Source organism: Arthrobacter sp. 179, from assembly GCF_052379645.1.
GTDB lineage: Bacteria > Actinomycetota > Actinomycetes > Actinomycetales > Micrococcaceae > Arthrobacter_H.
In genome coordinates this window covers 1-56,419 of record NZ_JBQSYU010000023.1, presented here as the reverse complement: position 1 = coordinate 56,419, position 56,419 = coordinate 1, and the positions used below count along the sequence as shown (strand labels likewise).

General features: G+C 66.3%; 49 protein-coding genes and 1 tRNA gene. 33 read left to right on the top strand and 17 right to left on the bottom strand.

Annotated features, from left to right (window positions below; translation table 11 throughout):
- Nucleotides 1-157 precede the first annotated feature (157 nt).
- On the bottom strand, nt 158-760 hold the full coding sequence (locus ACT3UE_RS12995) for an ANTAR domain-containing response regulator (RefSeq protein ID WP_444553967.1): 603 nt from the start codon (nt 758-760) through the stop codon (nt 158-160).
- A gap of 154 nt (nt 761-914) precedes the next feature.
- On the opposite strand from ACT3UE_RS12995, the gene ACT3UE_RS12990 reads away from it, so the two are divergent.
- Nucleotides 915-995: transfer RNA gene (locus tag ACT3UE_RS12990), tRNA-Leu, on the top strand.
- 530 nt (nt 996-1,525) lie between these two features.
- Here ACT3UE_RS12990 and ACT3UE_RS12985 read toward each other — a convergent pair.
- Entirely contained in the window at nt 1,526-2,461 is a 936-nt protein-coding gene (locus ACT3UE_RS12985) for a CoA transferase (protein WP_444553966.1), read from the bottom strand.
- A 94-nt stretch (nt 2,462-2,555) separates the two neighbouring features.
- Here ACT3UE_RS12985 and ACT3UE_RS12980 point away from each other — a divergent pair, with 94 nt between their 5' ends.
- Entirely contained in the window at nt 2,556-3,170 is a 615-nt protein-coding gene (locus ACT3UE_RS12980) for a TetR/AcrR family transcriptional regulator (RefSeq protein WP_444553965.1), read from the top strand.
- An 84-nt stretch (nt 3,171-3,254) separates the two neighbouring features.
- The gene (locus tag ACT3UE_RS12975) at nt 3,255-4,433 is read left to right on the top strand and encodes an acyl-CoA dehydrogenase family protein (protein ID WP_444553964.1); all 1,179 of its coding nucleotides are present in this window, start codon (nt 3,255-3,257) and stop codon (nt 4,431-4,433) included.
- A gap of 43 nt (nt 4,434-4,476) precedes the next feature.
- Here ACT3UE_RS12975 and ACT3UE_RS12970 read toward each other — a convergent pair whose 3' ends face one another.
- On the bottom strand, nt 4,477-5,097 hold the full coding sequence (locus ACT3UE_RS12970) for an L-threonylcarbamoyladenylate synthase (protein WP_444553963.1): 621 nt from the start codon (nt 5,095-5,097) through the stop codon (nt 4,477-4,479).
- Nucleotides 5,098-5,295: 198 nt separating this feature from the next.
- Here ACT3UE_RS12970 and ACT3UE_RS12965 point away from each other — a divergent pair, with 198 nt between their 5' ends.
- The 4 genes from ACT3UE_RS12965 (at nt 5,296) to ACT3UE_RS12950 (ending at nt 8,012) form a co-directional block, all read left to right on the top strand.
- Complete coding sequence (locus ACT3UE_RS12965) at nt 5,296-6,657, top strand: anion permease (protein ID WP_444566838.1); 1,362 nt, start codon at nt 5,296-5,298, stop codon at nt 6,655-6,657.
- The gene (locus ACT3UE_RS12960; RefSeq protein WP_444553961.1) at nt 6,654-6,890 is read left to right on the top strand and encodes a hypothetical protein; all 237 of its coding nucleotides are present in this window, start codon (nt 6,654-6,656) and stop codon (nt 6,888-6,890) included. The genes ACT3UE_RS12965 and ACT3UE_RS12960 overlap by 4 nt, the downstream gene beginning before the upstream one ends.
- Before the next feature lie 45 nt (nt 6,891-6,935).
- Nucleotides 6,936-7,514, top strand: coding sequence for a dihydrofolate reductase family protein (locus ACT3UE_RS12955; RefSeq protein ID WP_444561773.1), 579 nt, complete (start codon nt 6,936-6,938; stop codon nt 7,512-7,514).
- 75 nt (nt 7,515-7,589) lie between these two features.
- Complete coding sequence (locus tag ACT3UE_RS12950) at nt 7,590-8,012, top strand: hypothetical protein (RefSeq protein WP_444553959.1); 423 nt, start codon at nt 7,590-7,592, stop codon at nt 8,010-8,012.
- 12 nt (nt 8,013-8,024) lie between these two features.
- Here ACT3UE_RS12950 and ACT3UE_RS12945 read toward each other — a convergent pair whose 3' ends face one another.
- Together ACT3UE_RS12945 and ACT3UE_RS12940 are read right to left on the bottom strand one after the other, a co-directional pair.
- The gene (locus tag ACT3UE_RS12945; protein ID WP_444553958.1) at nt 8,025-8,276 is read right to left on the bottom strand and encodes a hypothetical protein; all 252 of its coding nucleotides are present in this window, start codon (nt 8,274-8,276) and stop codon (nt 8,025-8,027) included.
- Between the two features lie 76 nt (nt 8,277-8,352).
- Nucleotides 8,353-8,850 carry a hotdog fold thioesterase gene (locus tag ACT3UE_RS12940; protein ID WP_444553957.1) on the bottom strand — a complete coding sequence of 166 codons (498 nt, stop codon included), beginning with the start codon at nt 8,848-8,850 and terminating at the stop codon, nt 8,353-8,355.
- A gap of 85 nt (nt 8,851-8,935) precedes the next feature.
- On the opposite strand from ACT3UE_RS12940, the gene polA reads away from it, so the two are divergent.
- From polA to rpsA, 3 genes are all read left to right on the top strand, one after another.
- Nucleotides 8,936-11,569 (top strand): DNA polymerase I, encoded by a 2,634-nt coding sequence (gene polA, locus ACT3UE_RS12935; protein ID WP_444566839.1) that lies wholly within the window; start codon nt 8,936-8,938, stop codon nt 11,567-11,569.
- On the top strand, nt 11,569-12,897 hold the full coding sequence (locus ACT3UE_RS12930) for a GNAT family N-acetyltransferase (protein WP_444553956.1): 1,329 nt from the start codon (nt 11,569-11,571) through the stop codon (nt 12,895-12,897). The genes polA and ACT3UE_RS12930 overlap by 1 nt, the downstream gene beginning before the upstream one ends.
- A gap of 224 nt (nt 12,898-13,121) precedes the next feature.
- Complete coding sequence (rpsA, locus tag ACT3UE_RS12925) at nt 13,122-14,600, top strand: 30S ribosomal protein S1 (protein ID WP_444553955.1); 1,479 nt, start codon at nt 13,122-13,124, stop codon at nt 14,598-14,600.
- Nucleotides 14,601-14,683: 83 nt separating this feature from the next.
- Here the strand turns inward: rpsA and ACT3UE_RS12920 are convergent, their stop codons facing one another.
- Entirely contained in the window at nt 14,684-15,838 is a 1,155-nt protein-coding gene (locus ACT3UE_RS12920; RefSeq protein ID WP_444553954.1) for a class I SAM-dependent methyltransferase, read from the bottom strand.
- Entirely contained in the window at nt 15,835-16,527 is a 693-nt protein-coding gene (locus ACT3UE_RS12915; RefSeq protein ID WP_444561771.1) for an IMPACT family protein, read from the bottom strand. The genes ACT3UE_RS12920 and ACT3UE_RS12915 overlap by 4 nt, the downstream gene beginning before the upstream one ends.
- A gap of 193 nt (nt 16,528-16,720) precedes the next feature.
- Between ACT3UE_RS12915 and ACT3UE_RS12910 the strand changes: the two genes are divergently transcribed.
- The 6 genes from ACT3UE_RS12910 to ACT3UE_RS12885 all read left to right on the top strand — a co-directional run bounded on the left by ACT3UE_RS12910 (nt 16,721) and on the right by ACT3UE_RS12885 (nt 24,201).
- The gene (locus tag ACT3UE_RS12910) at nt 16,721-18,352 is read left to right on the top strand and encodes an FAD-dependent oxidoreductase (RefSeq protein WP_444561770.1); all 1,632 of its coding nucleotides are present in this window, start codon (nt 16,721-16,723) and stop codon (nt 18,350-18,352) included.
- A 46-nt stretch (nt 18,353-18,398) separates the two neighbouring features.
- Nucleotides 18,399-19,046, top strand: a complete 648-nt coding sequence (gene coaE, locus ACT3UE_RS12905) for a dephospho-CoA kinase (protein WP_444553951.1) — start codon at nt 18,399-18,401, stop codon at nt 19,044-19,046.
- Entirely contained in the window at nt 19,043-19,375 is a 333-nt protein-coding gene (locus tag ACT3UE_RS12900; RefSeq protein WP_444553950.1) for a hypothetical protein, read from the top strand. The genes coaE and ACT3UE_RS12900 overlap by 4 nt, the downstream gene beginning before the upstream one ends.
- Before the next feature lie 102 nt (nt 19,376-19,477).
- On the top strand, nt 19,478-21,580 hold the full coding sequence (gene uvrB, locus ACT3UE_RS12895) for an excinuclease ABC subunit UvrB (RefSeq protein ID WP_444553949.1): 2,103 nt from the start codon (nt 19,478-19,480) through the stop codon (nt 21,578-21,580).
- A gap of 196 nt (nt 21,581-21,776) precedes the next feature.
- The gene (locus ACT3UE_RS12890; RefSeq protein ID WP_444553948.1) at nt 21,777-22,808 is read left to right on the top strand and encodes a TerC family protein; all 1,032 of its coding nucleotides are present in this window, start codon (nt 21,777-21,779) and stop codon (nt 22,806-22,808) included.
- A 49-nt stretch (nt 22,809-22,857) separates the two neighbouring features.
- Complete coding sequence (locus ACT3UE_RS12885; RefSeq protein WP_444553947.1) at nt 22,858-24,201, top strand: MFS transporter; 1,344 nt, start codon at nt 22,858-22,860, stop codon at nt 24,199-24,201.
- 14 nt (nt 24,202-24,215) lie between these two features.
- Here ACT3UE_RS12885 and ACT3UE_RS12880 read toward each other — a convergent pair whose 3' ends face one another.
- The gene (locus ACT3UE_RS12880) at nt 24,216-25,556 is read right to left on the bottom strand and encodes an alpha/beta fold hydrolase (RefSeq protein WP_444553946.1); all 1,341 of its coding nucleotides are present in this window, start codon (nt 25,554-25,556) and stop codon (nt 24,216-24,218) included.
- A 140-nt stretch (nt 25,557-25,696) separates the two neighbouring features.
- Between ACT3UE_RS12880 and ACT3UE_RS12875 the strand changes: the two genes are divergently transcribed.
- Nucleotides 25,697-26,551, top strand: a complete 855-nt coding sequence (locus ACT3UE_RS12875) for a metal-dependent hydrolase (RefSeq protein WP_444553945.1) — start codon at nt 25,697-25,699, stop codon at nt 26,549-26,551.
- A gap of 37 nt (nt 26,552-26,588) precedes the next feature.
- Here the strand turns inward: ACT3UE_RS12875 and ACT3UE_RS12870 are convergent, their stop codons facing one another.
- Nucleotides 26,589-29,123, bottom strand: coding sequence for a DEAD/DEAH box helicase (locus ACT3UE_RS12870; protein ID WP_444553944.1), 2,535 nt, complete (start codon nt 29,121-29,123; stop codon nt 26,589-26,591).
- Nucleotides 29,124-29,204: 81 nt separating this feature from the next.
- Between ACT3UE_RS12870 and ACT3UE_RS12865 the strand changes: the two genes are divergently transcribed.
- A complete protein-coding gene (locus ACT3UE_RS12865) occupies nt 29,205-30,002 on the top strand; it encodes a trans-aconitate 2-methyltransferase (protein ID WP_444553943.1) in 798 nt (265 codons plus the stop codon).
- A gap of 48 nt (nt 30,003-30,050) precedes the next feature.
- Here ACT3UE_RS12865 and ACT3UE_RS12860 read toward each other — a convergent pair whose 3' ends face one another.
- Nucleotides 30,051-31,340, bottom strand: a complete 1,290-nt coding sequence (locus tag ACT3UE_RS12860) for a S1C family serine protease (RefSeq protein WP_444566837.1) — start codon at nt 31,338-31,340, stop codon at nt 30,051-30,053.
- A 473-nt stretch (nt 31,341-31,813) separates the two neighbouring features.
- On the opposite strand from ACT3UE_RS12860, the gene ACT3UE_RS12855 reads away from it, so the two are divergent.
- Nucleotides 31,814-32,017: a hypothetical protein gene (locus ACT3UE_RS12855; protein WP_444553942.1), complete on the top strand. Its 204-nt coding sequence runs from the start codon at nt 31,814-31,816 to the stop codon at nt 32,015-32,017.
- Nucleotides 32,018-32,035: 18 nt separating this feature from the next.
- Here the strand turns inward: ACT3UE_RS12855 and ACT3UE_RS12850 are convergent, their stop codons facing one another.
- The gene (locus ACT3UE_RS12850; protein ID WP_444553941.1) at nt 32,036-32,707 is read right to left on the bottom strand and encodes an MBL fold metallo-hydrolase; all 672 of its coding nucleotides are present in this window, start codon (nt 32,705-32,707) and stop codon (nt 32,036-32,038) included.
- 110 nt (nt 32,708-32,817) lie between these two features.
- Here ACT3UE_RS12850 and ACT3UE_RS12845 point away from each other — a divergent pair, with 110 nt between their 5' ends.
- The 13 genes from ACT3UE_RS12845 (at nt 32,818) to secG (ending at nt 47,005) form a co-directional block, all read left to right on the top strand.
- The gene (locus ACT3UE_RS12845) at nt 32,818-33,195 is read left to right on the top strand and encodes a GntR family transcriptional regulator (RefSeq protein ID WP_444553940.1); all 378 of its coding nucleotides are present in this window, start codon (nt 32,818-32,820) and stop codon (nt 33,193-33,195) included.
- 131 nt (nt 33,196-33,326) lie between these two features.
- The gene (gene uvrA / locus ACT3UE_RS12840) at nt 33,327-36,194 is read left to right on the top strand and encodes an excinuclease ABC subunit UvrA (RefSeq protein WP_444554048.1); all 2,868 of its coding nucleotides are present in this window, start codon (nt 33,327-33,329) and stop codon (nt 36,192-36,194) included.
- 103 nt (nt 36,195-36,297) lie between these two features.
- Complete coding sequence (locus ACT3UE_RS12835) at nt 36,298-37,002, top strand: HAD hydrolase-like protein (RefSeq protein WP_444554047.1); 705 nt, start codon at nt 36,298-36,300, stop codon at nt 37,000-37,002.
- Nucleotides 37,003-37,671, top strand: coding sequence for a lysophospholipid acyltransferase family protein (locus tag ACT3UE_RS12830; RefSeq protein ID WP_444553939.1), 669 nt, complete (start codon nt 37,003-37,005; stop codon nt 37,669-37,671). It begins immediately after the preceding gene.
- A gap of 10 nt (nt 37,672-37,681) precedes the next feature.
- The gene (uvrC, locus tag ACT3UE_RS12825; RefSeq protein WP_444553938.1) at nt 37,682-39,673 is read left to right on the top strand and encodes an excinuclease ABC subunit UvrC; all 1,992 of its coding nucleotides are present in this window, start codon (nt 37,682-37,684) and stop codon (nt 39,671-39,673) included.
- A 35-nt stretch (nt 39,674-39,708) separates the two neighbouring features.
- On the top strand, nt 39,709-40,602 hold the full coding sequence (gene rapZ / locus ACT3UE_RS12820) for an RNase adapter RapZ (RefSeq protein ID WP_444553937.1): 894 nt from the start codon (nt 39,709-39,711) through the stop codon (nt 40,600-40,602).
- A gap of 4 nt (nt 40,603-40,606) precedes the next feature.
- Entirely contained in the window at nt 40,607-41,662 is a 1,056-nt protein-coding gene (locus ACT3UE_RS12815; protein WP_444553936.1) for a gluconeogenesis factor YvcK family protein, read from the top strand.
- Nucleotides 41,663-41,664: 2 nt separating this feature from the next.
- Nucleotides 41,665-42,645: a DNA-binding protein WhiA gene (gene whiA / locus ACT3UE_RS12810; RefSeq protein WP_444553935.1), complete on the top strand. Its 981-nt coding sequence runs from the start codon at nt 41,665-41,667 to the stop codon at nt 42,643-42,645.
- Nucleotides 42,646-42,740: 95 nt separating this feature from the next.
- Nucleotides 42,741-43,370, top strand: coding sequence for a superoxide dismutase (locus ACT3UE_RS12805; protein WP_444553934.1), 630 nt, complete (start codon nt 42,741-42,743; stop codon nt 43,368-43,370).
- Between the two features lie 261 nt (nt 43,371-43,631).
- Nucleotides 43,632-44,642: a type I glyceraldehyde-3-phosphate dehydrogenase gene (gap, locus tag ACT3UE_RS12800; RefSeq protein ID WP_444553933.1), complete on the top strand. Its 1,011-nt coding sequence runs from the start codon at nt 43,632-43,634 to the stop codon at nt 44,640-44,642.
- Nucleotides 44,643-44,668: 26 nt separating this feature from the next.
- On the top strand, nt 44,669-45,898 hold the full coding sequence (locus ACT3UE_RS12795; RefSeq protein ID WP_444553932.1) for a phosphoglycerate kinase: 1,230 nt from the start codon (nt 44,669-44,671) through the stop codon (nt 45,896-45,898).
- A gap of 6 nt (nt 45,899-45,904) precedes the next feature.
- Nucleotides 45,905-46,720 carry a triose-phosphate isomerase gene (tpiA, locus tag ACT3UE_RS12790; protein WP_444553931.1) on the top strand — a complete coding sequence of 272 codons (816 nt, stop codon included), beginning with the start codon at nt 45,905-45,907 and terminating at the stop codon, nt 46,718-46,720.
- Nucleotides 46,721-46,753: 33 nt separating this feature from the next.
- Nucleotides 46,754-47,005, top strand: a complete 252-nt coding sequence (gene secG, locus ACT3UE_RS12785; RefSeq protein ID WP_444553930.1) for a preprotein translocase subunit SecG — start codon at nt 46,754-46,756, stop codon at nt 47,003-47,005.
- Between the two features lie 126 nt (nt 47,006-47,131).
- Here the strand turns inward: secG and ACT3UE_RS12780 are convergent, their stop codons facing one another.
- The 5 genes from ACT3UE_RS12780 to tkt all read right to left on the bottom strand — a co-directional run bounded on the left by ACT3UE_RS12780 (nt 47,132) and on the right by tkt (nt 54,676).
- Nucleotides 47,132-48,073, bottom strand: a complete 942-nt coding sequence (locus ACT3UE_RS12780) for a glucose-6-phosphate dehydrogenase assembly protein OpcA (RefSeq protein ID WP_444561769.1) — start codon at nt 48,071-48,073, stop codon at nt 47,132-47,134.
- A complete protein-coding gene (gene zwf, locus ACT3UE_RS12775) occupies nt 48,070-49,641 on the bottom strand; it encodes a glucose-6-phosphate dehydrogenase (RefSeq protein WP_444553928.1) in 1,572 nt (523 codons plus the stop codon). The genes ACT3UE_RS12780 and zwf overlap by 4 nt, the downstream gene beginning before the upstream one ends.
- Before the next feature lie 65 nt (nt 49,642-49,706).
- Nucleotides 49,707-51,335, bottom strand: coding sequence for a glucose-6-phosphate isomerase (locus ACT3UE_RS12770; protein WP_444553927.1), 1,629 nt, complete (start codon nt 51,333-51,335; stop codon nt 49,707-49,709).
- Complete coding sequence (gene tal, locus ACT3UE_RS12765) at nt 51,332-52,456, bottom strand: transaldolase (RefSeq protein WP_444553926.1); 1,125 nt, start codon at nt 52,454-52,456, stop codon at nt 51,332-51,334. The genes ACT3UE_RS12770 and tal overlap by 4 nt, the downstream gene beginning before the upstream one ends.
- A 108-nt stretch (nt 52,457-52,564) precedes the next feature.
- On the bottom strand, nt 52,565-54,676 hold the full coding sequence (gene tkt / locus ACT3UE_RS12760; protein ID WP_444566836.1) for a transketolase: 2,112 nt from the start codon (nt 54,674-54,676) through the stop codon (nt 52,565-52,567).
- Between the two features lie 270 nt (nt 54,677-54,946).
- On the opposite strand from tkt, the gene ACT3UE_RS12755 reads away from it, so the two are divergent.
- On the top strand, nt 54,947-55,930 hold the full coding sequence (locus ACT3UE_RS12755) for a heme o synthase (RefSeq protein ID WP_444553924.1): 984 nt from the start codon (nt 54,947-54,949) through the stop codon (nt 55,928-55,930).
- A 106-nt stretch (nt 55,931-56,036) separates the two neighbouring features.
- Here the strand turns inward: ACT3UE_RS12755 and ACT3UE_RS12750 are convergent.
- A partial coding sequence (locus ACT3UE_RS12750) for a recombinase family protein (protein ID WP_444566835.1) occupies nt 56,037-56,419 on the bottom strand: 383 nt, incomplete at its 5' end.

The window sequence follows — 56,419 nt, the reverse complement described above, 5'->3', positions numbered from 1 at the left end:
GCCCCCCCCCCCCCCCCCCCCCCCCCCCCCCAACCCCCCCCCCCCCCACACCCCCCCCACCCCCCCCGCGCGGCGCCCCACCGGGGGGCGCCCACCACCGTCGCACTTCGTTGGTGCCAGGCAACTTGCACCTTTTCAGGAAGAAGCTGCCGGTCGGCTACTTCACCTGGGCGATGATGGTCTCGGCGACCTCGCGCATGCTCAGTCGCCGGTCCATCGACGTCTTCTGGATCCACCGGAAGGCCTCGGGTTCGGTCAACCCCATTTTGGTAGTCAAGACGGATTTGGCGCGCTCGACCAGCTTGCGGGTGGCGAACTGCTCCTGCAGGTCATCGACCTCGCGTTCGAGGGCGATGACCTCCTCGTGGCGGGACAGGGCGATTTCAATGGCCGGGATCAAGTCGTTCGGGCTGAACGGCTTCACGACGTAGGCCATGGCACCGGCTTCGCGGGCCCGCTCGACGAGTTCCTTCTGGCTGAAGGCGGTGAGCAGGACGACGGGGGCGATCCGCTCCTTGACGATGATCTCCGCGGCAGAGATCCCGTCCATCACGGGCATCTTCACGTCCATCAGGACAAGATCGGGGCGGTGCTCACGGACCAGGTCCACCGCCTTCTCACCGTTATCTGCTTCGGCGACGACCTCGAACCCCTCACCCGTGAGGATCTCGACGATATCCAGCCGGATGAGGGTCTCGTCCTCGGCGACAACTACCCGGCGGGCCGGCGAGGGAGTTGCCTCGGCTGTGTCTTCTGTCATGGTGATTCTCCTGGCTGCCCCGGGAAATCGGGGCGGTGGGTTCTCGGATTCAGTAACAAGCCTATCGGCATGTAGAGTTGTTTAGCGCACCGCGTGACTGTGATGTTCTGCCCGTTTGATTCGGGCGGTTTGACAAGTCCGCGGGGCGAGTTGGGCCCGAGTGGCGGAATGGCAGACGCGTCGCACTCAAAATGCGATATCGAGAGATGTGTGGGTTCGAGTCCCACCTCGGGCACCGATCGGCCCCGACCCCCGGATGACCGGGGATCGGGGTCTTTTTCGTGGGCGGAGCCCCTGGCCTTTCCGGGTCTCCGGGGCGCTGGAAGTGGCGATCTTCAGACACCGCTGCGTGACCTTGTCTGCCGGTCGGTGCAGCAGCACAGGGCCGGCGACGCACGCGGCATGCACGAACCCAGCGAGGTGCTGGAAGGCCGGCAGGTTCTGGGCGGATGCCTCGCGGTCATGGGAGTGGGCAGCGGTCCCGCGTCTCACTGACCGCATACGGCCGGCGCGGTATCGGTGATGGACAAGTGCCCCGGGGGGAGCTGCTGCATGAGTTGGACCAAGACTTTGCCGCCCTTCTGCTCGTGTGGGCGCGCCACCATGATCACCCGATCGCCATGGCTGGTGGTGGTGTTTGAACATCGCGGAACCGTCGAGACGTCTTTCTCCGCCCCCGGCGTTTGGGCTGGGTGCTGACGCCCTGCAGTTCTGAACCGGACGGCGGGTACCTCGGCGAGCCAGGGGAGCGTCAGTCGTCCAGGATCATGGTCTTGTTCCTGGAGTCCTGTGGCGGGGCATGCTGGCCGACGCTGGTCGGAGGGGGCCTGGAGGCTCCCGGGGGGCGGCAGCGGCGGAAACCGGCTCCGTAGTCGGGAGCGCCCCGGGGGATGCGACGGCGACGAGGGGGAGGTCCTGCTCTTGGCCCCACGCCGTCCAATAGGCTGTGGGGCGGGTGGCAAAGGAACGAGTCAGTTCTTCGCGGGTGCCACCGACGAGGCGGGTGAGTCGTTCGGCGAAGTGTGGTTCGATCGCCGCGACGGCAACGAATCCGTCGGCTGTTGCGTACACTCCATACGCAGGTATCGCACCGCCGAGGACGGCACCGGGAGAGGTGAGTCCGTGCCGGGTGCCGGCGGCTGCGGCGTGCGCCGCCTCTTCGAGGACCACCTTCTCGTGGACGCCCTGAAGGCCCTGGTCGCGCTGACGCAACGCCGAAAGGGTGGCGACCACTGCGCGTTCGGAACCCAGGATGTCGGCGACCGGTACCAGCGGCAGGGCCGGGGGAAGCAGTGTTCCATGCTCGGCCTGGTAGGTGAGGTCGTGACCTGGCTGCTCGGCCCGGGCGCCGTCGTGCCCGACGATTTCCACCAGGGCGATGCCGCGGGTCTTCAGTATCTCGCCGAGATCAAGCCGGGCGAGGGCCGAGGGGCGCATCGACGTCAGCAGGACGTCGGCATCGGTGAGAAGTTCTTCGAACTCCGACCTGCTGGCCGGGTCCTTCAAGTCCAGGGGGACGACGTCCTGCCCCGTGACGAGTTCCTCATACCAGTGGGGGGCGACGCTCCGGAGCGGGTCGCCCTGCGGTGGTTCGACCTTGATGACGGTTGCTCCGAGCTCGGTCAGCCGGGATGCGGCCAACGGCCCCGGGAGGTTGATGGCAACCGAGACCACGACAATGCCTGACAGCGGGTGGGACATGAACTCTCCTAATGACTGTGACCTGAATTACTCTTTGTACAGTTGTGCAGCATGCAGTTCGATCGTTCAATGGTTTGTGGTCTAGCATAGCCCTGTGGATAGAACGAAGGCATCAAACCCGGCAGGCCTGTCGACGGCATGGTCCTCCAACGACCTGACCTCCAAGGCCCGGATCCGCAATGCGGCGCTCACCCTGTTTGCGCAGCAGGGGGAGGACGGCACTTCCATGCGGGCGATCGCCACGGCAGCCGGGGTGACCGTTGGGCTGGTCACCCATCACTATGGGACCAAGGACGGGTTGCGGGAGGCCGTGGACACCCTCGTCGTCGAGCTCTTCGCCGATACCCTCGCAGCCTTGCCGAACGAGGGGGGCCCTCGCCGGGTCCTCGGCTTGCGGGACGAGGCCGTGGCCGGGATGCTGCACGCCAATCCGACGATCGTCGACTATCTGCGGCGGTCCCTCCTGCACGGACCGGGACGCCCCGGCGACATCCTGAGCCGGCTGGCCGCGTTGACGGCCGAGCAGACCCGCGTCCTGCGGGACGCCGGAGTGGTGTCGACTGATCGCAGTGTCACCGAGCAGACGGTCACCACGATCGTCCGCCAGCTCGGGCGGCAGCTGCTGCAACCACTGGCCAATCGCATCGTCGACGAGTTCGGCGAACCCGGCGAAAACGCCCCGGAACTCTATGTGGGCGTCAAATCCTGATCGGCAGGCACCGTCCCCCCGGTGGGACCCCGGACTCCGTGCCCGGCACCGTATGATCGCCCTGTAAACGTTCAAAGGAGAATGATGTCAGCACGGATTACGCCCGCCACCGCTTCCGATGTCCTGGACCTCGATGGTCTGTTGAGCGCCCCCGAGCTCGAACTGCGCTCCACGGTCCGCGCCTTCGTGGACTCACGGATCCGACCGAACATCGCCACCTGGTACGAGGAGGCCCGTTTCCCCGTGGAACTGGCCCGTGAACTCGGCAGCCTGGGCTTGCTGGGCATGCACTTGGAGGGGTATGGCTGTCCGGGCCGCAGTGCCGTCGAATACGGGATCGCGGCGATGGAACTGGAGGCCGGTGATTCGGGTCTGCGGACCTTCGTCTCGGTCCAGGGGTCCTTGGCCATGTCGGCGATCCACCGGTTCGGTACCGAGGAGCAGAAGAACAAGTATCTGCCGTCGATGGCCGCCGGAGAGGTCATCGGCTGTTTCGGACTCACCGAGCCCACCGCCGGATCGGACCCGTCGGCGATGGCCACCACCGCGGTGCACGACGGCGATGGATGGGTCCTCAACGGCGCCAAACGGTGGATCGGGTTGGCTACCATCGCCCAGATCGCCGTGATCTGGGCCATGACCGACGAGGGGGTCCGCGGTTTCCTGGTGCCCACCGACGTCGCAGGCTTCACGGCCACCGTGATCGAACCGAAGCTGTCGATGCGCGCCTCCATCCAATGCGATCTGACCTTCGAGGACGTGCGGTTGCCGGATTCGGCGTTGCTCCCCGGTGCGAAGGGGCTGCGCGGCCCGTTCTCCTGCCTGAACGAGGCCCGCTACGGGATCATCTGGGGCGCGATGGGAGCTGCCAGGGATTCCTACGAATCCGCCCTGGAGTATTCCAAGGAGCGGATGCAGTTCGATCAGCCGCTGGCCGGGTACCAGATCACCCAGGTCAAGCTGGTGGATATGCTTCTGGAGATCCAGAAGGGCACGCTGCTGGCCATCCATACCGGACGGCTCAAGGATGCAGGAACCCTGGAGCCGGTGCAGATCTCGGTCGGAAAGCTGAACAACTGCCGGGAGGCGATCTGGATCTGTCGGGAGGCGCGGACGGTCCTGGGCGGTAACGGGATCACCTTGGACCATGCGCCGATGCGCCATGCGAACAACCTCGAATCGGTGCGCACCTACGAGGGGACCGACGAGGTCCACACCTTGATCCTGGGCAACCACATCACCGGCATCCCGGCCTTCAGATGAGGACCGGCGGTGGGGCCCCGCGACTGGTTCGGGGCCCGACCAGCTATTCGAAGGGCGAGGGGTCTCCCATGCCGACCCGGACGATCTCGGGCACCCCGCTGGAGAAATCCACCACGGTCGTCGGTTCTGTGCCGCATTCACCGGAGTCGATGACGGCGTCGACCTGGTGGTCCAGGCGTTCCTTGATCTCCCAGCCCTGGGTGAGGGGTTTCTCCTCGTCGGGCAACAGCAACGTGGTGGACAGCAGGGGCTCGCCCAGCTCCGCCAGCAGGGCCTGAACCACCCGGTGGTCCGGTATGCGGACCCCGACGGTTTTCTTCTTCGGGTGCAGCAGGCGCTTGGGGACCTCGGAGGTGGCCTTGAGGATGAAGGTGTAGCTCCCCGGCGTGGCCGCCTTCAGACTTCGGAAGACCGCGTTGCCCATCTCCACGAAACGTCCCATCTGGGCGAAGTTGCTACACATCAGGGTGAAGTGGTGTTTGTCATCAAGCTGTCGGATGGTGCGGATCCGATCCAAGGCCTTCCGGTTGCCCAATTGGGCGCCGAACGCGTAGCAGGAATCGGTGGGGTAGGCGATCAGCGCACCGTCCTGCAGCAGGTCAACGACCTGTCCGAGGGCACGGGGTTGCGGATCCTGAGGGTGGACGTCGAAGAATCTAGCCATGACAGGAGACTACGACCCGCAGGCGGAACTTGCACGCGACGCCCCGCCGTACGGACCGCGGAGTTGACTGGCGCCCCGCCGGCCCTAAGATGAATGTGCGCCGCGGGTGACGAATGTGTGACCATGGTATGACTTCCGGGTCGAACTACTCCCTGCGGTACGACCGCGCTCTTTTGCCATCTCAAGATTGGTTCCTAGATGGATCTCACACTCATCGTTGTCCTGGTGATTGCCCTGGCTCTGTTCTTTGATTTCACGAACGGGTTCCACGACACGGCCAACGCCATGGCAACCCCGATCGCCACCGGCGCCATCAAGCCCAAGACGGCAGTAGCCCTCGCCGCGGTCCTGAACCTGGTGGGTGCCTTCCTCTCCACCGAGGTCGCCACCACGATTTCAGGCGGACTGATCAACGAAGGGGACAACGGGTTCTCCATCGGACCCGAAATCATCTTTGCCGGCCTCATGGGCGCCGTCGTCTGGAACATGCTGACCTGGTTGCTCGGTCTGCCCTCCAGCTCATCCCACGCCCTCTTCGGCGGACTCATCGGTGCCGCGATCGCCGGTGCCGGTTTCTCCGTCGTCAACTACGGAACCGTGATCTCCAAGGTGCTGCTTCCGGCCTTGCTGGCTCCGTTGATCGCCGGCCTGGCTGCCTACCTATGTACCAAATTGGCCTATTGGGTGACCAAGCGCCCTTCGGGCCTCTCCTCGCCCAAGCGCGGAGGTTTCCGTGTCGGTCAGGTCTTCTCCTCCTCGTTGGTGGCCCTGGCCCACGGCACCAACGATGCACAGAAGACGATGGGCGTCATCACCCTGGCCCTGGTCGCCTCGGGGCTGCAGGAATCGGGAAGCCACGTCCACTTCTGGGTCATCGCCGCCTGCGCCTTGGCCATCGCTCTGGGCACCTACGTGGGCGGCTGGCGCATTATCGCCACCATGGGCACCGGCCTCACCGAGGTCAAGCCGGCCCAGGGCTTCTCCGCCGAGGCCTCGACCGCCGCGGCCATCCTGGCCTCCTCGCACCTGGGCTTCGCCCTGTCGACCACCCAGGTGGCCTCCGGTTCCGTGATCGGTTCGGGTCTGGGACGCAAGGGGGCCTCCGTCCAGTGGCGTACCGCCGGGAAGATCGCCACCGGGTGGCTCTTCACGCTGCCGGCAGCTGCCGTCGTCGGCGCCTTGGCCGCTACCCTGACCTACTTTGGGAACGTCGGTTTGGTTCTGGTGGCCGTCATCGGTTTCGGCGTCGTCCTGTTGATCTGGTGGCTCTCCCGCAAGGACATCATCGGCCCGCATAACGGGGTTTCCGATGTCGATGAAGCAGGTGGTGCCATCAGCATCCCCACGAAGAAGCAGCGTCGCAAGATGCGTAAACGCCAACGTGAAGCCGAGCGGGCCGAGGCCGAGCGCATGGCCCGCGAACTCAAGAAGGCTCAGAAGAACAAGAAGAAGGAAGCCAACGGCAAGACGAAGGTCCCCACGGCGTCGGGATCGAAGTCCCGGGCACAGGAAGCTTCGGCGCCGAAGCGCGAAGCACGCGGAACAAAGGAAAAGCGATGAACATCGAATGGCTCTCCTTCCTGACCGTCACGCTCGTGACCCTGATCGGCTCCCTCTCGCTCGTGGCGCTCTACTCCTTTGCCGTCCGGCTCAAGGCGATCGCCGAAGACGAAGTCCGGGGTGCCGGTCTGGCGAAGTCCGGGGCCGTCGTCTGCTTCGTGCTGTGCGGCTGCCTGGTGCTGCTGGGCATCTACCTGATCGTGCCGCAGCTCGGGGGCTCGGGCGGTCACTGACGCACGCCCGGCGGGGCGACGGAACCGGTATGGCACCATGGGGCCATGACCCGCTTCCGCTATTTCGTAGCCGCCAGCGTCGACGGATACATCGCCGACGAGCACGACTCGCTGGAATGGCTGACCACCTACGACGACTACCATGTGGGGTTCCGCGATCCGGCAGCTGCCTTCCTCGAAGAGATCGGCGCCGTGGTCATGGGGGCCGACACCTACCGTTGGCTGAGCACCCATATGGACGACACCGGAGCCCCGTGGCCGTATGAGAACACCCCGTGCTGGGTCTTCACCCACCGGGAACTGGCGGCCGTGCCCGGCGCCGATCTGACCTTCATCCGCGGTGACGTCGGGGAATGGGCCGGCGATATCGCCGCGGACGCCGGAGACCAGGACGTCTGGGTACTCGGGGGCGGCGGGCTGGCCGGACAACTGGTGGACTCCGGTCATCTCGACGAGCTGATCCTGTTCACCATTCCCCTCCTGCTGGGCGGCGGACGGCCTTTGGCGAGCCTGCGCGCCCCGATGGGACTGAGTCCCACCGGCAGTCGTGAATTCGGCAGGGGAGTGCGTGAAACCCGGTACGACGTCGGCAAGCCTCCCTCCGTGCCCCACACCGGCTCCTAACCACCGATTGGCGCGACGGCGCCAGCGGTCCTAGGCTCGATCACTACCTCCGTATGCAGCGAAAGGACACGACCCATGAAACTCAGCCACCTGCCATTGCGTCTGACCACCGGCGCCTTCATTCTCAACTCAGGGGTGGGCAAGTTGCAGTTGGAGCCCGAAGCGGCGGCCGGACTGCAGAAGATGGGTGCCTCCGCCTTTCCCCAGCTGGCCGACCTCGACCCGGAGCAATTCGGCAAGGTGCTCAGCACGACGGAGATCGTCCTGGGGTCCTCCCTGCTGCTGCCGTTCGTACCGAGCCGCCTGGCCGGCCTCGGACTGACTGCCTTCTCGGCCTCCATGGCGACGATGTACTTCAAGACCCCGGGGATGACCCGCGATGACGGGCTGCGCCCCACCCAGGAGGGCACGGTCATCGCCAAGGACTTCTGGATGCTCGGCATCGGGCTGGCCCTCATCCTCGATTCGGCGCGGAAGAAGAAGCGCAAGACCACCTAGGACCCACCAGCCTCAGTTGGCCGCATCCCCCGGAGGACCCGTGGGGATGCGGCCGTTTTCTGCCACCAGTCGCAGCCAGCGGCGGGTGCGGCGTCGACTCCCGAAACGCACTGTCTTCATCGGGCCGTCGGCGGCGAGGAACGCCTTGACGTGCGCGCGCTTGGGCGCGAAGGAACGCCCGTGCCACAGCAGGATCGAGTCGTTCGAGAACAACTGCTTCCAGGTCTCCGTGTTGCCGTTGCAGACCGGTTCTTCGGTAACCACCCGACGGATGCTGCGGGGATGAGGACCCGGCTCGGGGCGTCGGATGTGGTGGCGGCCGGTGCGTCCCGGCCATCGGTCACGAGGGGCCCAGGATCATGTTCGTGATCCGGGCGGTGCAGACCCGTCGGCCTTCCTCATCGGAAATGATGATTTCGTGGGTCGTGGTGCTGCGCCCCAGATGGATGGGGGTGCACACCCCGGTGACCAACCCCGAGATCCCGGCGCGGTGGTGGGTGGCATTGATGTCCACCCCCACCGGGCGGCCCGTGGGGCCAGCATGGACGGCGGCGGCGAAGGAACCCAGCGTTTCGGCGAGCGCGACGCTCGCCCCGCCGTGCAGGATCCCGGCCACCTGCTGGTTCCCCTCCACCGGCATCGTGGCCACCACCCGTTCGGCGGTGATGCCCTCGAACATGATGCCCAGCTTCTCCACCAGGGGCCCGACCCCGTGCCCGCTGAGCATCGGCCACATCCGTTCCGGCACCTGATGCCGTGCGAGCTGCTCCTCGAAGGGGTTCGATCCGGCGTCATGCCCTGCGTTGGCGGCCGGGCCGCGTGTGTCTTTGTCCGTCATGGGAACTAGGCTGGCACCTGTGAGTCAATCAACCAAAACCGCTGCCAATGACCTTTCCCGTCTGCTCGTCATCGACGGCCACTCGATGGCCTTTCGTGCCTTCTACGCGCTGCCCGCGGAAAACTTCGCCACCGACACCGGACAGCACACCAACGCGGTCTACGGTTTTGTCTCGATGCTCATCAAAATGATCGAACAGCGCAAACCCACCCACGTGGCGGTGGCCTTCGATCTTGACACCCCCACCTTCCGTTCCGAGGAGTACAGCGAGTACAAGGCAGGCCGGAGCAAGACCCCGGAGGAGTTCCACGGCCAGATCGATCTGATCCAGAAGGTCATGGAGGCGATGAACATCCCCTCGATCACCATGGACGGCTTCGAGGCCGACGACATCATCGCCACCCTCGCCCGGGTCGGCGAAGATGAAGGCTGGGACGTGCTGGTGGTCTCGGGGGACCGGGACGCCTTCCAGCTCATCACCGAAAAGACCACTGTCCTGTACCCGAAGAAGGGCATCTCCGACATCCCGCCGATGGACGCCGCGGCCGTGGAAGCGAAGTACTTCGTCCAGCCGGGGCAATACCCGGACCTGGCGGCACTGGTCGGGGAATCCGCGGACAACCTGCCCGGGGTACCCGGGGTCGGACCCAAGACCGCCGCGAAGTGGATCAACCTATACGGCGGACTCGAAGCCATCTTGGACCAGGTCGATTCCATCAAGGGCAAGGTCGGCGAATCCCTCCGGGCGCATCTGGACGACGTCCGCCGCAACCGGCGGTTGAACCGGTTGCTCACCGACCTGGATCTGCCGGTCGAGCTCGGGGCCCTGGAACTGGAACACCCGAACCAGGACGCCATCGAGGAACTCTTCGACGCACTGCAGTTCAACACGCTGCGCAAGCGCCTGTTCGACCTCTTCGGAGCCGACGAGTCCGAACCGGAGCCGGAGATGCAGGTCCCGGCCCCGACCGAGCTGGACGACGCCGAGGCATTGACCGGGTGGTTCCGCGCCCACGGGGGACACCTGATCGCCCTGCAGCTGGATACGGTGCGCTCCGCCGGCGGCGGGGACGATGCGGTGGGTATCGCGCTGGCCGCCGACGCGGCGACCGCCTACATCGGGTTGGAGGAACTCGACGAGGCAGCCGACGGGGCCCTGGGCACCATCCTGGCCAGCGGTCACTACCCACTGGCCCTGCATGACTTCAAGACCGGCTACAAACTGCTGGCCGATCGCGGGATCGAACTGCGCGGGGTCGTGGACGACACGATGATCTCCGCCTATCTCATCCAGCCGGATCGGCGCAGCCACGAACTGGCAGATATCGCCCAGCACCATCTGCGACTGACCCTCAAGGCCGAGGAACAGGCGCAGGAAGGACAGCTGGCACTGGAACTCGAGGGGTCGGGCCAGGCCGCTGCGGCCGTGCGGGCCGCCTACATAGTGCGGGAACTGAGCCTGTACCTGGCCGGGCAGGTCCTCGAACGTGGAGCGACCGGATTGCTGGCGGAGATGGAATTGCCGTTGTCGGTGGTGCTGGCCGAGATGGAACGCACCGGAATCGCCATCGACGCCCGACAGCTCGATGACCTGCTGGCCGATTTCACCACCACCATCGATGCGGCAACGGCCGAGGCCTATGCGGCGATCGGTCATGAAGTGAACCTCTCGTCGCCCAAACAGCTGCAGGTCGTGCTGTTCGAGGAACTCGAACTGCCCAAGACCAAGAAGATCAAAACCGGATACACCACCGACGCCGATTCACTGGCCGACCTGCTGGCCAAGACCCGGCACCCGTTCCTGGCCTCGCTGATGGCCTACCGCGATGCCACCAAACTGCGGCAGACGGTCGAGGGGCTGAAGAAGTCCCTCGCCGAGGACGGACGGATCCACACGACGTACGCCCAAACCGTTGCGGCCACCGGGCGGCTGTCTTCGCTGAACCCGAACCTGCAGAACATCCCGGTACGCAGCGAGGCCGGACGGCGCATCCGTGAGGTCTTCGTGGTCGGCGACGGGTACGAGACCCTGCTGACCGCCGACTATTCACAGATCGAAATGCGCATCATGGCCCACCTCTCCGGAGACGAGGCACTGATCCAGGCGTTCAAGGACGGGGAGGACCTGCACCGGTTCGTCGGTTCACATGTCTTCGGTGTCGAACCGGCGGAGGTCAGCGGGGAAATGCGCGCCAAGGTCAAGGCCATGTCCTATGGTCTGGCCTACGGGCTCAGCTCCTTCGGCCTGTCCAAACAGCTCAACGTCCCCGTGGACGAGGCCCGTGGGCTGATGAAGGACTACTTCACCCGCTTCGGATCCGTCCGCGACTACCTGCGCTCGGTCGTCGACCAGGCCCGCCGGGACGGCTACACCTCCACCATCGAGGGACGCCGCCGCTACCTGCCGGATCTGGCCAGCGACAACCGCCAGCTGCGGGACATGGCCGAACGCGCTGCGTTGAACGCGCCCATCCAGGGGTCGGCGGCGGATATCATCAAACGCGCCATGCTCGGGGTCGACGACGGGCTGCGCGAACAGAAGCTGGGTTCACGCATGCTCCTGCAGGTCCATGACGAACTCGTCCTGGAAATCGCCCCCGGCGAACTCGAGGCAGTCACCGCCCTGGTCCAGGACCACATGGGCTCCGCGGCCGAGCTCTCGGTCCCACTCGATGTCCAGATCGGCACCGGGCACAGCTGGCAGGAGGCAGCACACTGATGAATGATTCGACCCCCCATACCAACGGCTTGCGCCATGAGATCTTCGACGCGGGGATCCTCCCCGCCGCCGGCGAAGTCGAGCCGGCCCCTGACACGCGTACCGCCAACTGGTTCCGCGCGGTCCGTACCGGCTTCCACGCCCAGCCCTACACCACCGCCGAGGCGGCACGCATCGCCGCCACCTACCGGGTCGATGGGCGTCGGCTGTTGGGGGTGTACGACGACGATGCCCCGGCGCCGTCGCTGGACCCGGCCATCCCGGTGGCCACCTTCGCCGAATTCACCAAGACGCTGAACACCGGCGCGGGGCGGATGATCGACAGCCACCTCATCACCGTGGTCACCGTCCGGCCCAGCCATCGCCGCAGGGGCATCCTGCGGACGATGATGACCGATTCGCTGGACCGCGCCCGTGCTGCGGGTCTGCCCATGGCGGCACTGACCGCGACGGAGGGCACCATTTACGGCCGGTTCGGTTTCGGGCCGGCCACCACCCTGGACACGGTCAAGGTCGACGTGAAGGGCGGGTTGAACGTGGTGGCTCCGCCCGAAGGCACGGTCCTCACCGTGGATCCTTCCTCCCTGCTCGAGCTGGCCCCCTCCCTGTTCGAGGAGTTCCACGCCACACACCGCGGGTCGATCGGACGCCAGGAGGCCTACACCCTGCGCGCCACCGCCCGGCTGGCCCCCGAGGAGGCCAAGGATGATCCTGCCCTGCGGGCGGCGGTGTATCTGGATGCCGAGGGGGTCGCCCGGGGTTTCCTGACGTATGCCTTCGCCGGTTGGGAGACCACGCCGCTGACCATGGAGGTCCGCGATCTGGTGGCGACGACCGCGGCCGCCCGGCGTGAACTCTGGCGCTACCTTGGGGCCCATGACCTCATCGAGCGGGTCGTCTATGACTCTGCAGCCCCGGATGACCCGTTGCCGTGGTCCCTGGACGATCCGCGCAAGGTCGCCGTCACGGAGACCGAGGACCTGTTGTGGCTGCGCATCCTGGATGTCCCCGCGGCACTGGCCGCCCGGGAATACGCGGCGGACGGGGCCCTGCGGCTGCGGATCACCGACCCGCAGGGATATACGACGGGAAGCTACCAGCTGGTCGTGGAGGGGGGAATCGGATCCGTCCGGGTCGAAACCGACCCCGATGAGCCGTCGGATCTGGAACTGGATATCGGCTTGCTGGGCTCGCTGTACCTGGGCGGAACCGGCGTCCGGACATTGGCAGCTGCCGGGCGGGTGCTGGCCAGGAACGAGGACGCGGTGGATCGCGCAGCCCGGTTGCTGGACCTGGGGCGGGCCCCCTACGCGATCAACGGTTTCTAGACCCGGTTTCCGGGCCTGGATCCGGCCGCGAAGCCACGGTGCGATCGGCGCCATGGCGACGCGCCCGACGTTTTGACCGCTCGTGGGCCGGGGACTAAACTAATAAGGCGACTGCCGGGGTGTTTCATGCCCTGTCTCGCAACAATTTCAGTTCCATCTTCGGAATATGCCGGGACTTCCGGCCTTCCGACTGACGTTTCTATCCACATCGGAGCCCCTACTACATGACCATCACCTCCAACGAGAAGACCGGTACCCCGCAGGTCGCGATCAACGACATCGGTACCGCTGAAGACTTCCTCGCAGCTGTCGACGCCACCATCAAGTACTTCAACGATGGCGACCTCGTCGAAGGCACCGTCGTCAAGGTCGACCGCGACGAAGTCCTGCTCGACATCGGTTACAAGACCGAGGGTGTCATTCCGTCCCGCGAGCTTTCCATCAAGCACGATGTTGATCCGGGCGACGTCGTCGCCGTCGGCGACAACGTCGAGGCCCTCGTCCTCACCAAGGAGGACAAGGAAGGCCGCCTGATCCTCTCCAAGAAGCGCGCACAGTACGAGCGTGCTTGGGGCGACATCGAAAAGATCAAGGAAGAGGACGGCGTCGTCACCGGCACCGTCATCGAGGTGGTCAAGGGTGGGCTCATCCTGGACATCGGCCTGCGCGGCTTCCTGCCGGCATCGCTGGTCGAAATGCGCCGTGTGCGCGATCTGGCTCCGTACATCGGCCAGGAGATCGAAGCCAAGATCATCGAGCTGGACAAGAACCGCAACAACGTGGTCCTGTCCCGCCGTGCCTGGCTCGAACAGACCCAGTCCGAGGTCCGCTCCACGTTCCTCAACAAGCTCGAAAAGGGCCAGGTCCGTCCGGGCGTCGTGTCCTCCATCGTCAACTTCGGTGCCTTCGTGGACCTGGGTGGCGTCGACGGCCTGGTGCACGTCTCCGAGCTGTCCTGGAAGCACATCGACCACCCGAACGAGGTTGTCGAGGTGGGCCAGGAAGTCACCGTCGAGGTCCTCGAGGTCGATCTGGACCGCGAGCGCGTCTCCCTGTCGCTGAAGGCGACCCAGGAAGATCCGTGGCAGACCTTCGCCCGCACCCACGCCTTGGGCCAGGTCGTCCCCGGCAAGGTCACCAAGCTGGTTCCCTTCGGTGCATTCGTTCGCGTCGAAGACGGCATCGAGGGCCTCGTGCACATCTCGGAGCTGGCCGTGCGCCACGTCGAGCTGGCCGAGCAGGTCGTCTCCGTGGGTGACGAGCTCTTCGTCAAGGTCATCGACATCGACCTGGAACGCCGCCGTATCTCGCTGTCGCTGAAGCAGGCCAACGAAGGGGTCGACCCCGAAGGCACCGAGTTCGACCCGGCGCTGTACGGCATGGCCGCCGAGTACGACGAAGAGGGCAACTACAAGTACCCGGAGGGCTTCGACTCGGAGACCAACGAGTGGCTCGAAGGCTACGAGACGCAGCGCGCCGTCTGGGAGCAGCAGTACGCCGACGCCCAGGCCCGTTGGGAAGCCCACAAGGAGCAGGTGGCCGCACACCTGGTCCAGGACACCACGGCACCCGAGGCCGGCGGCGGTGGAGCGGGCGAGTCCGCTTCCACCAGCTACTCCTCGGAGGCCCCGGCGGAGGACGCCGGCACGCTGGCTTCCGACGAGGCCCTCGCCGCACTGCGCGAGAAGCTCACCGGAGCCTAGGCTTCAGCCACCGGGCTGAACCAGCCAGGGCGGGGCCCGCACACCATGGTGTGCGGGCCCCGCCTTTTTTAATAGGCGGCAGCCTAGCTCCGGTTGGAGACGGTGACCGTGAACTTCGGGTTGCGGGCCACCTGACGGGTGGGGCCCACCAGCCTGGCCAGGTGCTGACGATAGCCCAACGGGGTGTTCCAGACGCACCATAATTCCCCGCCGGGGGCCAGGACGCGGCCGGCAGCGGCGATCAGCTTCAGGGCGATGCCCGCATGGATGGCGTTGCCGACATGGAAGGGCGGATTCAGTACGACCAGCTCCCGCGAGCCATCGGCCAGACCCGACAGGGCATCATCTCTGACCGCCAGGATCTGATGGGCCACATCGTTGGCTTCGGCGGTGGCGTGGGTGGAGGCGACTGCGGCGGCCGACTGGTCGCAGGCGAGCACTCTTTGTCCCGGGCGGGTGAGGGCCAGGTAGGCGGCAATGGTGCCGTTGCCGCAGCCCAGATCGACCGCTTCCTCCGCGTCCCGGGCTTCGGCCAGATGCGGCAGCAGGAAACGCGTGCCCGGATCAAGTTTTGCGCCCCCGAAGGTGGCGCCGAAGGCCCGCAGTTCAAGCGGCTGGGCAAGCCCGACGTCGTGGGCGGAAGCCAGCGGGAAACGTGGCACGGGTCGATCACCGTCCTGGCGGGGCGCCCTGGCGGTCAGCACGCGTGATTTCCGGGCCCCCAGGCCGGCGCTGACGTGGCTGAAATGGCGTTCGAGGACGTCGTTCATCGCCCGGGACATGTGTTTGGTCCGCCCCCCGGCCAAGAGAGCCACGTCGGGGTCCGCGTGCGCTGCCGCCCAGGCCGCGATCTCCTCCAGCGCCGCCAAGGACCGGGGCAGTTGCAGGATGACCAGCCGGGCCCCGGCGAAGAGTCCGGCGCCCAACGGCATCAGAGTGAGGCTGGATTCCCCCTGGCCGGGGGAGCCGACCCCGGTCCTCTCGGCATTGGCTTCGATGGCTTGTTCACCCGATAGCGCGTCCTGGTGGACCCGCACCCCGCGGGCCCCGGCGGCCACGGAGCCCAGGGCCAGGGCCCCATAGTGGTCGTTGACCACCGTCGTCGTCCCCTCCGAGGTGCCGAGCCCGTACCCGGCCGCGGTATCGAGCAGGAGGAGATCGGCGCCGTCGTACGCCTGCAGTTCGGGGGACTCCACATCGGGCCAGCGCCGGAGACCTTCGGGAATCGGGGTGTTCATCGTTGTCCCGTCACGGCAATATCCGTCCATTCGGTACCCTGCGCTACGGCTGTTCCGGCTCCCGCCGTCAGGGTGGCCAGCCGTTCCGCGAAGTCCGTCGCCGCAGTGGGTCCGTCGGGGACAGCCACCCGCAACGTGGCCGACGAGGGTCCGTAGTCGGTACCTAGAATCGTGGTGCCGTCCTGACGCAATTCGTTGTCCCACCGTCCGGACTCGGCATGGGGCGCGTCGATGGCAAATACTGCCAGGCGTTTTCTCACGAGAAGATCGGCGCTGTCCATGGCTCCGGAGACGGACTGGGAGTAGGCGCGCACCAGACCCCCCGCGCCCAGGAGCACACCGCCGAAATACCGGACGACGACGGCGGTGATGTCACTGACATCGCATTGTCCGGAAGGCATTTCGCGTTTGGCCAGGGCCTCGAGCATCGGCAGACCAGCGGTCCCCGAGGGCTCGCCGTCGTCACTACTGCGTTGTACCATCCGGTCGGGGCCCAGCAGGAACGCCGAGCAGTGGTGGCGCGCATCGAAATGCCTGCGGCGCAGTTCGGCGATGAAATCCCGGGCTTCGGCTTCGGTGGTGGTGCGTCGCAGGTAGGTGATGAACCGGGACCGTTTCACCTCGAGCTCATGCTGGTGATCGCCGGCCACCGTGGTGTATTGAACCACCGCACTCCCCGTTTCGCCCATCGGTCCAGTCTAATGCGAGTTCACGGGACCAGGGCTGCGGAGCACGGCCCGTCGGACTACCGGATGGTCACATCGCCCGTAGACTCTCCACCACCGGGTGGTCCGTCCGGCCCGCGCATCATGGGGCGTGGGCCTGGAGGGATGGCGACTGTGTCGTCCTGACTCCGGACAGCTCGGAGGAAACGGGGAAGTCGTGGACGTAGTGGTCATTGGCGCGGGCCTGGCGGGCCTGCACGCCGCCGGACTGGCAGCCGCCCAAGGACATGAGGTCACGGTGCTGGAGGCCACCAGTCGGGTCGGTGGACGGGTCGATACCGAGGTCATTGATGGTTTCCGGTGCGACCGCGGATTCCAACTCCTGAACCCGCGCTACCCCGAGGCGCGTCGCGCGTTGGATCTGCAGGCTCTTGGTCTGCAGGCCTGGGGACGCGGAGTCGCAGTGCGCGGCGACGAGGGGCTCCGCGTCCTCGCTGATCCGCTCCGCCATCCCTCCCGGCTCCGAGGGCTGGTCAGCGGTTTGCTGGCGCCCAGGGATCTGCCGGCTGCCCTGCGGTGGGTACGAAAGGCCGGCGATGACTCGCTATCGCTCCACGAATCCCTGGACGGAGCGGCATTCTCGACACCGTTGCGAGGGATCATGGGCCTGTTCTTCGCAGGAGTCCTCGGGGATCCTGATCTTGAGGTTTCCGCCCGCTTCGCCCGTCGGCTCGCCGGATACTTCGCGGTGGGAACCCCCGCCTTGCCGGGGCAGGGAATGGCGGCGATCGCGCATCAGCTGGCCACGCCACTGGCGGGGCGTATCCGGTATGGGCACGTGGCGGAGAGCCTGACCCGCCAGACAGGTCGCTGGACCGTCAGCTGTGGTGCGGGAGAACGCTTCACCGCCGACCGGGTCGTGGTCGCTGCCGGTCCGACGGCGAGCGCTCGTCTGCTGGGCGAGACGGCCCCGCCGATGCACTCCCTGACGACGTGGTGGTTTTCGACCGAACACCAGCCCAGCCGACTGCCGTTCCTGCATCTTGATCCGCGCGCCGGTGTCCGGCTCGCCCACACGTCGGTCGTCTCCAATGTCTGTCCTTCCTACGCTCCGGTGGGTCGGCACCTGGTTCAGGCGACCGCTGTGGGAGCACATGGTCTGGACGACGAATCGGCGCTGAATCAGGCCGCAGCCATCCTCGGTGTCCAGACCCCCGACTGGCAGCTGCTCGTTCGCCATGACATCAGGGACGCCCTGCCCGTCATTTCCCCGGGGCATGCCCCACCGACCAGTGCGTTGGACGGCGTCGTGCTAGCCGGTGATCAGAGCGAGGCTTCCATCCAGGGTGCGCTGGCCAGCGGGGCGGCGGCTGCCGCAACACTCGGCAGTGGAGGGCCAGGCAGCCCTGCTGCGTCGAAGACCCCCGGTACCTTTGAAGTGCGGCTGCGGCGTCCCGGTGATGCTGCCACCCTGTGGGCAAGACTCACGGATCTGGACACCCACAGTGCTGCCATCCCGTTCACTAACGTGACCCCGCGGGGTGCCCGGATGAGTGAGGGCCTGGCATTCGTCGGGCTGACCCGGCTGGGCCCTTTCGCCCTGTCGGACCGGATGCTGGTGCGCCGCGCCGAGGCACCCACGGGGAATCGTCGCGGCAGGTTGGCCGTGTCGAAATTCGGACCCGTGGCCGGTGAGGTCGAGGCCACTGTCGAACAGCAGGGCTCCGACGTGGAGGTCGTGTGGCGCCAAAGCCTGCGACCTTCCTGGCTTCCCCGCCCGCTCAGACCGGCTGCCGCGCTGGTCGCGAAGACCGCCTATGCGGTGGGCCTGCGCAAACTGCTCGCGTGACCTGTTTCCGGACCCGCCTGTGGACGCGGTGCCATAAGCTGGAGCCATGCTTGATGTTGGACTGACGGGCGGGATCGCCTCGGGAAAATCCGCGGTGGCCACGCGCCTGGCCGAACGCGGTGCGGTGCTGATCGATGCCGATGCCATTGCCCGCCGGGTGCTCGAACCCGGCACCGAGGGGCTGGCCGCGGTCGTGGAGGCTTTCGGCCCGGACCTGGTCGACGCCGATGGTGAACTGGACCGTGCCCGGCTGGGCGGCATCGTGTTCGCCGATCCGCAGGCCCGCGAGACACTGAACGGGATCGTCCATCCACGGGTCCGCGCCGAAGCAGCCCGGATCCGTGGTGAAGCCGCCGACCGGGAAACGGCGGACCGGCCCGTGGTCGTGGTCCAGGACATCCCACTGCTGGTCGAGACCGGGCAGGCCGCCTCCTTCGACGTCGTCGTCACCGTCCAAGCACCCCGTGCCGAACGGGTCCGCCGGATGGTCCAGGACCGGGGGATGGGCGAGGACGACGCCGTGGCCCGGATGGCTGCCCAGGCCACCGATGAACAGCGGGCCGCCGTCAGTGATGTGGTGTTGGAGAATTCCGGGACCCTGCAGGAGCTGCAGTCGGCGGTGGATGACCTCTGGACCGGGACTTTGCAGCGGCTGGCCGGACGCCCGGGCCCACGCGACGGGGATCCGGGATGAGGCGCAAGGGTCCGGCCGCGACCTACCGGTTCGGGTACGGGATGAAATGGGTGACGTGGCTGTTCATGGCCACCGGGGTGCTCTGGGTGGCGGCGATCGTGCTGTGGCTCGTGGCCGGTGGCCGCGTTGAATTCACGACCGGGTCGGCGCCGTGGAGCTGGCAGGTGCTGGTGCCGGCCTGGATGACGTTGGCGGGGATCGTGCTGGCCCTGGGGGGATGCGTGGTCTTCGCGCAGCAGATGTTCGTTGCCATCCTCGGCAGGTTCGAACACGACGGCTTATTGGACCCTCCTGGACGGTCGGGCAAACGCCAGCGCCCACCGGCCTGAAGCCCGGTGCGACTGCGGGTCCATCCCGGTCCGTGCCCTGCGGGTTTAAGCCCTGAGCCGTAGCCGTGCACAGCCCTCGACGCAGAGCGTAGCCTTGGACCCATGAGTCTTGCCCAGGAGATCAACCGCGTCGTCGCCCCGTTCGAGGTCATCAGCGATTTCGAACCGGCAGGAGACCAGCCGCAGGCCATCGCCGAGCTTGCCGAACGGATCAACGGCGGGGAGAAGGACGTCGTCCTGCTGGGGGCCACGGGTACCGGCAAGAGCGCCACGACTGCCTGGCTGGTGGAGCAGGTCCAGCGTCCGACCCTGATCCTGGTCCAGAACAAGACCCTGGCGGCCCAGCTGGTCAACGAGTTCCGGGAACTGCTGCCGAACAACGCCGTCGAATACTTCGTCTCCTACTACGACTACTACCAGCCCGAGGCCTACGTCCCGCAGACCGATACGTTCATCGAAAAGGACTCCTCCATCAACGAGGAGGTCGAACGGCTGCGCCACTCGGCCACCAACACGCTGCTGACCCGCCGGGACGTGGTCGTGGTCGCCACCGTCTCCTGCATCTACGGTCTGGGGACGCCGGAGGAATACGTCGCCGGCATGGTCACCCTGCGCAAGGGCATGGAAATGAACCGGGACGAACTGCTGCGCAAATTCGTGTCGATGCAGTACGCCCGCAATGACATGGATTTCCACCGCGGGACCTTCAGGGTGCGCGGGGACACCGTGGAGATCATCCCGATGTACGAGGAGCAGGCGCTGCGCATCGAGTTCTTCGGTGACGAGATCGAGCAGATCCACACCTTGCACCCCCTCACCGGTGACGTGATCCGCGAGGAGGAGGAGATGTACATCTTCCCCGCCAGCCACTATGTCGCCGGGCCGGAACGGATGAACCGGGCCATCAAGGACATCGAGGACGAGCTGCAGGTGCGGCTGGAGGAACTCGAGGGGCAGAACAAGCTGGTGGAGGCCCAACGCCTGCGCATGCGCACCACCTACGATCTGGAAATGATGCAGCAGATGGGGTTCTGCAACGGCATCGAGAACTATTCGCGGCATATCGACGGTCGTGGCCCCGGCACCGCCCCGCACTGCCTGCTGGACTACTTCCCCGACGACTTCCTTCTGGTCGTCGACGAATCACACGTGACGATCCCGCAGATCGGCGCCATGTACGAGGGCGACATGTCGCGGAAGCGCACCCTGGTGGAGCACGGTTTCCGGCTGCCCTCGGCCATGGACAACCGTCCGCTGAAATGGGATGAATTCCTGGAGCGGATCGGACAGACCCTCTATCTCTCGGCGACCCCGGGCAAATACGAACTCGGCAAATCCGACGGATTCGTCCAGCAGATCATCCGACCCACCGGACTGCTGGACCCGGAGATCATCGTCAAACCCACCAAGGGCCAGATCGATGACCTCCTCGAGGAGATCCGGACCCGGACCGCGAACAACGAGCGAATCCTGGTGACCACGCTGACCAAGCGGATGGCCGAGGACCTCACCGGCTACCTCAGCGAACACGGCGTCAAGGTGGAGTACCTGCACTCCGACGTCGATACCCTGCGCCGGGTCGAATTGCTGCGTGAACTGCGGATGGGGGTCTTCGACGTGCTGGTCGGCATCAACCTGTTGCGTGAGGGGCTGGACCTGCCGGAGGTCTCCCTCGTGGCGATCCTCGACGCGGATAAGGAAGGTTTCCTGCGTTCGGGGACCTCGCTGATCCAGACCATCGGCCGTGCCGCACGCAACGTCTCCGGCCAGGTGCACATGTATGCCGACCGGATCACCGACTCCATGTCCCACGCGATCTCCGAAACCAACCGGCGCCGCGAGATCCAGGACGCCTACAACCAGGAGCGCGGTGTCGACCCGATGCCGTTGCGCAAGAAGATCGCGGACATCACCGACCAATTGGCCCGCGAGGATGCCGATACCCAGGAGCTGCTGAATAATCAGCGGTTGGCCAAGGGGGCCCGCCGCTCCAAATCCACCACCGACAAGGCCGAATCCCAGGTCCGACAGGACGGGTTGGCGGCGGCGCCGGCCGAGGACCTGGTGGGGCTGATCACCGATCTGACCGAGCAGATGCACGGGGCCGCCGCGGAACTGAAGTTCGAATTGGCGGCGCGACTCCGCGACGAGGTCGGGGACCTGAAGAAGGAACTGCGTCAGATGCAGCAGGCCGGCCACGCCTGATCCGCGACAGGCCCCAAGCGCAGTGGGGTAGGCTTGTGCCCGGCGTAGGGGAGTATCCCGAACACTGTGGACGTCAACACGCCCGGCAATGCCGCCGGGCCGGGCACAGTGGCCGATCCCGATCCCGGGCGGCGGAGAGACTTGCGGCAATGCCCCCTGTCCCCTGCCGGCGCTTCCTGCGCCCCGAGAGGTTACCGTGTCGGACCATCTGACCACCCAATTCGAAGTCATTTCCCTGGCCGCCCTGGGCCTGATCCTGCTGTTCGACCTGCTCTATGTGGTCAAGCGTCCCCATGAGCCTTCGATGAAGGAAGCCGGCCTGTGGGTCGGTTTCTACGTCACCCTCGCGCTCGTCTTCGCCGGGGTGCTCTTCTGGCAGGCGGGCCCCGACTACGGCCAGGAGTTCGTCGCCGGCTGGATCACCGAATACAGCCTGAGCGTGGACAACCTCTTCGTCTTCATCATCATCATGGCCCGCTTCGCCGTCCCGCGGAACTACCAGCAGGAAGTGCTGATGTTCGGCATCATCATCGCGCTGATCCTGCGCGGCGGGTTCATCCTGGTCGGGGCGACATTGATCGAGCACCTGACCTGGATCTTCTACATCTTCGGCGCCTTCCTGCTCTGGACCGCCTGGAAGCAGGCCACCGACAGCGACGACGACGAAGGTGAAGGCGAAAGCAGCCTGGTCGCCAAGGTGACCGCCAAGCTCCCCGTCGCCAAGAAGTATGACGGAAACAAACTGCGCACCACCGTGGGTGGAAAACGCATGTTCACCCCGATGGTGCTGGTCTTCGTCACGATCGGCATGACCGACCTGCTCTTCGCCGTCGACTCGATCCCCGCCATCTTCGGCCTGACCCAGAGCCCCTTCATCGTCTTCACGGCCAATATCTTCGCCCTGATGGGATTGCGCCAGCTCTACTTCCTGCTCGGCGGGTTGATGGAACGACTGATCTTCCTCAAACACGCCCTGTCGATCATTCTGGCGTTCATCGGGGTCAAGCTCATCTTCCATGCCATGCACGAGAACGAGCTGCCGTTCATCAACGGGGGCCAGGGCATCGACTGGATCCCGGACATCAGCACCGGTCTGTCTCTGATCGTCATCGTCGCCACCCTCGTGATCGCCACCGTCGCCAGCCTGCTCAGTCCGGCAGGCAAGCGCGCGGCTGCCGAGGCGCAGGCCAGGAGCAATGCCGACAAACACGACGAGGACGACATCTAGCCCCCGTCCCGGGGCCGCCGCGGCACCCCGGCGTTGGTAGGCTACAGCGGTGAGCGAGAACCAGGGCGCCGTTCCGGTGCAGTCAATCCCCGGAAACCACCAACGCCGGGTGGTCCTCTCGCTGTCCCTCGGCCAGCTCTTCAGCGGCCTCGGAAACGGTTCGGGGTTGGCCCTGGGATCGCTCATGGCAGTGGATCTGACCGGGAGCAATGCCTACGCCGGCGCCACCACGATGGCGATCTCCGTCGCCGGCGCCCTGACCGCCCTTCCGCTGGCCGGATTGGCCATCCGGCGCGGACGACGGGTGGCGCTCTCCGCCGGCATGCTCGTCGCCGCGCTGGGTGCCCTGGGAATGCTCCTGACCCCGATCCTTGAGAGTTTCCCGCTGCTCCTGGTTTCGGCCGCGCTGTTGGGGGTCGGAAATGCCGCCAACCTGCAGGCCCGCTTCGCCGCGACCGACCTCGCCGAACCGGCCACGCGGGGTCGGGACCTCGGGCTGGTGGTCTGGGCCATCACCATCGGCGCCGTCACCGGACCGAACCTGATCGGCCCCGGCGCCGCCATGGGCCGGTCCCTGGGCCTGCCCGATGAAAGCGGACCCTTCATCTTCTCCATGGCAGGAATGCTGATCGCCGTCCTGATCCTCAATATCGGGCTGCGGCCCGATCCGCTGGGCAGCTCCCGGGAACCGGGCACCCCGGCACCGGTACGGCTCTCGCTGGGCGGCGGCCTGTCGGTGCTGCGGCATAATCCGGCGGCCCGGCTCGGGGTCATCACCATCGTGATCTCCCATCTGGTGATGGTCGCCGTGATGTCCATGACCCCGGTGCACTTCAAGGACCTGGACGCCATCGCCGCGGGGGCGAGCGGGGGAGCCATGGCAGGGCACCATGCGAGCCTGGATGTCCTGGTGCTCATCGGGTTCACGATTTCACTGCATATCGCCGGAATGTATGCCCTCTCGCCGTTCATCGGGATCCTGGCCGATCGATGGGGGCGCCGGCAGACGATGCTGGCCGCACAGGCGGTGTTGGCCTCCTCGCTGGTCTGCTGCGCGGTGGGGGCGGCAAGTCAGCTGGCCGTCACCGTGGGGCTGGTCTTTTTGGGGGTGGGCTGGTCGTTGGCGACGGTGGCCGGCTCCGCGTTCGTCTCCGAAAGCGTTGAGCTCGGCCACCGGGTCCCCGTCCAGGGACTGTCCGACGCCCTCATGGGGGCCGCCGGGGCCATCGGCGCCGCCGGCTCGGGCCTGGTGCTCGCCTTCTGGGGCTTCAGCGGGCTGAACGTGGCCTGCCTGGTGCTGGTGGTGCTGGTCGGGCTCGGGGGAGTCGCCGAACTGCGTCGGCACCGTAGGACGATCCTCGAGGTCGGGTACGACGACGCCGTCGCCGGCTGAGCCGCCGGGAACCCTCAGTCAGGCCGACTGATGGCCGGCTCCGCCGATTCCGCGTCGGAAGGGGACGTCATGCCCAGCAGCCGGGCGAAGATGCCCGCCCCGTCGTCGGCGATTCCGTCATGGTGGAAGTCGGCGGTCTCCCAGACGCGTAGGCCACGGACCTTTTCTGCCGTGGCGCGGCTGATGTCCCGGTCCACGTACACGTCATCGGAGTACACGGCGGCCGCCACAGGCACCGTGGTGGCGGCGAGCTGTTCGGCGTCGTACAGGGCCGGCCACTGCTCATGATCCGCGAGGATCCGGGCCACGTCCTCCAACGGTCGGAGGAGGGGATCCTCCCGGAAGTACCAGCTGTAGACCATCTCCCCGGTAAGCAGGGGCTCGGCGGAGGCCGGATCGAACTCGGGGAACTCGGCGGCGACGCGTTCGGCGGCCCAGCGGGTGGCCCGCCCGTGCGCGTAGATCGATTCGTGCAGTAGGGCGTAGAGCGGATTCGGGCCCCGGCTGGCCTGCTGGAACAGCACCCCCGTGAAGGCATCCGACAGCCGGGGGCCGTCGGGGGTGGGGATGAACGCCGATTCGAAGACGAAGTGGAGCTGGTCCATCCGGGTGTTTCCGCCCAGGAACTGGCCCAGGATCTGGACGAGGCCACCCGTGACGCCCCGTCCGTCGGGGAGTTGCTCATGTTCCTGCTCGACGTGGCGCATGATCCGGTTCAGGACCAGGCGGTCCTCGGGATACCGGGCGAAGTACTCGGTGTTGCGCGCGGCCATGCGCGCATACGTGGCCCGGTAGACCTCTTCGGGGTCGCCGTCGACCGGCCCCAGGCCCCCGGTGACCAGACAACGGTCCAGCGATCCGGGGGCCAGCGACAGGTAGGTCAGGGTACAGAATCCCCCGAAGCTCTGCCCGAAGGTGCTCCACGAATCGATGCCCAGTTCGGCACGGATGGCCTCGGCATCACGCACGATCGAATCGGCACGGAAGTGCGTCAGATAGGAGGCCTGCGCCGCGGCATCACCCCGCAGTGGCAATGATTGCCGGTTGGCGGGGGTGCTCAGCCCGGTCCCGCGCTGGTCCAGCAACAGGATCCTGAAGGTCTTCGCTGCCTCGGCCATCCATCCCGTCAGCGAGGAGACCCGGGGGCTGGCAGCTCCCGGCCCGCCTTGCAGATAGAGCAGCCACGGCAGCTGGCCGGGGTCCTCGTGCTCCAGGGAGGAGACCTCCCGGGCGAAGACGGTGATGGTCTCACCATCGGGCCGGCCATGGTCGAGCGGGACGGTGAAGTAGTGTTCGGTGGCGCGGAGGCCGCGGAACTCGTGGGTGGCGGACACACGGTGCATCAGGGCGGTCATGTGATCAACACTACCGGCCCCGGCGCCGGCCCCCGACGTCCAATCGACACCGGGGGCCCCTAGGCTGGGACCCGCCGTGGCCGCCGGTCGGAGGCCGAAGCACCAACCCGTCTTCCATCGGATGAAAGAGAGCCAAGCCCATGATGGGAGGCCACCATGCTGCCAGTGGTGCAGCGGTCTGGATCGCCGTCACCACCCAGCCGGTACTGGGCTTGGGTCCGGTGGCGGAGTGGCTCTCCTTCCTCCCTGCCCGCATCCCGTTGGGTTTCGGCCTGCTGGAGGTCTCTGACGCCGGGGTGCTCGCCGGGGCGCTGGTCTGCGCCGGGGCGGCCCTGCTGCCCGACGCCGACCACCGACACGCCAGCATCGCCCAGTCGCTGCCGCCGGTGTCGAACCTGATGTGCGCCGGGATCGGCCGGGTGGCCGGGGGACATCGCAACGGCACCCATTCCCTGCTCGGGATCGCCCTCTTCACCCTGATCGCCCATGCATTGGGCCTCTGGGAGGTCCATTCCCCCCGGTGGGGAACGGTCTTTCCCGGGGCGGGACTGTCGGCGGTACTGCTGATCGCCTTTGCCCTGAAGGCGTTGAAGTTCATCCCGGATGCCATGCGCAAACTGCCGTGGGTGGTGTCCATTCCCGCCGGGGCCTTCGTGGCCCTCTTCGCCCCCGAGGAGCAGTACTGGTTCGTGTTGGCCGTGCTGCTCGGAACGGCGACCCATGTCCTGGGGGACCTGCTGACCGTCGGTGGCTGCAACCTGCTGTGGCCGCTTCGACTACGCGCGCCAAGTAAGCTGCGCAGACTCCCGTTGCTGCGCCAGATCTGGCGTCCCAGCGGCAGGCTGGCCGTCCCGGTCCTGGGTGTGGCCGGGTCCTGGCGCGAATGGTTGCTCTGCGTACCGGTCTCGCTCTACGCATTCCTGGGGATCATGGCGCCCGTCCTGGGCATCGCCGCGGCCAGATCCCAGCCGTTGTATGCCGCGTTCCTTCCCTGAGACACCACCCCGGGGCGACGGCGCCGGGGCCCGGGCCCTAGTCGAGCCGGCCCACACCAGTGACGGTCACCACGGCGGTCCCCGCCTCGTCGGAGTCCGCCAGATTGATCACGGCGTCAATGCCCCAGTCGTTGTTCCCGGCAGGATCCTTGAAGATCTGCCTGACCTTCCATTCGGTGGGGGACGGGGTGATGATCAACAGTTGGGGGCCGCGGGCGGCCGGCCCGTCATCGATGTCGTCGTGTTCGTCGAAGTAGTCGTCCATGGCGTCCGCCCAGGCATCGGCGTCGAAGCCGTGGTGCCCGTCGAGCTGGCCCAGGGTTTGTTCCTGCTCATCGGCGAAGAGCTGGACACGACGGAACATCTCGTTGCGGACCATCACCCGGAAGGCCCGCTCGTTCGAGGTCAGGCGTTCGGGCTTCGGCGGGGTGATCTGCGCCGAGGGGTCCTGGGGCATCTCCCCGCTGGAGAGCTTCTCCCATTCGTCCAGCAGCGAGGAGTCGGTCTGGCGGACCAGTTCGCCCAGCCACTCGATGAGGTCCTCGAGATCCTCACGCAAGGCATCGCGGGGCACCGTCTGGCGCAACGCCTTGAAGGCATCGGTCAGGTAGCGCAGCAGGATGCCCTCCGAGCGCGCCAACGAATAGAAGGCGATGTACTCCCCGAACGACATGGCCCGTTCATACATGTCGCGGACCACGGATTTGGGGGCGAGCTCGAAATCACCGAGCCAGGGGGCCCCGCTGCGGTAGGTCTCGAAGGCCTCGCCCAACAGTTCGGCCAACGGTTGCGCATAGGTGACTTCGTCGAGCGCGTTCATCCGCGCCTCGTATTCCATCCCCTCGGCCTTCATCGCGGCCACGGCTTCGCCGCGGGCCTTCTTTTCCTGGGCGTTCAGTACCTGGCGTGGCTTCTCCAGGGTTGCTTCGATGACCGAGACCACGTCGAGGGCGTAGCTGGGTGAATCCCGGTCCAGGATCTCCAGGCTGGCCATCGCGAACGGGGAAAGCGGCTGGTTCAGCGCGAAGTTCTCCTGCAATTCAACGGTCAGGCGCAGCATGTTCCCGTGTTCGTCGGGCTCTTCCAGACGTTCGACCACCCCGGTGGCCAGGAGCTCGCGCAGGATTCCCAGGGCCCGACGCAGCAGGGCACTCTGTCGAGCCGGCGGCTCATGGTTTTCGGTCAGCAGCTTGCGGGCCGCGACAAAGGAGTTCCCGGGGCGCTCCAGCAGATTGAGCAACATCGAGTGGGTGACCTTGAACGACGAGGTCAGGGGCTCGGGGGTGGAGGCCACCATCTTGTCGAAGGTCTTCTCGGACCAGGAGACGAAACCCTGCGGCGGCTTCTTCTTGACCACCTGGCGTAGCTTCTTCGAGTCATCGCCGAACTTCGCGACGGCCTTGGTCATCGACTTCTTGTTTTCGATGGCGAATTCCGGGGCCTGGACGACGACGGTTCCCGCCGTGTCGTAGCCGGCTCGTCCGGCCCGGCCGGCGATCTGGTGGAACTCGCGGGCATTCAGCGGCCGGGTGCGGATGCCGTCGTATTTGGAGAGTGCGGTCAGCATCACCGTGCGGATGGGGACATTGATGCCCACCCCGAGGGTGTCGGTGCCGCAGATGACCTTGAGCAGGCCGGCCTGGGCCAGCTGTTCGACCAGTCGGCGGTATTTGGGCAGCATGCCGGCGTGGTGGACCCCGATCCCGTGACGGACCAGGCGGTTCAGTGTCTTGCCGAAGCCCGTGGCGAAACGGAACCCGGCGATCAGTTCGGAGATCCGGTCCTTCTCCTCCCGGGTGCACACGTTGATGCTCATCAGGGACTGGGCGCGTTCGATGGCTTCGAGCTGGCTGAAGTGCACCACATAGACGGGAGCCTGCTGGGTGGACAACAGTTCCTCCATGGCTTCCTGGACCGGCTCCTCGGAATAGTAGTAATGCAGGGGGATGGGGCGCTCGGCGTTGGCCACCGTCGTGGTGTGCCGACCCGTGCGCTGGGTGAGTTCGTCCTCGAAGCGGGTGACGTCGCCCAGGGTCGCGGACATGAGCAGGAACTGCGCCTGGGGCAACTCCAGCAGCGGGACCTGCCAGGCCCAACCGCGTTGCGGGTCGGAGTAGAAGTGGAACTCGTCCATCACCACAGGGCCCAGATCGGCGTCGCCCCCTTCGCGCAAGGCGATGTTGGCGAGGATCTCCGCGGTGCAACAGATGATCGGAGCGTCCTGGTTCACCGAGGAATCCCCGGTGACCATCCCGACGTTCTCGGCTCCGAAGATCTCACAGAGGGCGAAGAACTTCTCCGAGACCAGCGCCTTGATCGGCGCCGTGTAATAGCTGCGGTCCCCGCGGGCCAACGCATGGAAGTGGGCGGCGACGGCCACCAGGGATTTCCCGGAGCCGGTCGGGGTCGCCAGGATGACGTTGTTGCCCTCGACCAGTTCCATCACCGCCTCGTCCTGCGCCGGATACAGGGAAATCCCGCGATCCTCCGCCCAGGTCAGGAAAGCGGCATAGGTCGATTCGGCGGTGGCCCCACGCGGCGGGGAATCAGGCAGCAGGTCAGTAAGATTCATGGTCCCTCCAGCCTATCGTCCAGCGACCCCGGCGTCGGTGTGCACGCGTCGAACCCGTCGAGGCCGGAATAGGGTGGGGCCATGAAATGGAACCCCGCCAAGTACGTCCAATTCGCCACCCACCGCGACCGCCCCTTCTTCGAGCTGATCGCCCGGATCGAAGAAGACGCCCCGAGGCGGGTCGTCGACCTGGGTTGCGGTCCGGGTCCGCTGACCGCCGCACTGGCCGATCGGTGGCCCGACGCCCGGATCACCGGGCTGGATGCCTCACCCGAAATGATCGGGAAGGCCACCGCGGATCATCAGCGGCCCCGTGTGGACTTCGCCGAAGCCGACGCCGCAACCTGGACTCCCGAAGCGGAAACCGACGTCCTCATCAGCAATGCGATGATGCAGTGGATTCCCGGGCACGGGGAGCTCATGGCGGGATGGCTCGATGCCCTCAAGCCGGGCGCGTGGTTCGCGGCCCAGGTACCGGGCAACTTCGAGGCCCCCTCGCATGCGTTGATGCGAGGACTTGCCGCGGAAGCGCAGTGGGCGGACCGCTTGCAGGGATTGGTGCTGCGCAAGGACGCGGTCGCCGAACCGGAGACGTACCTGCGCCTGATGTTCGACCATGGTTTCGAAGCAGACGTGTGGGAGACCACGTACGAGCAGATCCTGCACGGTCCCGACCCGGTGCTCGACTGGGTCCGCGGTACGGCACTACGCCCGATCCTCTCGGTGCTGGAGGATGCCGACGCCGCGGAGTTCGAGGCGGAGTACGCCGCGCTGGTCCGTGAGGCCTACCCTCCCTTCACCGGCCCGGATGGCGGGGAACTGACGGTCTTCCCCTTCCGGCGCATCTTCATGGTCGGGCGCAAGGAGGACCGGCGGTAGGCATGGAGGCCCGCATGAGGCCGATAGGGCCGCGGTCTTGGCACCGGCCTAGCCGCCGGATTCGTTGCACTGCTGCGGATCCCCGTAGGGGCTACGTGCACCGTTGATCAGCCAGTTGAGTCCGTCCCAATGCATTTTGTACTCGATCGCCCAGTCTGAACAGTCCTGCTGGCCGTCCTTGCTGTCTTCAGTGTCCTGCACCGTTTGTAGCTGGACGAGGGCCACCAGGTCGTCGCCGTGTCCGCTGACATCAACGACGTTGAATCCGAGCCAGTACGACGAGGCCAGACCTGCCTGCCATGTGCCCAGTCCGCCCATGCCCTCCTGCATTTCAGGAGTGAAAAAATCGAATGCCGCCTCGTAGGCGCCATCGTTGATGCCCTGACCGTGGATCTGCAGGCTCTGGGCAATGTTCATGGCCTGATCGTGCTCTGAGTCGATGGAGACCTCGACCTCGACGCTCCGGGCCAGGGCATCTTCGCACTCGGCAGGCCGCACCGGGACGTTCCGTTGCTGCCATGCCTCGACTGCTTGTGCCGTACGGGGTCCGGAGACGGCATAGGCCATGCCAGCGACGGATCTCTCACTGCGGCGGTCCGGACGCATGCTCATGACCCCTGCAACCGAGCCGTCCCGGGTGATGAGAGGGCCACCGCTGTTCCCGGGGTTGACCGGTGTGTCTGTCAGGACGAAGTTGCCGGAGTCCACTTCGGATTCGGGCGCGCCTCGTTTCAGCCCGCTGACCGTTCCCTTGGAGAAGGAAAGGTCGTCGCCAAAGGGGAAACCCAGCGCCGCCACCTCGGTCCCGACGGGTGGATCCTCCTGCCGCAAGGTAAATACATGGCCCGGGGCGGTGTTGTTCAGGCGCAACAAGGCGAGATCAGCGTTGTTGTTCACTCCCATGACTTGAGCCCCGGAGAGATCGCCGTCGATCTGGGTCGTGACTGAAGTTGCCCCCTGTACGACATGGGCTGCCGTCACGAGCAAGTCATCCGCGACCAGGAAACCCGAGCCGGTCCCTCCACCGTCACAGGTGACGACCTGGATTTTTGCCAGGCCGCTGGTGACGTCCTGTGCCGTCTCGGGCCACGTCGCGACCGACTCACTCGAGGCGGCTGGTGTAGTGGGTGGGGAGCTTGGTGGTGGGGATGGAGTTTTCGGTTCCGGTGCGGAGGAGGTCGCTGGTGACGAGGGGGCCGCAGGTCTTGGCACATCGGCTTGGGGTGAAGCAGTCAGGGCCGCTCCGCCGCCTGATAAGGCACTGCAGCCGGTGATGGCAGTTCCGATGATGGTTCCCAACGCGATCAACTGATACGTTTTTCCGGTCCGGGGCTTCACGTCGGCTCACTCTCCTTGTCGTCGGAGCCGCCCGGGCAATCTTGGTGGACAGCGCGAAAGTTGACTTAGCTTAGAGCGTTCTGCCGGCTAGGACCAGTGTTCAAGGGATCCCGTTCTACGGGGGCTGGTGAAGGGCGCGGCCTTTAGTCAGCGGACCACGTGGTGACCGATGGTGGGAGGAGTGGCTGCGGAATCTGGGGGGCCCGACGCCGGGGGTATCTGTTGCCGCACGGAAGTGTCTGCGTATGGACGGCGCCTGCCCTGGGGTGCTGCCCTCGGGAACTTGAAGTATCACCGAGGCTTCGAAACCCCCGGAATGGGGAGCCGTGGGACGTCCCGTCCAGCTACAGTTCCATGGTCGGGAACCGTGGCCCGACCGGGAGGCCTCCGCGCAGTCAAACCTTCCCGTGCCGTGTCCGGGGTGGTAGAGCTGGGGTCAGCAGCGACGGAACACCGCACAGGAGGAACCGGCCATGGAAAACCCACTACCCCGCGCCTACCAGAGCTATCTGGAGGGGGCCGAACCAGCCTTCCTCGATACCGTCCGACCCGTCATGCAGGAATCCGTGGCCGAAGGCGAATACGGGGTCCTCGTGAGATTCCTCGGATCTGGCGTCCAGGCCCTGGTGTCGGAGACGGTCCCGTTCGGAGAGGTCCGGGAACTGCATAACGAGTAGGGGGCGCCAGCCAGCCGTCTACCAGCCGCGCTGTTTCCATTCAGCCAGTTGCGGGCGTTCCGCGCCCAGGGTGGTGCCCTTCCCGTGACCGGGATGGACGAATGCGTCATCCGGGTACTGCCCGAAGAGACGCTCAGAGACGTCCTCATGCAGGGAGGCAAACCGGGAGGGGTCGCCATCGGTGTTCCCCAAGCCTCCGGGGAAGAGGCTGTCACCGCTGAAGATATGCGTCGGGCCCGAGGGGTCCTCATACACGTAGGCGATGGAGCCGGGGGTGTGTCCACGCAGGTGCACGGCCCGCAGATCGAAGCCGTCGAAGTTCCCGATATCGTCCTGGCCCAGGACCACAGCGGGTTCGACTCCCGTGGCCGCCCGGATCCCTTCCACGTCGTCGGCCCCGCAGGCCGTCCGCACGCCGGTCTCATCGGCCAGCTCGCGCAGCGCCCGGACGTGGTCCCAATGCTGGTGGGTGGTGGCGATCAGCTCAAGGTGCGGGGTCACCGCCGCGTCCTCGGCGGCCTCACTGATCAGACCGCGCAGTGCCGGTGCGTCGGCGGCGGCATCGATCAGCACCTGCGCGCCGGTCTGCTTATGGGTGATGAGGTAGGCGTTGTTGTCCATCGACGAAACGGACACGCGGCGGATGGTGACCTCCGCCAGGTCATGCAACAGCGAATTCTCTGGGCTCATGCCGCCAGCCTAGGCGCTCGCCGGAGCGGGGGAAAAGCGCCGGCGGGTACTGTGGGGGGCACCCGAAGCCACGGCCAGCGATGACCGGCCCGGATCCCCGAGGAGACCCAGTGAACGACGACGTCTTGGATTTTGTCGCCATCAGCAAGGACGTGCCTGAGAACCCGTATGACCAGATCCGCCAACAGATCCTGGAGGCCATCGGTTCGGGGAAGCTGGTTCCGGGAACCCGGCTGACTTCGGTCCGGGCGCTCGCCGGACGACTGGGGGTCGCCGTGAACACGGTGGCCCGGTCCTACCGGGAACTCGAACAGGCAGGAGCAGTCCAGACCCGAGGGCGTCACGGGACCGTCGTCCTGGCCACGGGCTCCGAGGGCGACCGCAGACTCGCGTCCGCGGCCCAGGAACTGGCCTCGCAGGCCAGGACCTGGGGCGTGGGGGAGGACCGCGCCGTTGAATTTCTGCGGGCCGCCTTCCGCGTGCAGTGAACACCGGCGGTCCAAACCCGCTGAAACCCGCAAAAACATGAGTCTTCGAACGTGTGTTCGAGGCCGAATTCGACTACTCTGGACCCGTGGCTATTTCCTCCAGCGAATTGCAATCCGTTCCCAGCGTTTCCATGGAATCCATCGAGCGTGCCCACGACCGGTCGCGACTTCTCGTGAAGGGCGCCCGGGAGCACAACCTGCGCAATGTGGATCTGGATCTCCCGCGGGACGCGATGATCGTCTTCACGGGCTTGTCCGGATCGGGCAAGTCCTCCCTGGCTTTCGACACGATCTTCGCCGAGGGCCAGCGCCGCTATGTCGAATCGCTCTCCGCCTATGCCCGCCAGTTCCTCGGCCAGGTCGACAAGCCGGACGTGGACTTCATCGAAGGACTGTCCCCGGCGGTCTCGATCGATCAGAAGTCGACGTCGAAGAACCCGCGTTCCACGGTCGGGACGATCACCGAGATCTACGACTACATGCGCCTGTTGTGGGCCCGTGTCGGCCACCCGCACTGCCCGGTGTGCCATGAACCGGTCACCCGGCAGACCCCGCAGGCGATCGTGGACCAGCTGCTCGAGCTCGAGGAGGGGATGCGTTTCCAGATCCTCGCTCCGGTGGTCCGCTCACGCAAGGGCGAGTTCGTCGACCTTTTCAAGGAGCTGGCTGCCAAGGGCTATGCCCGTGCCCGGGTCGACGGGGACACCATCCAACTCAGCGACCCCCCGAAGCTGGGCAAGCAGTACAAACACACCATCGAGGTCGTCATCGACCGGTTGGTCGCCAAGGACGGCATCCGGCAACGGCTGACGGATTCGATCGAGACGGCCCTGGGCCTGGCCGACGGCCGCGTGCTCGCTGACTTCGTCGACCTGCCCGCCCAGGACGACGCGCGGGTCCGGGCCTTCTCGGAACATCTGGCCTGCCCCAACGAACACCCGTTGGCGATCGACGAGGTCGAGCCGCGCTCGTTCTCCTTCAACAACCCCTTCGGTGCCTGCCCCGCGTGCACCGGCATCGGGACCCGGTTGGAGGTCGACGAGGAACTCGTCGTGCCCGATCCGGGCAAGACATTGGCCGAAGGGGCCATCGCGCCCTGGTCGCTGGGCGTGGCCACCACCCAATACTGGAACCGGCTGCTGCAGGGCCTGGGCGACGACCTGAAATTCGATCTGGATACCCCCTGGCGCAAGTTCACCGACGTCCAGCGCGATGCGATCCTCAACGGCAAGGACCATAAGGTCGTGGTCCAGTACCGCAACCGTTTCGGACGGGAGCGCAAATACAGCACCGGGTTCGAAGGTGTCATCCAGTACATCCACCGCAAACACCTGGAAACCGAATCCGATCACGCCCGGGACCGGTACGAGGAATACATGCGGCAGATTCCCTGCCCCGTGTGCAACGGCGCCCGGCTGAACCCCGCCTCCCTGTCGGTGCTGATCAACGGCAAGTCCATTGCCGAAGTCTCCGCCATGCCGATGCGCGAATGCGCCGACTTCCTCAATGCCCTGGTCCTGTCGGGACGCGAAAAGCAGATCGCCCACCAGGTGCTCATCGAGATCCAGGCCCGGCTGCGCTTCCTGCTCGACGTCGGACTCGAGTACCTGAACCTCGAACGAGCCGCCGGAACGCTCTCCGGTGGGGAGGCCCAGCGCATCCGCCTGGCCACCCAGATCGGTTCGGGGCTGGTCGGCGTGCTCTACGTCCTGGACGAACCCTCCATCGGCCTGCATCAGCGCGATAACCGACGCCTGATCGAGACCCTGAACCGCCTGCGCGACCTCGGGAACACGCTCATCATCGTCGAGCATGACGAGGACACCATCCATCAGGCCGACTGGATCGTCGATGTCGGCCCGGGGGCCGGCGAACACGGGGGCACCGTCGTGCACTCGGGGTCGTTGGAAGGGCTGATGGCCAATACCGATTCGATGACGGGCGACTACCTCGCGGGCCGCCGCAGGATCGAATTGCCGGCCAAGCGCCGCAAGGTCGATCGCAAACGCCAGGTCACCGTCGTCGGCGCCCGGGAGAACAACCTGCAGGACGTCACGGTGAAGTTCCCGCTCGGGGTGCTGACCGGCATCACCGGGGTCAGCGGCTCCGGGAAGTCCACGCTGGTCAACGACATCCTCTATAAGGTGATGGCCAATAAGCTCAACGGCGCCAAGCAGGTGGCCGGACGGCATACCCGCGTCGAAGGCCTCGACCAGCTCGACAAGGTGGTCCACGTGGACCAGAGTCCGATCGGCCGGACCCCGCGTTCCAACCCGGCGACCTACACCGGGGTCTTCGACCATGTCCGCAAGCTCTTCGCCGAGACCAACGAGGCCAAGGTCCGTGGCTACCTGCCCGGGCGCTTCTCCTTCAACGTCAAGGGCGGGCGCTGCGAATCCTGTTCCGGCGACGGCACGCTGAAGATCGAAATGAACTTCCTGCCCGATGTGTACGTCCCCTGCGAGGTCTGCCACGGGGCCCGGTACAACCGCGAAACACTCGAGGTCCAGTACAAGGGCAAATCCATCTCCGATGTGCTGAACATGCCGATCGAGGAGGCGGCGGAGTTCTTCGCGGCCTTCACCCCGATCGCCCGCCATCTGAAGACGTTGGTGGACGTGGGGCTGGGATACGTCCGGCTCGGCCAGCCCGCCACGACCCTGTCCGGCGGCGAGGCCCAGCGGGTGAAGCTCGCGTCGGAACTGCAGAAGCGTTCGAACGGGCGCAGCATCTACGTGCTCGATGAACCGACCACGGGTCTGCACTTCGAGGACATCCGCAAACTGCTGCTGGTCCTGCAGGGGCTGGTCGACAAGGGCAACACGGTCATCACGATCGAACACAACCTCGACGTCATCAAGAGCACCGACTGGGTCATCGACCTCGGACCCGAAGGCGGCCACGGCGGGGGACAGGTCGTCGCCCAGGGCACCCCCGAACAAGTCGCCAAGGTCGAGGCCAGCCACACCGGCAGGTTCCTGGCCGAGGTCCTCGGCTAGGGTCCCGGCCGGCGTCCCGGCGCGGCGTAGGCGCCGCGTGAGTATGCCGTGGCGGGCATGCCTGCCGTGGAGCCCGGGTGGTCCGTGCGACAATATCCCGGTGATGATTCCTGCCCGCACCGTGCTTTTTGACCTCGACGGCACCCTCGTGGACCCCGCCGGAGGCATCACCGGAGGCATCCTGCATGCTTTGGAACGCAATGGGCTGGACCACCCGGGCGACGACGCCCTGAACCTGTTGATCGGGCCCCCGCTGGCCATCGGATTGCTGGGCCTCCCGGGCATGACAGAGGAACTCCTGCCTCGGGTCATCGCCGACTACCGGACCGAATATGACCGCCACGGCCTGGACGCCAGCCGGGTCTATTCCGGCATCCCCGCACTGCTGGGCCAGCTGCGTGAGGCAGGATGCCGTCTGGCGGTCGCGACCTCCAAGCCCGAACCGCTGGCCCGCCGGCTGCTGGCCGCCAAGGACCTGGATGCCTTCTTCGATTCCATCCACGGATCGGCCCCGGAAGAGGCCTCCACAGCCCCGGCAACCGCCGGGAAAGCCCATATCGTGGCCGCCGCACTCCACGCCACCGGCGGCGGGACCGGAGACACCGTCATGGTCGGGGACCGGCTCTACGACATCGAAGGAGCCCGGGCGAACTCACTGACCGCCCTCGGCGTGTCCTGGGGCTTCGCCGCCGACGGCGAGTTGGAAGCGGCAGGCGCGGCCGCCGTCGTGCACTCCGCCGAGGAACTGGGGCGCCTGCTGGGCCCGGCCACTGCCGGTACACAAGCGCACCGGGGGGCTTCCGCCTAGATGGGGATGTTCGAAGGAGTCCGCGCCGGTTTCCGCGGAACCATCCGTACGCTCTGCCGCCCGGAGATCATCGGGCTGGAGAACGTACCGACCGATGGTCCGTTCATCGTCGCCTCCAACCACCTGTCCTTCCTGGACAGCATCATCATCCAGGCGATCTGTCCGCGTCCTGTCGCCTTCTTCGCGAAGGCCGAGTACTTCACCACCCCGGGGGTCAAGGGACGGGCGATGAAGGCCTTTTTCGAGTCCGTGGGGTCCATCCCCGTCGAACGCGGGGAACAGGCCGCCAGCGTTGCCGCGCTGGACTCGTTGGTGGACCTGCTCGAATCGGGCCAAGGCGTCGGGATCTACCCGGAGGGGACCCGGTCGCGGGACGGGCGGCTCTACCGGGGGAGGACGGGGGTGGGCTGGCTGGCCCTGTCCACCGGGGCGCCGGTGGTTCCCGTGGGGTTGATCGGCACCGAACGCCTGCAACCGGCCGGGAGCAACAGGATCGTCCCGCATCGGTTCACGCTCTCGGTGGGGGAGCCCCTGCAGTTCGAGCATGTCGGGCGTAAGCACCCGCTGCCGCAACGACGCCAGGCCACCGATCAGATCGTCGATGCCATCGCCGGGCTCAGCGGGCAGGAACGGTCAGGCAACTACAACCAGTCGCCCTCGGCAGAGTAGCGTTGGGGGTATGGCCGATCCCAGCAGTTACCGTCCGCGGACCGGCGAGATACCCACGTCTCCCGGCGTCTACCGCTTCCGCGACCCCGCGACACGGGTCATCTATGTAGGCAAGGCCAAGAACCTCCGGTCGCGACTGAATTCCTATTTCGCCAATCCGACGACGCTGGCCCCCAAGACCCACGCCATGGTCCATACCGCGGCCAGTGTCGAGTGGACCGTGGTGGGCAGCGAACTCGAGGCGTTGCAGCTCGAGTACACGTGGATCAAGGAGTACGCCCCGCGGTTCAACATCATGTTCCGCGACGACAAGTCCTACCCGTACCTGGCGGTGACGATGGGGGACAAGTTCCCTCGCGCCCAAGTCATGCGGGGAGACCGCCGCAAGGACGTGAAGTACTTCGGTCCGTTCTATCCGGCCAAGGCGATCCGCGAAACCCTCGACACGTTGTTGCGGGTCTTCCCGGTACGCACCTGTAGCCCCGGGGTCTTCCGCCGGGCCCAATTGACCGGACGTCCCTGCCTGCTGGCGGACATCGGCAAATGTTCGGCGCCGTGCGTGGGCCGGATCAGCCCCGAAGACCACCGGAAACTGGCCGAGGAACTCTGCCAGTTCATGGGAGGCGAAGGCACCCGGTTCATCCGGGATCTGGAAGGCCGGATGAAGGCCGCGGTCGCCGAACTGGATTACGAACAAGCAGCCCGGCTGCGTGACGACATCGCAGCCCTGCGCCGGGTGTTCGAACGCAACGCCGTCGTGCTCTCCGAGGACACCGAGGCGGATATCTTCGCCGTCGCCGAAGACGACCTCGAGGCCTCGGTGCAGGTCTTCCACGTCCGCAACGGCCGGATCCGCGGGCAGCGGGGCTGGGTCGTGGAGAAGGTGGAGGACACCGACGGACCGAAGTTCATCGAACACCTGCTGCAGCAGGTCTACGGGGAGAACACCGGTGGGGACCGGATCCCCCGGGAGGTCCTGGTGCCGGTTGAACCGGAGAACCGGCAGGAACTGGCGATATGGCTGCGCGGGCTGCGCGGCAGCGCGGTGAACCTGCGGGTGCCCCAACGCGGGGAGAAGGCCACCTTGATGGGCACCGTGAAGGAGAACGCCGAGCAGTCCCTGCGCCTGCATAAATCACGCCGCGCCGCCGATATCACCACGCGCAGTGCCGCTCTGCAGGAACTCCAGGAGGCACTCGCGCTGCCGATACCGCTGATGCGCATCGAATGCTATGACATCTCCCATGTCTCGGGTACCAATGTCGTGGCCTCCATGGTGGTGGTCGAGGACGGCATGCCCAAGAAGTCCGAATACCGCAAGTTCTCCATCAGCGGTGAAGCGGCCCGGGATGACACGGCCTCCATGTACGACGTCATCACCCGCAGATTCCGCCACTACCTCGAGGACCAGGCGGCCATGGCGCCGGTGATTTCCGGAGAGATCAGCATTGAGGAACAGGGTGAGAAGGCCCCGCCGAAGAAATTTGCCTACCCGCCCTCCCTGGTCGTGGTCGACGGCGGTCCGCCGCAGGTCGCCGCGGCAGTCCGGGCGTTGGAGGACCTGGGGATCGACGACGTCTACGTCGCCGGGCTGGCCAAGCGACTGGAGGAACTCTGGCTGCCCGAGGATCCGTTCCCCGTGGTTCTGCCGCGGGCGTCCCACGGGTTGTACCTGCTCCAGCGCATCCGTGACGAGGCGCACCGGTTCGCCATCACCTTCCACCGGCAGAAACGTAGTTCGTCGATGGTTTCCTCGCTGCTTGACCAGGTTCCCGGGCTGGGGCCGGCCAAACGCCAGGCGGTCATCAAGCACTTCGGTTCGCTCAAGCGCATGCGGGCGGCGACCGCCGAGGACTTCACCCGGGTCAAGGGGGTCGGAACCGTCCTGGCCGGACACCTGGTCGAGGCGCTGGCCCTGCCGCAGGAGCCCGACGACACCGCAGAGGACGACGACGGTGCCACCCCGGCGGTCAACACCACCACCGGGGAGCTGCTCGACTGAGAACGGCCGTGTCGGAACACGACTAGACTGAAACCATGAGTATCGAGCTGAGCCCCGTCAAGCCCGAAGCATCAGAAATGCTGGTCGTGACCGGCATGTCCGGTGCCGGCCGCACCACCGCCGCCCACGCCCTGGAGGACCTGGGCTGGTACGTGGTGGAGAACCTGCCCCCGCAGCTGCTGGGCACCCTGACCGATCTGGTCGCCCGCACCCCCGGGTCCATCCCCAAGCTGGCCGTGGTCATGGACGTCCGGAGCCGGGCGCTGTTCGCCGAACTGCGCGAGAACCTGGGCCAGCTCAGGGCCGCCGGGATCGAATACCGGGTGTTGTTCCTCGACGCCAGCGACGAACTGCTCATCCGCCGTTTCGAACAGGGCCGGCGTCCCCACCCGCTGCAGGGGGAGGGGCGGATCTCCGACGGCATCACCGCCGAACGCGAGGTCCTGAAGGAAATCAAGGACCACGCAGAGATCGTCATCGACACCACCCCCTTGAACGTCCATGCCCTAGGCCGGTCGATCATCGAACTGTTCTCCGATTCGGGACCGGTGGTCCTGCGGCTGAACGTGATGAGTTTCGGTTTCAAATACGGCTTGCCCACCGATGCGAACTTCCTGGCCGATGTCCGGTTCATCCCGAACCCGCACTGGGTACCCGCGCTCCGCCCGCATACCGGCCAGGAGAAGGTCGTCAGCGACTACGTCCTGGAAGCCGACGGGACGGCCGACTTCATCTTCCACTATCTTGAAGCGCTCGAACCGGTCCTGGAGGGGTATCGCCGCGAGAACAAGCACTACGCGACCATCGCCATCGGGTGCACCGGTGGCAAGCACCGGTCGGTGGCCGTGAGCGAGGAGATGGCGCGCCGACTCAGGCAGATCCCCAACGTCACGGTCATGGTCAACCACCGCGATCTGGGCCGGGAGTAAGTCCATGACGTTCCTGACCGGACAGATGCCGATGCTTCCCCCACGTCCGGCGGGCAGCGGCGATGAGATGACCACCACCCGGGTCGCAGCACTCGGCGGCGGACATGGCCTTTCGGCCTCCCTCTCGGCGCTCCGGCGGCTCACGAATGACATCACGGCCATCGTCACGGTCGCCGACGACGGCGGATCCTCCGGACGATTGCGCCGCGAATTGGGCGTCCTGCCGCCCGGTGACCTACGCATGGCCTTGGCCGCCCTTTGTGACGAATCGGACTGGGGACGGACCTGGCGCGACGTCATGCAGCATCGTTTCGTCGGCTCCGAAGGGGTAGAAACCTCGCTGGAGAACCACGCGGTGGGCAACCTGCTGATCATCACCCTATGGGAGCTGCTGGGAAATGCCGTGGCCGGGCTGCGCTGGGCCGGTGCCCTGCTCGGGGCCCGCGGCGCCGTGCTGCCGATGAGTACCGTGCCGCTATACATCTCCGGGGAGGTCCTGGCCACCGCCGGGGACGGAAGCCTAGTCCGACGACGGATCCATGGGCAGGCGGCTCTGGCCGAAGCCGGAAACGACACCCTGGTCAGCAATGTGACGTTGGCCCCCACCGATGCCCCGGCCTGCCCCGAGGCGTTGGACGCCATCGAACTGGCCGACTGGGTCATCCTGGGCCCCGGCTCCTGGTACACCTCGGTTTTGCCGCATCTGCTCCTCCCGGAAATGCGTGAGGCACTGCAGAACACCCCGGCCCGTCGCCTGCTGACGATGAACCTGGTCACCGATACCCAGGAGACCTCGGGAATGACCGCCGCAGCACATCTTGACGTGATTGCCCGCTACGCCCCGGACCTGAGAATCGACGCCGTTCTGGCCGATCCATCGTCCGTCGATGACGAGCAGGCCTTCCGTGCGGCAGCCGGCCGGCTCGGCGCCGAGTGCTTTTTCGGTAAGGTGGCTACTGGGCATGACCGTGCCGTCCACGAGCCCCTGCGGCTTGCGGCGGAGTATCAGGATGTCTTTGAGGCGTTTGCCCGGAATACAACGCGACGTGAGGAAGAGTAGCCATGGCACTGACCGCTTCGGTCAAGGACGAGCTGTCCCGGCTGGACGTCAAGAAGTCCTCCGTGCGTAAAGCCGAAGTGTCGGCGACCCTGCGCTTCGCCGGGGGACTGCACATCATTTCAGGTCGCATCGTCATCGAGGCGGAAGTCGATCTTGCCGCCACCGCCCGGCGGCTGCGTCAGGCCATCTCCGAGGTCTACGGACACATCGCCGAGATCATCGTCGTCTCCGCGGGGGGCCTGCGCCGGGGCAGCCGCTATGTCGTCCGGGTGGTCAGGGACGGCGAATCGTTGGCCCGCCAGACGGGTCTGCTCGATGGCCGGGGCCGCCCGGTCCGGGGACTGCCCTCGGTCATCGTCAACGGTTCCACCGCCGACGCCGAAGCCGTCTGGCGCGGAGCCTTCCTCGCCCATGGCTCGCTGACCGAACCCGGCCGCTCGTCGGCACTGGAGGTCACGTGCCCGGGCCCCGAAGCGGCCCTGGCCCTGGTCGGGGCCGCCCGGCGGCTCGATATCGTCGCCAAGGCCCGCGAAGTGCGGGGGGTTGACCGCGTCGTCATCCGCGACGGCGACAGCATCGCCGCATTGCTGACCCGCATGGGCGCCCACGACACGTTGTTGGTGTGGGAGGAACGGCGCATGCGCAAGGAGGTCAGGGCGACGGCCAACCGGCTGGCGAACTTCGATGACGCCAACCTGCGCCGCTCGGCCCAGGCCGCCGTGGCGGCGGGTGCCCGGGTGGAACGGGCCCTGGAGATCCTGGGAGACGACGTCCCGGACCATCTGCAATATGCCGGGGCCCTCCGCGTGGCGCATAAACAGGCCAGCCTGGATGAACTGGGCCACCTGGCCGACCCCCCGATGACGAAGGACGCCATCGCCGGAAGGATCCGTCGCCTGTTGGCGATGGCGGACCGCCGGGCCGCTGAACTGGGAATACCCGGGACCGAGGCCAGCGTTACCGCAGATATGCTCGACGGCTGATCAAGCCGCTGGATTTCCGTCGCCGCGAGGCACGGGAAGCACTACCCACCAGCATGCCCGTAGAGCGGGCGTGTGAGAGACAAATGGAGGAGATCATGGCGAAGTACGAACTTCCTGACCTGCCGTACGACTACGCGGCGCTGGAGCCGAACATTTCCGCGCGCATCATGGAGCTGCACCACAGCAAGCACCACGCGTCGTATGTCGCCGGCGCCAACACCGCGCTGGACAAGCTGGCAGAGGCCCGCGAAAAGGGCGAGTACGGCAACATCCCGAAGCTGTCCAAGGATCTGGCGTTCCACCTCGGTGGGCATACCAACCACTCGATCTTTTGGCAGAACCTTTCCCCCGAAGGCGGGGACAAGCCCGAGGGTGAGCTCGCTGCGGCCATCGATGACGCCTTCGGCTCGTTCGATGCCTTCCGCAACCACTTCACCAACGCCGCACTGAGCCTGCAGGGCTCGGGCTGGGCGCTGCTGGCCTTCGAGGGCCTGGGTGAAAACCTGGTCATCGAGCAGCTCTACGACCAGCAGGGCAACGTGCCGGTGGGCACCACCCCGCTGCTGATGTTGGACATGTGGGAGCACGCCTTCTACCTGGACTACGTCAACGTCAAGGCGGATTACGTCAAGGCGTTCTGGAACATCGTGAACTGGGCCGACGTGTCGGCCCGCTTCGAGGCGGCGCGCTCCGGCGCGAAGTCGCTGATCGTTCCGGGCAAGTAGCCCGCGCCCCCGGGTCCTCGGACCCGGGGAAAAGAGCAGGTAATTTTGCTCACACATCAAAGGCCTTATGGCGTAAGATGTTATCAACGGCTTCAGTGGGCCCCGCATCCGGTTTTCCCCGGATCGGGAGCCCGCTGAACCGGTCGGCCCACAGGCCAAGGACACAACGGGGTGTCACAAAATTTCCATTGCCATCCCCGCGTCCATATCTCCCTACCCGGAGCACGGTGGTGGCTACCTTCCGGCAAGGAGAATATTCACGTGACTACCCGTGTTGGCATCAATGGCTTCGGACGCATTGGACGTAACTACCTGCGCGCCGCGCTCATGAACCAGGCAGACGTCGAGATCGTCGCCATCAACGACCTGGCTGACATCGACAGCCTGGCCATGCTCCTCAAATACGATTCGGTCCTCGGCCGGCTCTCCGAGGAAGTGTCCGTCGATGGGCAGGATCTGGTCGTTGGCGAACGCCGCATCCGCATCCTCGCCGAGAAGGATCCGGCCGATCTGGGCTGGGGCGCACTCGGTGCCGACGTCGTCATCGAATCCACCGGCCGTTTCACCAAGGCCGAAGGCGCCCGCAAGCACCTGGAAGCCGGCGCCAAGAAGGTCATCATCTCCGCCCCCGCCAAGGGCGAGGACATCACCATCGTGATGGGGGTCAACGACAACCTGTACGACCCGGAGAACCACGACATCATCTCCAACGCCTCCTGCACCACCAACTGCCTCGGCCCCATGGTCAAGGTCCTCAACGACCAGTTCGGCATCGTCGACGGGTTGATGACCACCATCCACGCCTACACCGCCGACCAGAACCTGCAGGACGGCCCGCATAAGGATCCGCGTCGTGCCCGGGCCGCCGCGCTGAACATGATTCCCACCTCCACCGGTGCCGCCAAGGCGATCGGCCGGGTCCTGCCCGAGCTCAAGGGCAAGCTCGACGGCTATGCAATGCGCGTTCCGGTCCCGACCGGCTCCTCCACCGACCTGACCGTGACCCTGGCCCGCGAAACGACCGTCGAGGAAGTCAACGCGGCATTCCGCGCGGCCGCCGAGGAGGGCCAGCTGGCCCCGTACCTGAAGTACAACGAGGACCCGATCGTCTCCAGCGACATCGTCACCGATCCGCACTCGACGATCTTCGACGCGCCGCTGACCAAGGTCATCGGCAGTACCGTGAAGGTCATCGGCTGGTACGACAACGAATTCGGCTATTCCAGCCGCCTGGTCGACCTGACCGAATACGTCGGCTCGAAGCTGGCGTAGTCGCGGCGATCCGATAGCCTGAAGTCATGACTTCCAACACTCTCGACGATCTGCTCGCCGATGGTGTCCGTGGGCGGCACGTTCTGGTCCGTAGCGACCTGAACGTGCCGCTCGATGGCTCCACCGTCACCGACGACGGACGTGTCCGCGCGTCCCTTCCCGTCCTCGCGAAACTCTCCGAGGCCGGTGCCCGGGTCCTGGTGATGGCCCATCTGGGCCGCCCGAAGGGGGCCCCGGAGCCGAAGTACTCCATTCGTCCCGCCGCCGACCGGCTGGACGAGCTCGCCGATTTCCCGGTCGAGGTGGCCCAGGACGTCGTGGGCAGCAGCGCCCGCGAACTGGCCTCGAAACTCCAGGACGGCTCCGTGCTGGTCCTGGAAAACGTCCGCTTCGATCCGCGCGAGACCAGCAAGGACGACGACGAACGGGCCTCGTTCGCCCGTGAGCTGGCCGACCTGACCGGCAGCAACGGTGCCTACGTGGATGATGCCTTCGGTGCCGTGCACCGCAAGCACGCATCAGTGGTCGACATCGCCGCACTGCTGCCCTCCTACCAGGGCGATCTGGTCAGGACCGAGATGGAGGTGTTGCGTCAGCTCACCGAGGGCCCCCAGCGGCCCTACGTCGTCGTCCTGGGCGGGTCCAAGGTCTCCGATAAGCTCGCGGTGATCGACACGCTCCTCGGCCGCGCCGACCACCTGCTGATCGGCGGTGGCATGGCCTTCACCTTCCTGGCCGCCCAGGGACACCCGGTCGGGAAATCATTGCTGGAGGAAGACCAGCTCGAAACCGTCCGCGGATACCTGGCCCGGTCCAAGGAAACCGGCTGCGACATCATCCTGCCCACCGACGTCGTGGTGGCCTCCAAGTTCGGGGCCGACGCCGAACACGAGGTGCGCCCCGTCGACGGGATCGAAAACGGTCGGTTCGGCGATACCGGACTGGGCCTCGACATCGGACCGGCCTCGGGAGAGGCCTTCGTCAGTTACATCCGCTCCGCCAACACCGTGTTCTGGAACGGCCCCATGGGGGTCTTCGAGATCGAGGCCTTCTCCGGGGGAACCCGGGCCGTGGCCCAGGCCCTGGCGGACTCCGAGGCGTTTTCCGTCGTCGGGGGCGGGGACTCCGCCGCAGCCGTCCGCACCCTGGGTTTCAGCGAGGACGATTTCGGCCATATCTCCACCGGAGGCGGGGCCAGCCTCGAATACCTGGAGGGCAAGGAATTGCCCGGACTCACCGCGCTCGAAGGGAACTAGCCACCTATGACCACCTCCACGAACGGTCAATTCGACCGGAAGCCGCTGATTGCCGGCAACTGGAAGATGAACATGGACCATGTCCAGGGCATCACGCTGCTGCAGAAGCTGGCGTGGACCCTCGAGGATGCCAAACACGACTTCAACCGGGTCGAGGTCGCCGTCTTCCCGCCGTTCACCGATCTGCGCGGCGTCCAGACGCTGGTCGCCGGCGATGACCTGCCGGTCGTCTACGGGGGCCAGGACCTCTCACCGGAGGATTCCGGCGCCTTCACCGGGGACATCTCCGGGGCCTTCCTCTCCAAGCTCGGCTCACGGTATGTCCTGGTCGGGCATAGCGAACGCCGGGCCATCCACGGCGAAACCGATGAGTTGCTTTCCCGCAAGGTCGCAGCAGCCTACAGGCATTCAATGGTGCCGGTGCTCTGCGTGGGCGAGGGCCTGGAGGTCCGGCAGGCCGGGCGCCATGTCGAGCACACGCTCGAGCAGTTGCGTGGCTCGCTGGCGGGATTGGATGCGGCCCAGGCCGCCGATCTCGTGGTGGCCTACGAGCCCGTCTGGGCCATCGGCACCGGGGAAGTCGCCGGACCCGAGGACGCCCAGGAGATGGCCGCGGCGCTCCGCGCCGAGCTCGTGAGTCTCTACGGAGCCGACACGGCAGCAGGAATCCGGCTGCTTTATGGCGGTTCGGTCAAGGCCGCCAACGCCGCCGCCATCATGCGTGGCAGCGATGTCGACGGGCTGCTCGTCGGGGGTGCCAGCCTGGACGCCGCGGAATTTGCTAACATTATTAGGTTCGAGCATCATCTGGTGACGGACTAACCGGCTGCGGCCGTTCTCGACCGAAAGGTAGTAGTGGACACACTCAAGATTGTCCTGCAGGTGGTGCTGGGACTCGTGAGCCTGTTGCTGGTCATGCTGATCCTGCTCCACAAGGGACGTGGAGGCGGCATGTCGGACATGTTCGGCGGCGGCATGACCACCAGTCTCGGGTCCTCAGGTGTTGCCGAAAAGAACCTCAACCGGATCACCGTCGTGCTCGGGGTGTCCTGGGGCGCGATCATCGTGGCGCTGGGCATCATCATGCGCTTGAGCTCGGAGATCTAGGACCCCGCAATCCCCGCGGGGGCATCCCGGGCCCAGGCCCGGCGCGCCCACCGCCGTAGAACCATGAAGAGGCGGCTTCCCCCACGGGGGAAGCCGCCTCTTTGGCGTTTCGTGGTGCCCGCAGGCTCAGCGTTCGGAAGCGGTCACGGAGCGCAGGTTGGTCTGGGCCAGACCCTCCCGCAGGACCTCGCCGAGGACCTCGTCGGGGTCCAGCCGGCGCAGTTCCTCCGCAAGACAGACCGAGGTGTTGCGCCGCGGCAACGACACCCGTTGGACGGGCTGTCCCGGCTGGTACAACTCGGCCACGTCGTCATGGGGGCGGGTCAGCACCACGTCGCCGTCCTCGCGGGAGAACCTCACGCTGCGCACCCCGGTCCCGTTGGAGGAGGAGGCGATCGTGACCGGGATGTCCAGCCGGAGCGTCAACCAGGCAGCCAGCAGCAGCACGCTGGGGCTCGAGGACGAACCCTTCACGGTGGCGGCCGTCAGGCAGGAGGCATCGAGCTGGTCTAGGACGGCGGCCAATTGGGCCCGCCAGAGGGTCAACCGCGTCCACGCCAGGTCGGTGTCCCCGGCCACATGGCTCTTCGCCAGGGCGAAGAGCGCCTTTTGCGGCTCATCGGCGGTCCGGCTATCGGTGATCCGGCGGTGCGCGATCCTGCCGATGGCCGTTTCGGAGGCACATTCGGGCATCCCATGGGGCCACCAGGCGACGATGGGGGCATCGGGGAGCAGGAGCGCGTTGACCAGTGATTCGTTGGCCGTGGCCAGGTCCCCGTCGGCATGGAGGACGATGACTTCCGAGGCCCCGGCATCACCGCCGACCCTGATCTGTGCCCCGAGGCTCGTCGGGGCGTCGGTGGCCCCTTCGACCACGACGATGATGCGGCACGGGTGCTCCCGGCTGGCCAGGTTCGCCGCGGCGATGGCCTCCTCCTCGAACCCGGACTGCGTGACCACCACAAGCGTCAGCACGCGGCTCAGGGCGACGACACCGCCGGTCTCGCGGAGGTTCATGACCTTCTTGGCCACCTTCGAGGTGGTGGTGTTCGGCAGGTCTACGATCATGGTCGCCGCCACGTCCTTCCATCTCGGGCCAGCAGTTCATCAGCCGAACTCGGGCCCCAGCTTCCGGGGGCATACGGTTCGGGCTGTTCGTCCAGGGACGCCCAATAGTCCTCGAACGGGTCGAGGATCTTCCAGGACAGCTCCACCTCCTGATGCCGGGGGAACAGGGGGGGTTCGCCGAGCAGGACGTCCAGGATGAGCCGCTCATAGGCTTCGGGGCTGGACTCGGTGAAGGAGTGGCCGTACCCGAAGTCCATGGTCACGTCCCTGACCTCCATTTGCGTGCCCGGGACCTTGGAACCGAAACGGATGGTGGCGCCTTCGTCGGGCTGAACGCGGATGACCACCGCATTCTGGCCGAACTCCTCGGAGGCGTTGTCGCGGAAGAGCAGGTTGGGCGCCCGTTTGAAGACGACGGCGATCTCGGTCACCCGACGCCCCAACCGCTTGCCGGCGCGCAGATAGAAGGGCACCCCGGACCATCTGCGCGTGTTGATGTCCACGCGGATGGCGGCATAGGTCTCGGTTTGCGATTCCGGGTTGAACCCTTCCTCGTCGAGGAAACCGGTGACCTCCTCGCCTCCCTGCCAGCCCCCGGTGTATTGACCGCGGGCCGAGTGCCGGGAGAGGTCCTCGGGGAGTTTGACCGCGGCGAGGACCTTTTCCTTTTCGGCGCGCAGGTGATCGGCGTTGAAGGAAATCGGTTCCTCCATCGCGGTCAGGGCCAGCAGCTGGAGCAAGTGGTTCTGGATGACGTCGCGGGCGGCCCCGACGCCGTCGTAGTATCCCGCCCGGCCACCGATGCCGATGTCCTCGGCCATGGTGATCTGCACATGGTCCACGTAGTTGGCGTTCCACAGCGGCTCGAACAGCTGGTTGGCGAAACGCAGGGCCAGCAGGTTCTGGACGGTTTCCTTGCCCAGGTAGTGGTCGATGCGGAAGACCGCGTCGGGGGGAAAAACGGATTCCACGATGGTGTTCAGTTCGCGGGCCGATTCCAGATCGTGGCCGAAGGGCTTCTCGATGACCACCCGGCGCCAGGGGGCCGGCTCCTGCGGCTCCGCGGAGGCGTCGGCGTGGATCTGCTCGTCCTGGGCCAGCCCGTGGCGGGAAAGCTGCTCACAGACCTGCTCGAAGGAGTTCGGGGGGATGGAGAGGTAGAAGACGTGGTTTCCGCGGGTGCCGCGGGAGATCTTGAGCTCATCCAGGGTCTCGCCGAGACGTTCGTAGGCTTCTTCATCGCCGAACCCGCCGGTGACGAAGCGGAAGCCGCCGGCTAGTTGGGCCCAGACGGTTTCGTTGAAGGGGGTCCGGGCGCTGGCCAGGACCCATTCCCTGGCCTGGGCGACGAAGTCCTCGGGCGACCAATCGCGGCGACCGAAGCCGACGACGGCGAAGCTGGGCGGGAGGAGCCCGCGGTTGGCGAGGTCGTAGACCGCGGGGATGAGTTTCTTGCGGGCCAGGTCGCCGGTGACGCCGAAGAACACCAGGGCAGATGGCCCGGCAATCCGGTTCAGGCGGCGGTCCCGACGATCGCGCAGGGGGTTGTGCGCGGTGGTATCTGCCATGGGGTGCTTTCTGTGGTGAAACAACGGGGGGAGCGGGCGGCCACCGGGGCCGCCCGCCCCCGATGTTACTGGTGAATTCCGGGCAGTGCGCTGATCGCGGCACGCAGCTGGCGGATTCCTTCGTCCCGGGAGCCCAAATGCAGGCGCAGGACCGGGCGGCCGTTGTCGGCGAGCACCTGGGCGTCACCGGTGGCCTGGGCGGAGATCAATTCACCGAACGTGAATGGACGGTCGGGGATGCTGATGTCCGTATCGGAGTCGGCGGTGATCTGCAGGTAGACCCCGATGCGGGGTCCACCCTTGTGGAATTGCCCGGTGGAGTGCAGGAAGCGTGGGCCCCACCCGAACGTCGTCGGACGGTTCGAGGCCACGGACAGATCCTCGCGCAGGGTCGCCAGATCGGCGTGCCCGATGCGATCCAGATACGCCTGGATGCTCAGGTAGCCGTCGGCCGGCAGGGCACCGAGCAGGTTGGCCACGGCGTCCGTGACGCCTGCCGCCCCCTCGAGCAGGCCTTCGGTGGCCCGGAGCTCGATGTCGCCGTCGACCAATTGGGCGGTCTCCGGCTCGGGGGTGGCATCGAGGAGCCCGCGGGCAGCGATCTTCGCCGCCTCGACATCCGGCTGGTCGAAGGGGTCGATGCCCAGCAGCTTGCCGGCCACGACGGTGGCGTACTCCCACAACAGCATCTGGCTGCCCAACGATCCCGAGACATACACATGGTGTCCCTGGGTGGCGATGACCGGGTCCTCGTCGTCGGAGACCAGGTGGACCAGGAGCACGTCGTCGGCCTGGTGGACCGTCTCCTCGGCCCCGGGTTCCACCACGACCGGTAGCAGGCCGGTGCCGTGCTTGCCGGTGGATTCGGCAATGAGCTGTTCGGCCCAATCGGCGAATCCGACGATGCCGGATCCCTCGTCGACGAAGACGATCTTATTGCGCAACGGCGTGGTCCCGGCCAGGGCCGCGCCCAAGGCGAGTCCGAGGTTGTCCTCGTCGTCGTCGGCCAGGAATTCCGCGGCTTCCTCCGCCTCGTCCAGCAAGGTGGCGATATCCACACCGGCCAGACCGGAAGGCACCAGCCCGAAGGCGGTGAGGGCGGAATACCGTCCTCCGACGTCCGGGTTGGCGTTGAAGACCGCCCGGTAGCCGGCCTTGCGCGAGGCCTTATCCATGGGGGACCCCGGGTCGGTGACCACGATGATGCGCGATGCCGCATCGATTCCCGCATCCTCGAACGCCTGGGAGAACACCCGTCGCTGGGAATCGGTTTCCACGGTCGACCCGGATTTCGAGGAGACGACCAGAGCCGTGGTGGCCAACCGGTCGGTCAGGGCATTGCCGACCATTTCGGGGTCGGTGCTGTCCAGGACGACGAGTTCGACGTCGGCGGTGGCGGTGATGACCTCGGGTGCCAGCGAGGAACCGCCCATTCCGGCCAAGACGATCCGGTCGATGCCGTCCGCCTGCAGTTCCCGGCGCAGATCCAGGATGGGCTCGACCAGGGGACGCGAGGTCTCGGCCAAGTCGACCCAGCCGAGGCGCTTGGAGGCCTCGGCCTGGGCCTCGGGACCCCAGAGGGTGTCGTCCTTGGCCGCGATGCGCGAGGCCGTCTTCTCGGCGACCAGGGCAGGGACATGCGCCTGGATGGCAGCTTGTGCGGCTCCGGTGGCCGTGAACCCCAGGGCACTCATGCCGACGCCTTTCCTGCTGCTTCCAGTGCCTGGCGGACATCGGCCAGCAGATCGGTCCAGGCGGCCTCGAACTTCTCCACCCCTTCGTTCTCCAGCAGCAGGACGACCTCGTTGTAGTCGATGCCCAGTGCGGCCAGCGAATCCAGGACCCGGTTCGATTCGTCGTAGGTGCCGGTGATCGTGTCGGCGGTGACCTCGGCGTGGTCGGCCGTGGCATCCAGCGTCTTCTCTGGCATCGTGTTCACGACCTGTGGGGCAGTGAGCCCGGTGACGTACAGGGTGTCGGGCAGCGCGGGATCCTTCACCCCCGTGGACGCCCAGAGCGGACGCTGCGGACGGGCGCCGGACGCGGCTAGGACGCCCCAGCGTTCGGAGGAGTAGTCCTCCTCGAAGACCTGGTAGGCCAGACGGGCGTTGGCCAGACCGGCCTTGCCCTTGAGCGCGGTGGCTTCTTCGGTACCGATGGCGTCGAGACGCTTGTCGATCTCGGTGTCCACGCGGGATACGAAGAAGGAGGCAACGGAGTGCAGTTTGGACAGGTCGTGGCCGTTTTCCTTGGCCTGCTCCATGCCCGAGAGGAACGCGTTGATCACGGCGCGGTAACGCTCCAGCGAGAAGATGAGCGTGACGTTGACGCTGATGCCTGCCGCCAGCGTCGCGGTGATGGCTTCGAGCCCTTCGACGGTGGCCGGGATCTTGATGAAGACGTTCTCGCGGTCGACCTTGGCGGAGAGCTTCTTGGCCTCGGCGATGGTGGCGGCTGCGTCATGCGCCGAACGGGGATCGACCTCAATCGAGACCCGCCCGTCGATGCCTTGGCTGGCGGTGGCCACGGGGGCGAAGAGGTCGCAGGCCCGGGTGACGTCCTGGGTGGTGATCTGGAAGACCGCTTCTTCGACGTCGGCGCCGGCGGCAGCGAGTTCACCCACCTGCTCGGTGTAGTCGGCGTCGCCCTTGGACAGGGCCGCGGCGAAGATCGAGGGGTTGGTGGTCACACCGACCACGTTCCGCTCGCCGATGAGCTTCTGCAGCGAACCCGAGGTCAGGCGGGAGCGGGAGAGGTCATCGAGCCAGATGGAGACGCCGGCATCGGAGAGGGCCTGGGTGTTGGGGTTGCTCATGAGATGGATCCTTCCAGGAGGGAAATGAGGTCTGCGCCGTTCCTGCGGGTTCGGGCCACGGGAACGGAAACCGGTCGGCCACTATTCCAGTGGCCGACCGGCGTCGTGCTATTTCGCTGCGTTGATCGAGTCGCGCGCCGCCTGGGCCACGGCCTCGGCCGTGATGCCGAATTCGGTGTAGAGGCGCTTGTAGTCTGCCGAGGCACCGAAGTGCTCCAGCGAGACCATGCGGCCGGCGTCGCCGACCAGTTCGCGCCAGCCCTGGGCCACGCCGGCCTCGACGCTCACCCGGGCCTTCACCGACGGCGGGAGGACGGAGTCGCGGTAGGACTGCTCCGCACGGTTGAACCACTCGACGCAGGGCAGCGAGACCACCCGGGCGGCAATGCCTTCAGCGGCCAATGCCTCGCGGGCATCGACGGCGAGCTGGACTTCCGAACCGGTGCCCATGAGCACCACGTCCGGGTCCACGACCTGGCCGTCACGCATGGCATCGACGAACACGTAGCCACCGTCGGCGACTCCGGAAGCCGGCCCGAATCCTGGCTGGTTCCTGTCGTAGACCGGCAGTCCCTGACGCGAGAGCACGAGCCCCGCGGGGTTGGAGGTGTTCTCCAGGACCGTCTTCCAGGCCCAGGACACCTCGTTGGCGTCCGCCGGGCGGACGACGTCGAGGTTCGGGATGGCACGTAGCGAGGCCAGCTGCTCGACCGGCTGGTGGGTCGGACCGTCTTCGCCCAGACCGATGGAATCGTGGGTCCAGACATAGATGGACGGCACACCCATCAACGCCGAGAGCCGGATGGCCGGCCGCTGGTAGTCGGAGAAGATCAGGAACGTACCGGAGAACGCCCGGGTCGGCGACGCCAGGGTGATCCCGTTGACGATGGCTGCTGCGGCGTGCTCGCGGATGCCGAAGTGCAGGACCCGGCCGAACGGGTCGCCCTTCCAAGAGTCCGTCTGCTTGGTTTCGGGGATGAACGACGGCGCCGATTTGATGGTCGTGTTGTTCGAGCCGGCCAGGTCGGCCGAACCGCCCCAGAGTTCCGGCAGGACATCGGCGATGGCATTGATGACCTGTCCCGAGGCGGCACGGGTGGCCAGATCCTTGCCCGCTTCGAACTCGGGGAGGTTGGCATCCCATCCCTCCGGGAGCCTTCCGGCCTGGATGCGCTCGAGCAGGGCGGCGTTCTCCGGGTTGGCTGCCTTCCAGGCGTCGAAACCCTTCTGCCATTCGGCGTGGGCGGCGGCCCCGCGATCGGCGACTTCGCGGGCATGGGCCAGGACCTGGTCATCGAGGGCGAAGTGCGCGGCAGGGTCGAAGCCCAGTTCCTTCTTCAGTGCCTCGAGTTCCTCGGTTCCCAGCTTCGAGCCGTGGATGCCACCGGTGTTCTGCTTAGTCGGCGCGGGCCATCCGATGATGGTGCGCAGCGAAATGATCGACGGGCGGCTGGTCTCGGCCTTGGCCTCGTTGATGGCCAGGTGCAGGGCCTCGACGTCTTCGACGTAGTTGCCGGTGCGGGTCCAATCCACGCGCTGGGTGTGCCACCCGTAGGCGGAGTACCGGCCGAGGACGTCCTCGGTGAAGGACACGTCGGTGTCGTCTTCGATCGAAATGTGGTTTTCGTCATAGATGACGACCAGGTTGCCCAGTTCCTGGTGGCCGGCCAAGGAGGAGGCTTCGGAGGTCACGCCTTCCTGTAGGTCGCCGTCGGAGGCGATCACGAAGACGGAGTGGTCGAACGGGCTGGTCCCTGCTGCCGCCTGCGGATCGAGCATGCCGCGCATGCGACGCTGGGCGTAGGCGAATCCGATGGCGGAGGCCAGGCCCTGTCCCAGCGGGCCGGTGGTGATCTCCACGCCCTTGGTATGGCCGACCTCCGGGTGTCCGGGGGTGAGTGAATCCCAGGTGCGCAGCGCTTCGATGTCCTTCATCTCCAGGCCGTAGCCGGAGAGGAAGAGCTGGAGGTAGAGCGTCAGGGAGGTGTGCCCGGGGGAGAGGACGAACCGGTCGCGGCCGATCCAATGCGGGTCGCTCGGATCGTGGCGCAGATGCTGCTGGAACAGGAGATAGGCCGCGGGGGCCAGGCTCATCGCCGTACCGGGGTGGCCGCTTCCGACCTTCTCCACCGCATCGGCTGCCAGGACGCGGATGCTGTCCACGGCCTTCTGATCCGATTCCGTCCACGACAATTCCCGAACATCTGACTGTGGCGCCACGTGGCGGCCCCTCTCTCTGGTCCTGTATTGGCGGTCGGTGCCGAGGAGTGGAGTCGGGGGAAGCACAGATGCTGCACGCCCACGTACGAATACTGAGCTCCAGCGCTCCGGCACATCGCTTCAACCATATCTCTTTGGGGGTGCCCGTGGCCTGTTTATTCCGATAATTTCCGGGGCGTTCGCGGCTGGGGGAAAGATGCCTGAGTTCTACAGCCGGTAAAAGGGTATGATTGGGGTTGTCTGTGTATTTCCCGCGAAGAACTGAGTGGCATGTCCGTGAAGACCGTACCGACCGACGTAGAGCTCGCACCTCGTGCGTCACGTCAAACCGATGAATCCCTGGGTGGTTTCATCGGACGCAAGGCCCGGGCCTATGTGGCCCTGACCAAGCCGCGAGTCATCGAGTTGCTTCTGGTCACCACGCTGCCGACCATGATCTTCGCGCAGCGCGGCTTCCCCGACCTGATCACGATCGTGGCGACCCTGCTGGGTGGCGCCCTGGCCGCCGGAAGCGCCGGCGCCTTCAACTGCTATTTCGACCGGGACATGGACCGGCTCATGCACCGGACCTCGAAGCGTCCGCTGGTCACCGGCGAAGCCACGCCCCGTGAAGCACTGATCTTCTCGTACGTGATCGGCTTGGCCTCGATCGGGATCCTCTGGGCCGGTGCAAACCTCTTCACCGCTGTCCTCGGACTCACCGCGATCCTGCTGTATGTGGTCTTCTACACACTGATCCTCAAGCGCCGCACCTCGCAGAACATCGTCTGGGGCGGAATCGCCGGCTGCATGCCCGTGCTCATCGGGTGGGCAGCGGTCACCGGGACCCTGGCTTGGCCGGCCATCATCCTGTTCCTGATCATCTTCCTCTGGACCCCACCGCACTACTGGCCGTTGTCGATGAAGTATGCCGACGACTACAACAACGCCCACGTCCCGATGCTCGGGGCCATTGCCGGGGCCCGGACCGTGTCCGTGCAGGTCGTCCTGTACGCCTGGGCCACCGTCGCCTGCTCCTTGCTGCTGGTTCCGATGGGTGACGCCGGTATCGTCTACACAGTGCTGGCCGCGGTTTCCGGTGGCTGGTTCATCTTCGAATCCCATGTGCTCTACCGCGAGGCACAGCGAGAACACCTGCCACGCGACATGAACCGCAAGGCGATGAAGGTCTTCCACATCTCCATCAGCTACCTCACGGTCCTGTTCGTCGGGCTGGCGATCGACCCGTTCGTCGGGACTCCGATCTTCGGCTAAATCTTTTGCTCAATGGCCGGCCCCTGCACTGCGGGGGCCGGCCGCTTGGCTTCTGCCTGCCGACGACTATGAGCAGCTAATTGTTCGAAATCGAGCGCATGTAATGTCAGGGGCTTCCGTGGTTTGCGTTGCGCAGCCGCCCGCGTTCAATGGCTCGATAGACAGTGGAGCGACCGACGCTAAACAGCTCAGGTAGCTCCGCCTTGCTGTGTTCCCCAGCGGCGTGCAGTTCGAGGAGGTGCTCTTCCTGCTTCGCTGAGAGTTTGGGCTGCTTGCCCCGCAGCCTGCCCTTGGCCTTGGCAACCTTCATTCCTTCGCGGGTGCGCATCCGAATAAGGTCAGCTTCGAACTCGGAGATCATCGCCAACACGTTGAACAGGAGTTTGCCCATTGGGTCGGTAGGGTCATGGACGGGACCGCCGATGCTGAGTTTGATTTCGCGTCTGGCGAGGTCATCGGCAATTTCGTGGGCGTCCCGGACGGAGCGGG

Bases quoted from the DNA above. Each gene is read 5' to 3' on its own strand.
- ACT3UE_RS12965 (WP_444566838.1), top strand. From the start codon at position 5,296: ATGGATCTCACACTCATCGTTGTCCTGGTGATTGCCCTGGCTCTGTTC.
- ACT3UE_RS12770 (WP_444553927.1), bottom strand. From the start codon at position 51,335: ATGAGTGCCCTGGGGTTCACGGCCACCGGAGCCGCACAAGCTGCCATC.
- ACT3UE_RS12985 (WP_444553966.1), bottom strand. From the start codon at position 2,461: ATGTCCCACCCGCTGTCAGGCATTGTCGTGGTCTCGGTTGCCATCAAC.
- ACT3UE_RS12880 (WP_444553946.1), bottom strand. From the start codon at position 25,556: ATGACCGCCCTGATGCACCGTGTGTCCGCCACCCACGAGTTCCGCGGC.
- ACT3UE_RS12975 (WP_444553964.1), top strand. From the start codon at position 3,255: ATGTCAGCACGGATTACGCCCGCCACCGCTTCCGATGTCCTGGACCTC.
- ACT3UE_RS12780 (WP_444561769.1), bottom strand. From the start codon at position 48,073: ATGATCGTAGACCTGCCGAACACCACCACCTCGAAGGTGGCCAAGAAG.
- ACT3UE_RS12830 (WP_444553939.1), top strand. From the start codon at position 37,003: ATGGGGATGTTCGAAGGAGTCCGCGCCGGTTTCCGCGGAACCATCCGT.
- ACT3UE_RS12930 (WP_444553956.1), top strand. From the start codon at position 11,569: ATGAATGATTCGACCCCCCATACCAACGGCTTGCGCCATGAGATCTTC.
- coaE (WP_444553951.1), top strand. From the start codon at position 18,399: ATGCTTGATGTTGGACTGACGGGCGGGATCGCCTCGGGAAAATCCGCG.
- ACT3UE_RS12870 (WP_444553944.1), bottom strand. From the start codon at position 29,123: ATGAATCTTACTGACCTGCTGCCTGATTCCCCGCCGCGTGGGGCCACC.
- rpsA (WP_444553955.1), top strand. From the start codon at position 13,122: ATGACCATCACCTCCAACGAGAAGACCGGTACCCCGCAGGTCGCGATC.
- ACT3UE_RS12865 (WP_444553943.1), top strand. From the start codon at position 29,205: ATGAAATGGAACCCCGCCAAGTACGTCCAATTCGCCACCCACCGCGAC.
- ACT3UE_RS12940 (WP_444553957.1), bottom strand. From the start codon at position 8,850: ATGACGGACAAAGACACACGCGGCCCGGCCGCCAACGCAGGGCATGAC.
- uvrC (WP_444553938.1), top strand. From the start codon at position 37,682: ATGGCCGATCCCAGCAGTTACCGTCCGCGGACCGGCGAGATACCCACG.
- ACT3UE_RS12995 (WP_444553967.1), bottom strand. From the start codon at position 760: ATGACAGAAGACACAGCCGAGGCAACTCCCTCGCCGGCCCGCCGGGTA.
- rapZ (WP_444553937.1), top strand. From the start codon at position 39,709: ATGAGTATCGAGCTGAGCCCCGTCAAGCCCGAAGCATCAGAAATGCTG.
- tpiA (WP_444553931.1), top strand. From the start codon at position 45,905: ATGACCACCTCCACGAACGGTCAATTCGACCGGAAGCCGCTGATTGCC.
- ACT3UE_RS12920 (WP_444553954.1), bottom strand. From the start codon at position 15,838: ATGAACACCCCGATTCCCGAAGGTCTCCGGCGCTGGCCCGATGTGGAG.
- ACT3UE_RS12915 (WP_444561771.1), bottom strand. From the start codon at position 16,527: ATGGGCGAAACGGGGAGTGCGGTGGTTCAATACACCACGGTGGCCGGC.
- ACT3UE_RS12960 (WP_444553961.1), top strand. From the start codon at position 6,654: ATGAACATCGAATGGCTCTCCTTCCTGACCGTCACGCTCGTGACCCTG.
- ACT3UE_RS12855 (WP_444553942.1), top strand. From the start codon at position 31,814: ATGGAAAACCCACTACCCCGCGCCTACCAGAGCTATCTGGAGGGGGCC.
- ACT3UE_RS12815 (WP_444553936.1), top strand. From the start codon at position 40,607: ATGACGTTCCTGACCGGACAGATGCCGATGCTTCCCCCACGTCCGGCG.
- whiA (WP_444553935.1), top strand. From the start codon at position 41,665: ATGGCACTGACCGCTTCGGTCAAGGACGAGCTGTCCCGGCTGGACGTC.
- ACT3UE_RS12955 (WP_444561773.1), top strand. From the start codon at position 6,936: ATGACCCGCTTCCGCTATTTCGTAGCCGCCAGCGTCGACGGATACATC.
- ACT3UE_RS12970 (WP_444553963.1), bottom strand. From the start codon at position 5,097: ATGGCTAGATTCTTCGACGTCCACCCTCAGGATCCGCAACCCCGTGCC.
- ACT3UE_RS12900 (WP_444553950.1), top strand. From the start codon at position 19,043: ATGAGGCGCAAGGGTCCGGCCGCGACCTACCGGTTCGGGTACGGGATG.
- ACT3UE_RS12805 (WP_444553934.1), top strand. From the start codon at position 42,741: ATGGCGAAGTACGAACTTCCTGACCTGCCGTACGACTACGCGGCGCTG.
- zwf (WP_444553928.1), bottom strand. From the start codon at position 49,641: ATGGCAGATACCACCGCGCACAACCCCCTGCGCGATCGTCGGGACCGC.
- ACT3UE_RS12875 (WP_444553945.1), top strand. From the start codon at position 25,697: ATGATGGGAGGCCACCATGCTGCCAGTGGTGCAGCGGTCTGGATCGCC.
- tal (WP_444553926.1), bottom strand. From the start codon at position 52,456: ATGAGCAACCCCAACACCCAGGCCCTCTCCGATGCCGGCGTCTCCATC.
- uvrB (WP_444553949.1), top strand. From the start codon at position 19,478: ATGAGTCTTGCCCAGGAGATCAACCGCGTCGTCGCCCCGTTCGAGGTC.
- ACT3UE_RS12755 (WP_444553924.1), top strand. From the start codon at position 54,947: ATGTCCGTGAAGACCGTACCGACCGACGTAGAGCTCGCACCTCGTGCG.
- uvrA (WP_444554048.1), top strand. From the start codon at position 33,327: ATGGAATCCATCGAGCGTGCCCACGACCGGTCGCGACTTCTCGTGAAG.
- ACT3UE_RS12950 (WP_444553959.1), top strand. From the start codon at position 7,590: ATGAAACTCAGCCACCTGCCATTGCGTCTGACCACCGGCGCCTTCATT.
- ACT3UE_RS12850 (WP_444553941.1), bottom strand. From the start codon at position 32,707: ATGAGCCCAGAGAATTCGCTGTTGCATGACCTGGCGGAGGTCACCATC.
- polA (WP_444566839.1), top strand. From the start codon at position 8,936: ATGGCCTTTCGTGCCTTCTACGCGCTGCCCGCGGAAAACTTCGCCACC.
- ACT3UE_RS12795 (WP_444553932.1), top strand. From the start codon at position 44,669: ATGACTTCCAACACTCTCGACGATCTGCTCGCCGATGGTGTCCGTGGG.
- ACT3UE_RS12835 (WP_444554047.1), top strand. From the start codon at position 36,298: ATGATTCCTGCCCGCACCGTGCTTTTTGACCTCGACGGCACCCTCGTG.